The 57,671-nt window shown below is 29.7% G+C and carries 49 protein-coding genes, 2 tRNA genes, 1 rRNA gene and 1 pseudogene; 14 read left to right on the top strand and 39 right to left on the bottom strand.

Annotation, left to right across the window (positions count from 1 at the left end):
- Window positions 1-18 precede the first annotated feature (18 nt).
- Window positions 19-777, top strand: coding sequence for a M15 family metallopeptidase (locus tag KQI89_RS11930; protein WP_216457247.1), 759 nt, complete (start codon window positions 19-21; stop codon window positions 775-777).
- A gap of 411 nt (window positions 778-1,188) precedes the next feature.
- Here KQI89_RS11930 and KQI89_RS11925 read toward each other — a convergent pair whose 3' ends face one another.
- Entirely contained in the window at window positions 1,189-1,641 is a 453-nt protein-coding gene (locus KQI89_RS11925) for a GNAT family N-acetyltransferase (protein ID WP_216457246.1), read from the bottom strand.
- A gap of 92 nt (window positions 1,642-1,733) precedes the next feature.
- A pseudogene (locus tag KQI89_RS11920) lies at window positions 1,734-2,002 on the bottom strand (IS1595 family transposase); the annotation flags it as partial.
- A gap of 388 nt (window positions 2,003-2,390) precedes the next feature.
- Between KQI89_RS11920 and KQI89_RS11915 the strand changes: the two are divergent.
- Window positions 2,391-3,428 (top strand): IS1595 family transposase, encoded by a 1,038-nt coding sequence (locus KQI89_RS11915; protein ID WP_216457245.1) that lies wholly within the window; start codon window positions 2,391-2,393, stop codon window positions 3,426-3,428.
- Between the two features lie 790 nt (window positions 3,429-4,218).
- On the opposite strand, the gene KQI89_RS11910 is transcribed toward KQI89_RS11915, so the two are convergent.
- The 5 genes from KQI89_RS11910 to fsa all read right to left on the bottom strand — a co-directional run bounded on the left by KQI89_RS11910 (window position 4,219) and on the right by fsa (window position 11,760).
- On the bottom strand, window positions 4,219-6,261 hold the full coding sequence (locus KQI89_RS11910) for a methyl-accepting chemotaxis protein (RefSeq protein WP_246583104.1): 2,043 nt from the start codon (window positions 6,259-6,261) through the stop codon (window positions 4,219-4,221).
- A 486-nt stretch (window positions 6,262-6,747) separates the two neighbouring features.
- A complete protein-coding gene (locus KQI89_RS11905; RefSeq protein WP_216457243.1) occupies window positions 6,748-8,805 on the bottom strand; it encodes a methyl-accepting chemotaxis protein in 2,058 nt (685 codons plus the stop codon).
- A gap of 1,108 nt (window positions 8,806-9,913) precedes the next feature.
- Window positions 9,914-10,063: a YvrJ family protein gene (locus KQI89_RS11900; protein ID WP_216457242.1), complete on the bottom strand. Its 150-nt coding sequence runs from the start codon at window positions 10,061-10,063 to the stop codon at window positions 9,914-9,916.
- Window positions 10,064-10,138: 75 nt separating this feature from the next.
- Entirely contained in the window at window positions 10,139-10,684 is a 546-nt protein-coding gene (locus KQI89_RS11895; RefSeq protein WP_216457451.1) for a DUF1836 domain-containing protein, read from the bottom strand.
- A 434-nt stretch (window positions 10,685-11,118) separates the two neighbouring features.
- Complete coding sequence (fsa, locus tag KQI89_RS11890) at window positions 11,119-11,760, bottom strand: fructose-6-phosphate aldolase (protein ID WP_216457241.1); 642 nt, start codon at window positions 11,758-11,760, stop codon at window positions 11,119-11,121.
- A 631-nt stretch (window positions 11,761-12,391) separates the two neighbouring features.
- Between fsa and KQI89_RS11885 the strand changes: the two genes are divergently transcribed.
- Window positions 12,392-12,637 (top strand): AbrB/MazE/SpoVT family DNA-binding domain-containing protein, encoded by a 246-nt coding sequence (locus KQI89_RS11885; RefSeq protein ID WP_032122668.1) that lies wholly within the window; start codon window positions 12,392-12,394, stop codon window positions 12,635-12,637.
- A gap of 38 nt (window positions 12,638-12,675) precedes the next feature.
- Here KQI89_RS11885 and rsmI read toward each other — a convergent pair whose 3' ends face one another.
- The 4 genes from rsmI to KQI89_RS11865 form a co-directional block, all read right to left on the bottom strand.
- Window positions 12,676-13,509, bottom strand: coding sequence for a 16S rRNA (cytidine(1402)-2'-O)-methyltransferase (rsmI, locus tag KQI89_RS11880; RefSeq protein ID WP_216457240.1), 834 nt, complete (start codon window positions 13,507-13,509; stop codon window positions 12,676-12,678).
- Between the two features lie 15 nt (window positions 13,510-13,524).
- Entirely contained in the window at window positions 13,525-14,289 is a 765-nt protein-coding gene (locus tag KQI89_RS11875; RefSeq protein WP_216457239.1) for a tRNA1(Val) (adenine(37)-N6)-methyltransferase, read from the bottom strand.
- Window positions 14,290-14,523: 234 nt separating this feature from the next.
- Complete coding sequence (locus tag KQI89_RS11870) at window positions 14,524-15,738, bottom strand: C40 family peptidase (protein ID WP_216457238.1); 1,215 nt, start codon at window positions 15,736-15,738, stop codon at window positions 14,524-14,526.
- A gap of 184 nt (window positions 15,739-15,922) precedes the next feature.
- Window positions 15,923-16,105 carry a hypothetical protein gene (locus KQI89_RS11865; protein WP_216457237.1) on the bottom strand — a complete coding sequence of 61 codons (183 nt, stop codon included), beginning with the start codon at window positions 16,103-16,105 and terminating at the stop codon, window positions 15,923-15,925.
- 684 nt (window positions 16,106-16,789) lie between these two features.
- Between KQI89_RS11865 and KQI89_RS11860 the strand changes: the two genes are divergently transcribed.
- Window positions 16,790-18,121 (top strand): lipid II:glycine glycyltransferase FemX, encoded by a 1,332-nt coding sequence (locus tag KQI89_RS11860; protein ID WP_216457236.1) that lies wholly within the window; start codon window positions 16,790-16,792, stop codon window positions 18,119-18,121.
- A 231-nt stretch (window positions 18,122-18,352) separates the two neighbouring features.
- Here KQI89_RS11860 and manZ read toward each other — a convergent pair whose 3' ends face one another.
- The 6 genes from manZ to KQI89_RS11830 form a co-directional block, all read right to left on the bottom strand.
- Complete coding sequence (gene manZ, locus KQI89_RS11855) at window positions 18,353-19,174, bottom strand: PTS mannose transporter subunit IID (RefSeq protein WP_032122673.1); 822 nt, start codon at window positions 19,172-19,174, stop codon at window positions 18,353-18,355.
- A 15-nt stretch (window positions 19,175-19,189) separates the two neighbouring features.
- Window positions 19,190-19,966 carry a PTS mannose/fructose/sorbose transporter subunit IIC gene (locus KQI89_RS11850; RefSeq protein WP_216457235.1) on the bottom strand — a complete coding sequence of 259 codons (777 nt, stop codon included), beginning with the start codon at window positions 19,964-19,966 and terminating at the stop codon, window positions 19,190-19,192.
- Between the two features lie 135 nt (window positions 19,967-20,101).
- Window positions 20,102-20,575, bottom strand: a complete 474-nt coding sequence (locus tag KQI89_RS11845) for a mannose/fructose/sorbose PTS transporter subunit IIB (protein WP_216457450.1) — start codon at window positions 20,573-20,575, stop codon at window positions 20,102-20,104.
- 7 nt (window positions 20,576-20,582) lie between these two features.
- Window positions 20,583-21,002: a mannose/fructose/sorbose PTS transporter subunit IIA gene (locus tag KQI89_RS11840; protein WP_032122675.1), complete on the bottom strand. Its 420-nt coding sequence runs from the start codon at window positions 21,000-21,002 to the stop codon at window positions 20,583-20,585.
- A 457-nt stretch (window positions 21,003-21,459) separates the two neighbouring features.
- Entirely contained in the window at window positions 21,460-24,258 is a 2,799-nt protein-coding gene (locus tag KQI89_RS11835) for a sigma-54-dependent transcriptional regulator (protein ID WP_216457234.1), read from the bottom strand.
- Between the two features lie 124 nt (window positions 24,259-24,382).
- Window positions 24,383-24,682 (bottom strand): hypothetical protein, encoded by a 300-nt coding sequence (locus tag KQI89_RS11830; protein ID WP_032122677.1) that lies wholly within the window; start codon window positions 24,680-24,682, stop codon window positions 24,383-24,385.
- A gap of 131 nt (window positions 24,683-24,813) precedes the next feature.
- Here KQI89_RS11830 and KQI89_RS11825 point away from each other — a divergent pair.
- Window positions 24,814-24,889: transfer RNA gene (locus KQI89_RS11825), tRNA-Pro, on the top strand.
- A 594-nt stretch (window positions 24,890-25,483) separates the two neighbouring features.
- On the opposite strand, the gene KQI89_RS11820 is transcribed toward KQI89_RS11825, so the two are convergent.
- The 3 genes from KQI89_RS11820 to KQI89_RS11810 all read right to left on the bottom strand — a co-directional run bounded on the left by KQI89_RS11820 (window position 25,484) and on the right by KQI89_RS11810 (window position 28,193).
- Window positions 25,484-26,278 carry a hypothetical protein gene (locus KQI89_RS11820; protein ID WP_216457233.1) on the bottom strand — a complete coding sequence of 265 codons (795 nt, stop codon included), beginning with the start codon at window positions 26,276-26,278 and terminating at the stop codon, window positions 25,484-25,486.
- A gap of 464 nt (window positions 26,279-26,742) precedes the next feature.
- Window positions 26,743-27,786: an N-acetylmuramoyl-L-alanine amidase family protein gene (locus KQI89_RS11815; RefSeq protein ID WP_216457232.1), complete on the bottom strand. Its 1,044-nt coding sequence runs from the start codon at window positions 27,784-27,786 to the stop codon at window positions 26,743-26,745.
- Between the two features lie 266 nt (window positions 27,787-28,052).
- Window positions 28,053-28,193 carry a hypothetical protein gene (locus KQI89_RS11810; RefSeq protein ID WP_216457231.1) on the bottom strand — a complete coding sequence of 47 codons (141 nt, stop codon included), beginning with the start codon at window positions 28,191-28,193 and terminating at the stop codon, window positions 28,053-28,055.
- Window positions 28,194-28,495: 302 nt separating this feature from the next.
- Between KQI89_RS11810 and KQI89_RS11805 the strand changes: the two genes are divergently transcribed.
- The gene (locus KQI89_RS11805; RefSeq protein ID WP_216457230.1) at window positions 28,496-29,842 is read left to right on the top strand and encodes a [Fe-Fe] hydrogenase large subunit C-terminal domain-containing protein; all 1,347 of its coding nucleotides are present in this window, start codon (window positions 28,496-28,498) and stop codon (window positions 29,840-29,842) included.
- 135 nt (window positions 29,843-29,977) lie between these two features.
- Here KQI89_RS11805 and KQI89_RS11800 read toward each other — a convergent pair whose 3' ends face one another.
- The 6 genes from KQI89_RS11800 to KQI89_RS11775 all read right to left on the bottom strand — a co-directional run bounded on the left by KQI89_RS11800 (window position 29,978) and on the right by KQI89_RS11775 (window position 36,850).
- Window positions 29,978-30,856, bottom strand: coding sequence for an MBL fold metallo-hydrolase (locus KQI89_RS11800; RefSeq protein ID WP_216457229.1), 879 nt, complete (start codon window positions 30,854-30,856; stop codon window positions 29,978-29,980).
- Between the two features lie 42 nt (window positions 30,857-30,898).
- Window positions 30,899-32,326 (bottom strand): Na+/H+ antiporter NhaC, encoded by a 1,428-nt coding sequence (gene nhaC / locus KQI89_RS11795; RefSeq protein WP_216457228.1) that lies wholly within the window; start codon window positions 32,324-32,326, stop codon window positions 30,899-30,901.
- A gap of 384 nt (window positions 32,327-32,710) precedes the next feature.
- Window positions 32,711-33,493: a TrmB family transcriptional regulator gene (locus tag KQI89_RS11790; RefSeq protein ID WP_216457227.1), complete on the bottom strand. Its 783-nt coding sequence runs from the start codon at window positions 33,491-33,493 to the stop codon at window positions 32,711-32,713.
- Between the two features lie 16 nt (window positions 33,494-33,509).
- Window positions 33,510-35,255 carry an ABC transporter ATP-binding protein gene (locus tag KQI89_RS11785; RefSeq protein WP_216457226.1) on the bottom strand — a complete coding sequence of 582 codons (1,746 nt, stop codon included), beginning with the start codon at window positions 35,253-35,255 and terminating at the stop codon, window positions 33,510-33,512.
- A 307-nt stretch (window positions 35,256-35,562) separates the two neighbouring features.
- Entirely contained in the window at window positions 35,563-36,195 is a 633-nt protein-coding gene (locus tag KQI89_RS11780) for a DsbA family protein (RefSeq protein WP_216457225.1), read from the bottom strand.
- Between the two features lie 19 nt (window positions 36,196-36,214).
- Entirely contained in the window at window positions 36,215-36,850 is a 636-nt protein-coding gene (locus tag KQI89_RS11775) for an NAD(P)-dependent oxidoreductase (RefSeq protein WP_216457224.1), read from the bottom strand.
- Window positions 36,851-37,346: 496 nt separating this feature from the next.
- Between KQI89_RS11775 and KQI89_RS11770 the strand changes: the two genes are divergently transcribed.
- Window positions 37,347-37,751, top strand: coding sequence for a GNAT family N-acetyltransferase (locus KQI89_RS11770; RefSeq protein WP_216457223.1), 405 nt, complete (start codon window positions 37,347-37,349; stop codon window positions 37,749-37,751).
- Window positions 37,752-37,992: 241 nt separating this feature from the next.
- Here KQI89_RS11770 and KQI89_RS11765 read toward each other — a convergent pair whose 3' ends face one another.
- Genes KQI89_RS11765 through KQI89_RS11750 form a run of 4 tightly spaced genes read right to left on the bottom strand, consistent with a single transcriptional unit; the run spans window position 37,993 to window position 41,799 of the window.
- Window positions 37,993-38,775: an ABC transporter ATP-binding protein gene (locus tag KQI89_RS11765; protein WP_216457222.1), complete on the bottom strand. Its 783-nt coding sequence runs from the start codon at window positions 38,773-38,775 to the stop codon at window positions 37,993-37,995.
- Window positions 38,776-38,787: 12 nt separating this feature from the next.
- Entirely contained in the window at window positions 38,788-39,810 is a 1,023-nt protein-coding gene (locus KQI89_RS11760) for a FecCD family ABC transporter permease (RefSeq protein WP_216457221.1), read from the bottom strand.
- Window positions 39,803-40,810 (bottom strand): FecCD family ABC transporter permease, encoded by a 1,008-nt coding sequence (locus KQI89_RS11755; RefSeq protein ID WP_032122687.1) that lies wholly within the window; start codon window positions 40,808-40,810, stop codon window positions 39,803-39,805. The genes KQI89_RS11760 and KQI89_RS11755 overlap by 8 nt, the downstream gene beginning before the upstream one ends.
- Before the next feature lie 20 nt (window positions 40,811-40,830).
- Window positions 40,831-41,799, bottom strand: a complete 969-nt coding sequence (locus KQI89_RS11750; protein WP_216457220.1) for an ABC transporter substrate-binding protein — start codon at window positions 41,797-41,799, stop codon at window positions 40,831-40,833.
- A gap of 577 nt (window positions 41,800-42,376) precedes the next feature.
- Here KQI89_RS11750 and KQI89_RS11745 point away from each other — a divergent pair.
- The 4 genes from KQI89_RS11745 to KQI89_RS11730 all read left to right on the top strand — a co-directional run bounded on the left by KQI89_RS11745 (window position 42,377) and on the right by KQI89_RS11730 (window position 46,412).
- Entirely contained in the window at window positions 42,377-43,138 is a 762-nt protein-coding gene (locus KQI89_RS11745) for a nucleotide-binding protein (protein ID WP_032122689.1), read from the top strand.
- Window positions 43,139-43,169: 31 nt separating this feature from the next.
- On the top strand, window positions 43,170-44,480 hold the full coding sequence (locus KQI89_RS11740; protein ID WP_216457219.1) for a nitrogenase component 1: 1,311 nt from the start codon (window positions 43,170-43,172) through the stop codon (window positions 44,478-44,480).
- A complete protein-coding gene (locus KQI89_RS11735) occupies window positions 44,480-45,688 on the top strand; it encodes a nitrogenase component 1 (protein WP_216457218.1) in 1,209 nt (402 codons plus the stop codon). The genes KQI89_RS11740 and KQI89_RS11735 overlap by 1 nt, the downstream gene beginning before the upstream one ends.
- A gap of 79 nt (window positions 45,689-45,767) precedes the next feature.
- A complete protein-coding gene (locus tag KQI89_RS11730) occupies window positions 45,768-46,412 on the top strand; it encodes an HAD family hydrolase (protein WP_216457217.1) in 645 nt (214 codons plus the stop codon).
- Window positions 46,413-46,650: 238 nt separating this feature from the next.
- On the opposite strand, the gene KQI89_RS11725 is transcribed toward KQI89_RS11730, so the two are convergent.
- The 6 genes from KQI89_RS11725 to KQI89_RS11700 all read right to left on the bottom strand — a co-directional run bounded on the left by KQI89_RS11725 (window position 46,651) and on the right by KQI89_RS11700 (window position 53,093).
- Complete coding sequence (locus KQI89_RS11725; RefSeq protein ID WP_216457216.1) at window positions 46,651-47,544, bottom strand: LicD family protein; 894 nt, start codon at window positions 47,542-47,544, stop codon at window positions 46,651-46,653.
- A gap of 67 nt (window positions 47,545-47,611) precedes the next feature.
- A complete protein-coding gene (locus KQI89_RS11720) occupies window positions 47,612-48,721 on the bottom strand; it encodes a glycosyltransferase (RefSeq protein ID WP_216457215.1) in 1,110 nt (369 codons plus the stop codon).
- Window positions 48,722-48,809: 88 nt separating this feature from the next.
- The gene (locus KQI89_RS11715) at window positions 48,810-49,661 is read right to left on the bottom strand and encodes a LicD family protein (RefSeq protein ID WP_216457214.1); all 852 of its coding nucleotides are present in this window, start codon (window positions 49,659-49,661) and stop codon (window positions 48,810-48,812) included.
- A gap of 21 nt (window positions 49,662-49,682) precedes the next feature.
- Window positions 49,683-50,609: a LicD family protein gene (locus tag KQI89_RS11710; RefSeq protein ID WP_032122695.1), complete on the bottom strand. Its 927-nt coding sequence runs from the start codon at window positions 50,607-50,609 to the stop codon at window positions 49,683-49,685.
- Window positions 50,610-50,647: 38 nt separating this feature from the next.
- Window positions 50,648-51,736 (bottom strand): glycosyltransferase family 4 protein, encoded by a 1,089-nt coding sequence (locus KQI89_RS11705; RefSeq protein ID WP_216457213.1) that lies wholly within the window; start codon window positions 51,734-51,736, stop codon window positions 50,648-50,650.
- Between the two features lie 7 nt (window positions 51,737-51,743).
- Window positions 51,744-53,093, bottom strand: a complete 1,350-nt coding sequence (locus KQI89_RS11700) for an O-antigen ligase family protein (protein ID WP_216457212.1) — start codon at window positions 53,091-53,093, stop codon at window positions 51,744-51,746.
- Between the two features lie 373 nt (window positions 53,094-53,466).
- Between KQI89_RS11700 and KQI89_RS11695 the strand changes: the two genes are divergently transcribed.
- Window positions 53,467-54,303 carry a polysaccharide deacetylase family protein gene (locus KQI89_RS11695; protein WP_216457211.1) on the top strand — a complete coding sequence of 279 codons (837 nt, stop codon included), beginning with the start codon at window positions 53,467-53,469 and terminating at the stop codon, window positions 54,301-54,303.
- Between the two features lie 176 nt (window positions 54,304-54,479).
- Here KQI89_RS11695 and KQI89_RS11690 read toward each other — a convergent pair whose 3' ends face one another.
- The gene (locus tag KQI89_RS11690) at window positions 54,480-55,226 is read right to left on the bottom strand and encodes a peptidylprolyl isomerase (protein WP_032122698.1); all 747 of its coding nucleotides are present in this window, start codon (window positions 55,224-55,226) and stop codon (window positions 54,480-54,482) included.
- Between the two features lie 206 nt (window positions 55,227-55,432).
- Here KQI89_RS11690 and KQI89_RS11685 point away from each other — a divergent pair, with 206 nt between their 5' ends.
- Window positions 55,433-55,912: a peroxiredoxin gene (locus tag KQI89_RS11685; RefSeq protein WP_216457210.1), complete on the top strand. Its 480-nt coding sequence runs from the start codon at window positions 55,433-55,435 to the stop codon at window positions 55,910-55,912.
- Window positions 55,913-56,411: 499 nt separating this feature from the next.
- Entirely contained in the window at window positions 56,412-57,143 is a 732-nt protein-coding gene (locus KQI89_RS11680) for a hypothetical protein (protein WP_216457209.1), read from the top strand.
- 81 nt (window positions 57,144-57,224) lie between these two features.
- Here the strand turns inward: KQI89_RS11680 and KQI89_RS11675 are convergent.
- A tRNA-Phe gene (locus KQI89_RS11675) sits at window positions 57,225-57,300 on the bottom strand.
- Window positions 57,301-57,308: 8 nt separating this feature from the next.
- Window positions 57,309-57,425 (bottom strand): 5S ribosomal RNA (rrf, locus tag KQI89_RS11670).
- Between the last annotated feature and the right edge of the window lie 246 nt (window positions 57,426-57,671).

Raw genomic sequence — 57,671 nt, 5'->3', positions numbered from 1 at the left:
TGAGGTAATGGTGTTTTTATGAAAGCTAAAAATATTTTTTTAATATTAATTTTATATATTATTTTGATTTTTATTGGATACGGCATTGGATATTACATAGGTAATGTAAAGGCCCTTCCTATAAATCCTATGGAGGATAGTAACTCCATAAACCGTTCTCTAAAAGAACCCGAAACCAAAATCATCACTGGAGATATTGATTATAACAAAAATATAAATGGATTGATGGCCTTAAAAGTAAGTGACTATGATTTTCTTCTAGATCTTAGATATGCCACAGAAAATAATTTTTCAGGCAAAAAAGTTTATGATGCCTATGTCTGTGTACTTCAGCAAGATACTTTAAAAAAGCTTATAGCTGCCAATGAAGACTTTAAGGCGTTAGGATATAGAATCAAGATTTGGGATGCTTATAGACCCGCATCAGTACAAGAATATTTTTGGGGATTAGTTCAAGACAGAAGATATATTGCAAGCCCTTATCATAACGGTTCTAGACATAACCGAGGCACCGCTGTAGATATAACCTTAGTTGATAAAGATGGTAAAGAATTAGAAATGCCCACAGGCTTTGATGAGTTTAATTCAAAAGCTCATAGAAATAATAATTCATCCAATACCATGGCTAATAGAAATGTAAATCTCTTAACGGAAATAATGCTTAAAAATGGATTTTCTAAAATAGAAACAGAATGGTGGCACTTTGATGATAGTGAAGCTGATAGCTATCCTATACAAAACGAACCGCTATCTCGTTTTTTAGTTAATGTAGAGTAATATAGGGATATTATTAAGTATTAAAACTTAAAATTTCTTATTAGCTCTCCTTAGCAATGCATAATTTTTTTGTTGATTTACAATAATACAATTACTCATATTTGTCCCAACCTATTAGTCAATATAATGGCCTTCTAGCTCTGTCACAATTAAAAGTTTTTTTCTATACACCTACATATAGCTATGTCACAATTAAAAGTTTTTCTATATAAAGCTATACACTTTTGTCACAATTAAAAGTTTTAAACCCTAAGGTTAGGATTTAAAAACTTAATAACATTTAAGCAACAAGTTTTTTATATTTAGGCTATATTTTAAACCAGCGTTGATAAACAATCCTAAGTAAAACGGACAGTTTGTCTTGTCCGTTTTCTATCTAATTCGTATAATATTAATAAATCTAAATAGTAACTATTCTAAAATCCATTCATATATGCACTTTTGTCTTTCTCCCTCTTTATACATTTCATTATATATTGGCAAATCTACTATCTCTTTAAGTTTAAGACCAGTCTTTTCACAAGTTCTTCTTGATGGAAGGTTATCTGGGTTGCAAGTTATTATAAGCTTGTTCATTTCATGTGCAATAGCTACATCTTTTATAATTTTACAAGCCTTTGAAGCATAACCATTTCCCCTATACATTTCTTCAATCATATAACCTATATTACCACAATAATATATACCTTCGTTATAGCCTATTCTGATATTAATTTCTCCTATCCTATCATCTGAATCATGGATAGTAATTCTATATTTATATGTAGGTACATAGTCTTTTTCCTCATTATATGGTATTTTTTCTTCAATCTTTAAATCAATCTCACCATCGGTTAAGTAATCAAACTCTTTGAACTCAAACATATATAATCCCCCTTTATTTTTATAATATAAGACAAATATTCCTTAGTTTATACATTTTATTATACATAATTTATAAACAGTTAATACAGTAATTGCAAATAACGCTTATGACTATCTGTACAAAATATGCTATCCTCCCCAATATGACCACTATATAATCTTTCTAACTCTTCGTAGTCATTCTACCTGTACATAGTAACTCTATAATTAAATTATTTTATCTATGAAGAGCTATAGCAACACATATTTGTTCATTACTTACCTCTTTTTTTAAATTTTTTTTTCATCTATTCCTAGAAGGACGAGGCATATTATTAGGCTTAGTTCCTTTATAGGAATAGGCTAAAAATATTTCATCTGCTCCAAAACTGCTTATTTCTATATTATAACCTAATTTTTAGAAAGTAATAAATTGTCAATATTAATTTAAAACATATCCTATATTTAAAATTAAAGTTTTTACTGTTTAAACTTTAACTCAAGTGTCAATACTGTAACTATTAATGTATTAATCTATAACTTTAGATAGGATATTATATTGAGATAGAAGGTTGCATTGAGTATTTCTTTTACTTATAAATAAGCCTCATTTTGTAATTCCTGTGTATTTCTAAAGAATTATAGTGTTATAAATACCTGTTCTAAAAATTTAAACACTAGATGGACACTAGAGTATTTCTAAAGAACTATAGTGTTATAAATACCAGCTTAATACATTGATAACTGAGTAATTTTAAGGAGTGAGGTTAGTGACTAATGACCCAGTTATAATTGAAGCCATGAAATCCTTAAATACAGAACAACTAACATATTTAAAGTCCTTGACTTGTAACCAAAATTCTAATGTAAATGATAAGGAATTTATAGATATAGTTAAAAATAATTCTTTTAATAAAATTAAAATTTGTCCACATTGTAACCATTCAAAAATAATTCGCTATGGCATAAATGGGTCAAATAAACAAAAATATAAGTGCAAGAACTGCTTTAAAGTATTTTGTAATATGACAAATTCTCCAATGAGTTATAGCAAAAAGTCTGTTACTCAGTGGATTCAATATTTAAAGTGTATGTGTAAAGGATATTCCTTAAGAAAAACTGCTGATATTGTAAAAATACATAGAAATACTGCCTTTCATTGGAGGCATAAAATTCTAAGTGCTATAAAATTCATTATTCCAGAAAATCTTGAAGGAAAAGTTGAAATAGATGAGGTTAAAATAAGGGAAAGTTTTAAGGGAAACCATTCTAAAAATAAAGACTTTATAATGAATCGTGAGGTCTTTAAAAGAGGTGCTTATAATTACACAAACTTTTTTACTAAAAAGGTTACAATTATGTGCTGTAAAGATAGTAAAGGTAACCTCTTTTTAAAGACTGCCTCTACGGGGAAATCTTCTTTTAAGGTTATACATTTCCTTCTTAAAGATAAAATAGCTAAAGGATCTATATTATTAACTAATGCCAATTTTGGATTTAACAGTTTTGCTAAATTTCAAAATTTAAAAATTTACACTTCTAATGGAAGATTTAAATCAGAAAATAATTCATATAGCAATATAAATGCAAAGCTCCTTGGTTTGGAATTTAAAAGCTTTTTAAAAATATTTAAAGGTGTATCTACAAAGTACATGAACCACTATTTAACTTGGTTTAAATGGTTTAAGGTAACCACAACAAAAAACCCTATTTACAAAATAGTGGATTTTTTCTTTTTATTATATTCAGCTGAAAAAGAATTAAGAGTTGAAGATTTTAGAAAAGTACACTCTTTAGTCACCATATAAGATCTCATATAATTGAATCCATATATTGAATCTCATATATTGCATCTTATATATTGTATTTCATATATTGTATCTCATATATAATCTCATATATAATCTTATATATTGAATCTAGTAGATTGGATCCTATATATTAGATATAATTTTATATAGCTTATATATTTATCCTAATTTATTGTAGGGGTTATAAGATATAAATTTTTATTATATATTTTATATCATTTGTGTTTTAATACATTATTCTAGAGACAAGCCTCTCTTTTTTAGCATCTCTTAATAACTTTTAATACTTAAAGTTGAAGTTTTCTAATATACATATAATTATAAGCCAATACTTTTTTTATTGTTTTTTGCTAATTCTTCTTAAATTTATTTAATGTGTCTTAACACCTTTTAATTGTGACATAGCATTATATCTTTTTTTACATCAATTGCCTGAGGAGATTTTAACCATTACTTGGTATATCTTAAACAATCTTAAACATTACTAAAGACATATTAAATATTACTTAGTGTATCTTAAACATTACTAAAAACATCTTAAATATCACTTAGTATATATTAAATATTACTTAGTATATCTTAAATATTGTTTAGCTCATTGTTTACCTAAAAGCGTACTTTTTTTATTTTAATTTATCTTTTTATGGTATTTAATTTAGACTGTATAATTTTTAAAGTTTAGTACTATATTTTAAAAGCCAAATTCTCATGTTGAGAATTTGGCTTTTGTATATATTCTATGCTTCTCAAAAACTGGATTTTGTGAAGCTTTCATATTTATTTACATTTAGACTTTAAACTTTTCTATTAACTCTTCTAGTCCTTCTGCATAGTTGTTTAAGATTTCTGCTTGATTTGCTATTTCATGGAGCCCTGAAGCTTGTTCTTCTGATGATGCGCTTACCTCTTCTGTTGTTGCTGCTGTTTCTTCTGATACTGTAGCTACTTCTGAAATATTTTCTACTACCACATCTTTGCTTGAATGAACTAAGTTTAATTCCACATTTACGGCTTCTACATTTTTTTCTAGTTCTTCTATTCTATCTAGTATAAATTTGAATTTTTCTGTGGTTATATTTATGCTTTCTCCTGTTTCTAAATTTAATTCCTTTGTAAATTCTGTCTTTGAGTAAAGATCTTTAACATTGGATTTTATTGTTTCTATTACTTTTTCAATTTCTTCTGCAGATTTTGATGATTCTTCTGCTAGCTTTCTAACTTCTTCTGCTACCACAGTAAAACCTTTCCCTGCCTCTCCAGCTCTTGCAGCTTCAATAGAAGCATTTAAGGCCAATAGATTTGTTTGATCTGTTATAGCTTTTATAGTTTCTGTAATACTGCTTATTTGATTTGAACTTTCTGCTACTTGATCAACTTTTTCAGATACTTCCTTTGAAGCTTCTTCATTTTTAATATAAGCATTTTTAAGATCTATAATGGCTTTACTACCTTCTTCTGAAGCTACTTTAACTCCCTTTGAGGCTTCTAACATTTCTGTAGCACGATTTAAGGACTTATTAACCTCATCTCCTAGTGATTCGGCAACACTTACACTTTCATTTAACTGCTGAGCCTGACTTGTAGCTCCTTCTGCAATTTGTTCTACCGCTCTAGCTACTTCCTCTCCAACTTCTGTGGCTTCTTTTGTTATGGTAAACAAAGAATCTGAGGCTTCTCTAACTTTTTCAGTAGTGTTCTTTACCCCTTTAAGTAATTCTGTCATATCATCTATAACAGAATTTAGTCCCATGACTACACTCTGTATTTCTCTGTTATAACCCTTTTTCATTTCTGCTTTTTCTGTGAAGTCCCCTTCTTTAATTTTATCTAGTATAGCTACCATTTCTAGTATAGGTTTTTGAACTTTTTTAGAGTATATGGCTGCTGCTATAATTATTATTACAACAAAAACTGCAAATATTATAAGTGGCAAAGTTACTTCTTTAAGTATCAATGTATTTAGTTCACTTTGATAGATAAATCCAACAATTATAAAGCCTGTTTCAGCATCTTTAACCTTAAAGGCTATTTGCTTTTCTCCTGCTATATCTATAGGTGTAGGTTTTAAATCTTCATATTTCATAACCTCTTCTATCCAAGGCTCTTCTTTTTTTGTTTTTCCCATGGAGGTTTTATTTCCATGAGCTATAATTGTTCCGTTATTATCTAAAACAGCTACATATCCATTCTTTCCTATGGTTATATTTGAAATTAAATCTGTTACTTTGCTTAACTTTACATCTATTCCTAAAACTGCATTGTTTTTTCCTGTACTATCTTTTATTGCTTTTGAATAAGTTATTATAGTCTCTTTTGTAGCTGCATCTATGTAAGGCTTTGACATAACTACCTTGTCACTAGAATTAACTGACTCTTTATACCATTCTCTTGTTCTTGCATCAAATCCTTCTGGTAGAACAGGATTAGGTTCTGCTATAAAGGTTCCTTCATCATATGCAATAAAAACGTTACATACATCACTATTAGTATTAATAAAGGAACTTAGATTTCTAGTGAAGTTTTCTTTTGATTGAGGATTATTTATTACGTCTTTAATATCTGGATCTTGCGAAAGATACTTAACAGAATCAGAGTTCCTTTTGGAACTTTCTAATAAAACTTGTCCAACTTTCCCTAAGCTTTGCTCTACTATATCTCCGAAGTTTTCTTTTATAGTGGAAGTTAATGAATATAGATTAGCTGATACTATACCTATAATAGGTAGTAATGATACTACAAGCATTAGTGTGGTTAATTCTCTTCTTAAGCTCTTTACTTTTTTTAATTTACCGGATTTTTTCTTATCCTCATTATATTTTTCTGAATTCATTTCCACCATCAATCCCCCTAATCCTTTAATATATAATCAAATGCAATAAAAATAAGACCATAACTTTTAATAGCCTTAGTTTTATCTCTTAATTAATTTGCTTAATTATGTAAATCTGAAATTATTTCATTGTATTATTTTCTATAATTATTATACCATGTTTTTATTTAAATTTTTACAGAATATAAAAAATTAACAAATTCTCTAATGTTACTAATAATATTTTATGTTAAAATTCCATAAAGTCAATTGTTTTTTAGTATTTTACGTTAAAACTATATAAAGCCTATTTCTTTTCAATACTTTACCCTAAAACTATATACAGTTTATTGCTGTTCAATACTTTAAAAGTCTATTACAATTTAATATTTTATCTTAAAATTCTATAAAGTTAATTAATTTTAAAATAAAAAAACAAACTGTAATGTAGATGAGATTAATCTACATTACAGTTTGTTTTTATAAAATTTGAATATATCTTATTAATTAAATATCCTTTTCTACTTTAAATCTTTTTATAAGCTCACTTAACCTTTCAGAATAGTTATTTAAAGTATCTGCCTCATTTGCTATCTCTTGAAGTCCTGAGGATTGTTCTTCTGATGATGCGCTTACCTCTTCTGTTGTTGCTGCTGTTTCTTCTGATACTATTGCTACCTCTGAAATTTTGCCTACCACTATATCTTTACTTGAATTTATAGAATGAAGGGACTCGTCCACGTACTTAACATAGTTTTCTAGTTCATTTACTTTATCTACTATGTAATCAAATTTTTCTGTAGTAATCTGAACACTTTGCCCTGTCTTATTGTTAAGTTCTTTTGTAAACTCAGTTTTTTCATATAGCTGATTAACATCTTCTTTTATGGTATTAACTACTTTTGATATTTCTTCTGCAAACTTCCCTGACTCTTCGGCTAAGGTTCTAACTTCTTCAGCTACTACAGCAAATCCTCTTCCTGCCTCTCCAGCTCTAGCAGCTTCGATAGAAGCATTTAGTGCAAGTAAATTTGTCTGTTCCGTAATGGCTTTTATGCTGTCTGTTATTGTGCTTATTTGATTGGAGCTTTCTGCCACCTTATCAACTTTTGAGGATACTTCAAGAGATGCTTTTTCATTTTCCATGTAAGCATTTTTTAAATCTATTATAGCTTTTTGCCCTTCTTCTGATGCCTTTTTAACTACCTTAGATCCTTCTAACATAGCTGAAGCATTTTTTAAGGATTGGCTAACTTCTTCTCCTAAATCCCCAGAAATATTTACACTTTTATTTAACTCTGCTGCTTGCTTTGTAGCCCCTTCTGCTATTTCTCCTACAGCTCTAGCTACCTCTTCTCCCACATTTGTAGATTCCTTTGTTATGATAAACAAGGTTTCTGAGGATTCTTTTACTTTTGTTGTAGTTTCTTTTACTCCCTTTAAGAGATCATTCATATCGTCTATTACTGAGTTCATGGCTATTACCATACTTTTAGTTTCAAAATTGTAATAGTCTTTGACTTCTGCTTTTTCAGTAAAGTCTCCTCCCTTTACCTTATCCAATATACTTACAACTTCTTTCATTGGTTTTTCCATCCTAGATGAAAACCAAGTTGCAAATAAAATTATTAAGATAATGGATGCACCAAATATTATAATTGGTAATATCATTTCATAAAATACTAATGATGTAATTTCACTTTGCTGTATAAAAGCTACTATTACAGAGCCTGATGCTTTATCTGTAGTTTTAAAGCCTATGAAGTTTTTTCCATCTACTTCTATAGGTGATGGAGCTAAATCTTCAAAGCTCATCACCTTTTCTATCCAAGGTAACTCATCTTTACCTTTTCCTGTAACTGCCTTGTCTTTATGTGCAATAATTCTACCTGATTCATCAATAACTGTGGCATAGCCATTTTTACCTATGCTTATAGCTTGTACCAACTCTGTTATTTTGCTTAATTTAACATCTGCTGCCAAAACCCCTAAAAGCTGTCCATTATCATCTTTTACTGCCTTTGAAAAAGTTAATACCATCTCTTTAGTGGTAGCATCTTCATAAGGCTTTGATATTGCCATATTATCTCCTGCTTTTATAGCATCTTGATACCACAATCTTTTTCTAGCATCATAATTTAACGTTAAATCTTCCTTAAGAGAACTAATCAATGATCCATCTAATTCTTTTCCTAAGTAAATGCTAGTAGTATCTTTGTGTGTCTCAATGAAATTATCTAAATTTGCTTTAAGATCTTTTTTTGCTTCTTCGCTTGTATTAATCTTTTTAATATCAGAGCTCTTTGCTATATATTCTACAGAAGACATATTTCCTCTATAGCTTTCATTAATAATTTGACCTATCTTACTCAAACTTTGAGATACTACCTCATTAAAATTTTTGCTTACTGTTGATTTTAGTGAGTAGGCATTACCAATGGATAGTCCTATAACAGGTATAAGAGCTACTATTAATAGTATGGCTGTAATTTGACTTCTAATAGTTTTACCTTTCTTTGGATGTTTATGTTTTTTTAATTTATTATTCACTTGCTTCTCCTCCATATTTTCCCTCCTACTTTTAACTTAATGTGCTTTTTTTACTGCTTATTTTAACACACCATTAATTTAACTTTATTTAATTTAATAGTTATTGTTCAAAATCTCTTTAAAGAATTTAATAAAAAATTTTCATTATGCTAACCATATTATATTTAATGTTAAAAAATAAGGATTACAAAATAGTAACTTATTTTATTATCGTAGTTTTTAATATTTTTTTATAGTTTATTATAATTTATTTTAAAAAAATCTTTATTTCACTCTAATTTTGTATTAAAATAAAAAATTTGCTCATTATTTTTATAAATTTGTATACGTATTCTACTGTATAGCATTTTTTGATATATTATACTGATATTTTTAACAAATCAGTATAGGTACAGCTTAAAAAGTAATAAAACCATTTGACATAAAAATAATAAGGCTATATAATATTTCTATAATACCCCCGAGGGGTAGTGTGCTTTTGTTATATAGGATTTTTTAAATACAAAACTTCTATATTATTTAAGCAGTTTAAAGTTAATTTATCTTATATTACAATTACATTTCTATTAATAAATTTTTGAATAAAGATAAAACTAAAATAAGAACTACTTTTATAAGGAGGTCATGTAATGAAATTTTCAATAAGCAATGATACAATAGATGCTTTAAAAAAGTCTTTAGATAATAAAGGAAAGGATTCAGTTAGAATCGTTATAAAAGGTTTTGGCTGAGGTGGCCCTAGTTTTGGAGTTGTTCTGGATGAACAAAAGTCAGAAGACGATATTCACATTGAAAATGGAATAAAAATTGTAGCAGATAAAGAATTTTCATTCTTATTTGATGATGCCAAAATAGTTCACACTAAAGGGATCTTTGGAGATAACTTTAATGTAATACTTCAAGGTGCAGACAATTCGTCCTGCAATTAGATATAAATCTTATATGTTTTATTAATCCGTCTTATTACTTTATGAAATAGGTACGTTTATTAATCTATCTTATTACTTTATAAAATAGGTACGTTCCTTTAGGTAAAGTTTTAGGCATAAAAATCTAGGCTTTTGAATTTCAAACTAATGAATTCAAAAGCCTTTTTGCGTCATAACTGCCAGTTACAATCCTACTATTTTTCAAAAAAATTATTTACTGCTGTGGATAAGGTGTTTATACTTGTGGTTAGGCTCTCTAGTTTCCCTTCAATTCTTATAAGTAAATATAGAGATATTGCTATAGGAAATCCTACATTACCTATTAAAGAAATAAAACCTTCCATATTTATCATCTCCCCTCAATAAATAAATATGCAAGATTTTATATATTTCTATTAAGTTTTAGTATAAAACTTATTTTATTCGTCATGATAGTCACTTACAATTTTTTGCACAAGTTTTTTTATAACACTGGCTTGAGCTATTAAAGTCATAACTATTATAAATATCTTTATTTTTTCTTCATCTTTATCTTTTAATTTAAGATCTTCAATTATTGTGTTTAGCTTATCTTCATCAAAAAACTTATGATCTGTCAAAAAGTCTTGAAAACTATCCTTTTGTATATCTGAAAAAATCTTATAGGCATTTTCCCAGGAGATTATATCATCACTTCTATCATTTATATCATTAAAGGCTAATCTAAAAACCTTTCTTATCTCTTCAGTTGTTAAAACTGGTCTCATATAGCTTAACAGCACAAGTTGTGCAAGATGAAGTTTTGTATAACCTCTCTTTTTGCTATCCTCTGGTTTTGAAATTACCTCACTTTTAATATAATTTTGAACTATGTTATTAGTATACTTTTCCTCAGTAAACTTATCATTTAAATAATCAATAACTTGTGATAAAAAGAGATCATACTTTGGCAAGTCCTCATAGGGTACTAAATTTCCCATAGACATCTCTTCAGCAAGTCCCGCTACATAATTAATATCAAAATTTTTATCCTCCAATAAAAGGCACCTCCTTAGTAATATTATCTTAAAACAACTTTTTAATACTATTTATTTAACATTATCTTTTGCATTAATTATAAAATAATTCTTTAATAATATTATACGGTATATATAAACCTATTACAAGGTTTAATTTCCAACTAAAAAGTACTTTAATGGATGACAATACTATTCTATCCAATTCCTTTAGTTTCAGTTTCTATTATCTCTCTTTATAGGAAATAAAATTTCATTATACCTATTGCTTAATAAAACTTTCTTGTAAGCCCTTTCATATGCTGTATTAGAGCATTACCCTTATATACATTAAAGCAAAATAGTGAAGCTTCCTAAAGTATAACTTTAAGAAGCTTCACTACTCACTGTTATTTTATAAAATATTATTTCATTCCTTCATAATCTTCTAAGAATTTTTTAATTCCTGCATCTGTTAAAGGATGACCTATCATCTGAGTTATAACCTTATAAGGTATTGTAGCTATATGAGAACCTACTTTAGCACAATCTAATACGTGCATTGGAGTCCTTATACTTGCTGCTATAACCTCAGTTTCTATTCCATAAAAGTCAAATATCTCTACAATATCTTCTATTATTGGAAGTCCACCATTACCTATGTCATCTAATCTTCCTAAGAAAGGACTAACATATGTAGCTCCTGCCTTTGCCGCTAATAGTGCTTGTTGAGCTGAGAATATTAAAGTAACATTTGTTTTTATCCCTTTTTTTGATAAAGCGCTTACAGCTTTTAGACCTTCAGCACACATTGGGATTTTAATAACTATATTTTTATGTAATTTTATTAATTCTTTTGCTTCTTCAATCATCTTATCTGCTTGAAGGCTTATAACCTCTGCACTTATAGGACCATCTACTATAGAACATATCTCTTCAATAACTTCTTTAAGGTCTCTTCCTTCCTTTGCTATCAAAGACGGATTTGTAGTAACACCATCGATTACTCCAAGTTCTGCTGCTTTCCTTATTTCTTCTACATTGGCAGTGTCAATAAAAAATTTCATGTATATTCCTCCTTATTCTTATTGATTTTTATTAATTTAGATGAACTACTCTTAAAATATATTAATTAAAAATAGATTTCATCTGTAAAGCTTTTCTTCTATTAATTATATCATAAAGTATCATGATTTTACAATGTAGAAAACCTTTACCTATTAACATAAATTCACACTTTTTTATCGCAAAATTAAATTTTATAAAATTTTCTTATATTTAATTAATATTTTTTACCTTTTTAATATGCTTTTATATTGATTTTAATACAATTATATCCTTTTTCTATTGATAGTATTAGTTTTTTCAATAGAAAAAAAACTCTTCACGTTATTTACCATATGTTTAAAAAAATAAAAATTTTTTTTTAAGTTTATGAAAGTTTTTTGTTAATAAAAATTAAAAATTGGGTATAATCCTTTATATAGCAAGCTTTAAAGTGGACTTCATGTTTTGCTATATTTTACAATAAACTACTTGACATTTCAATAATATGGTAGTATATTAACTTTGAGATGAAATTCAGTAAGAAATTTGTAATTAATCAAAAAAAATTCTTCTGAATAGTTGACTTTAAGTTACATTTTTGCTATTATTTAAGTAGAAAATGTCGAAACATGTAAAAAGGAGGAGCATATTATGAAATCAACAGGTGTTGTTAGAAGAGTGGATGAACTAGGAAGAATAGTTATTCCTATAGAACTTAGAAGAACTTTAGACATAGCTGAAAAGGACGCTTTAGAAATATATGTAGATGGTGAGCAAATCATATTAAAGAAATATGAGCCAGCTTGTATTTTCTGTGGTGACGCTAGAGACGTTATAAACCACAAAGGAAAAAATATTTGCAAAAACTGTTTACAAGAAATTAAAAATGAAAAATAATTTCTTATAATAAAAGAGACGACCCTGTCGTCTCTTTTTTATATTGTATATTTATAAACTTCTGACTTAGGCATACCTCTATCCTTAGCTACCTTTTTTATAGCTTCTTTTTTGGTTAATCCCTGATCTATGTATCTATCTATATGCTCTTCTATAGTAATGTCTATCCAAGTGCTTTCCTTTTCTTTTATAATCTCCTCTTCACTTTTCCCCTCTATTAAAAGCACATATTCCCCTCGTGGATTAATCTTTTCGTAATGATCTATAGCTTCTTCTAAGGTATATCTTAAAATCTCTTCATGAAGCTTTGTAAGCTCTCTACAAAGTGCTACTTTTCTATTTCCTAAGTTATCTCTTATAATCATTAATGTATCTTTTAATCTATGAGGCGCCTCATAAAATATAAGAGTCTCTTGTCTGTCCTTTAAATCCTCTAGCAAAATCCTTTTTTCTTTATTTTCTCTAGGTAAAAACCCTCTAAATAGAAACTTAGTTGAATCTAACCCTGAATAAACCATAGCAGTAATTAAAGCTGTAGCACCAGGTAAAACTTCAATTTCTATGGATTCTTTTATACACTTTTGAATTATCACACTTCCAGGATCTGAAATACCAGGTGTTCCAGCATCGCTTACAAGGGCTATATCTTCTCCTTGCTTTATTCTATTTAATAATTCATCACTTTTAAACTGCTCATTATGCTTGTGATAGCTTATAAGTGGCTTTTTAATATTAAAGTGGTTTAAAAGCTTTAAAGTCTGTCTAGTATCCTCTGCTGCAATTATATCAGCTCCATTTAAGGCTTCTAAAGCTCTTAAGGTTATATCCTTTAAATTTCCTATAGGTGTTGGCACTACATAAAGTTTAGCCATGAATATGCCCCCTTTTTATTTATCCTCATAGGACTTTCCATATATACTTTTTATCTCTTCACTATAATTTCCCTCATCATCATAAACATATAAGGGTGATTCAAATTTCAAAAATGCTCCTCCGTCCCTTTGACCTTCTACTAAAACTATGTTAGGTGGCTTTTTACTATTAGGATGTACAAGCCTTATGGTTTTAGGTTCTATTCTATGTTTTCTCATAAGACATAAAATATCTGCCAGCCTTTCAGGTCTATGTACCATAAACATCCTTCCATTATCCTTTAAAAGCACTCTAGAGGCTATTATAACATCTTCTAGATTACAACAGACTTCATGCCTTGCTATAGCCTTCTTATCCTTAGGATTCAAAATTCCAGCCTTATAAAGCTTATAGGGAGGGTTTACTGTAAGTACATCCACTTTATCAAGAGACTTTAAAAGCTTCAAGTCTTTTAGATCTCCAACCTTAAAATCCATTTTATCTTTAAGATTATTTATCTTTATAGTCCTTTCTGCCATTTCCACCATATCTTCTTGTATCTCAAGGCCACTAATATATGAAGCTTCTGTTTTTCCTGCAATCAAAAATGGTATTATTCCCGTACCACTACAAAGATCCATAACCTTGTTATTTCTCTTAACCTTTGCAAAGTTTGCTAAAAGAACTGCATCCACGCCGAATCTGAAACCTTCAGCCTTTTGTATTATATGTATTCCTTTAACTTGAAGATCATCTAATGTTTCTTCTTTCATTATATAATCTTTATAATTATCTATCATAAATTACTAAATTCACTCCTTAATGTAGAAAATAATTATTACTGCCTTATTTAGAGTTTAATTATTAAAGTTATAATTGTAAAGTATGATTTACCAAATATAGTGACAGTAAGCATGAAAACTCTTAAATATCTAAAAATTTCTTGTCCTTACCAAAACAAAAGCTTTCGGCAAAATACCGAAAGCTTTAATAACTTTTGTTTTAAATATATCTCTATCCTAATAGGTTGTGTTCTATTTTAAAATTCTCCTAGCACTACTAAATCCGTATATAGGAGATATTTTTACTCTGTCCCCTGTACGTGGAGCATGGATATATTGTCCTCCACCTACATATATTCCAACGTGATTAACTCCATTTGTAAATACTAGATCTCCAGGTTGAAGCTCACCATAAGATACAGCTCTACCGCTACCTATTTGAGCATAGGTATCTCTTCCTATACTATATCCAAAGGCTGCGTAAACATAAGAAGTAAATCCTGAGCAGTCAAATCCTGATGGCGTAGTTCCTCCCCATAAATATGGAACCCCCATAAATCTAGAAGCATAGTTTACTATAGAGTTAGTTGATGCAGGAGCACCTGATGATCCACCTCTTGATGGAGTAGTTGCTGCTGTTTCCTTTTTCTTAACTATATCTTTACCTTTTTCAATTAAATCAACAACTTCTTTATCGATAACAACTATACTCTTTCTCATTTCTCTTAAGGCTGCAATAGCACCTTTTATATCGTCTGTAGAACTACCTGAATTGTTGATTATATTCTTTTGGAAAGAAATTAACTTTCTTTCATTATCTGCAAGATCAACTTTTATCTTCTTGCTTTCTTCTTTAGCCTTATTAACTAATTTCTCTTGTTCTGCCTTTTTAACGTTCACTTCAGCTAATTTCTTTTCGTTTTCTGCTTTTAAATCGCTTAAAGCTTTAACTTCTTCATCTAGTGACTTCTTTTTGCTATCTAGCTCGGCTTTCTTTTCATCTAGCTCGTCTATAATTTTTTTGTCAAAGTCCATTAACTTACCTACAGCTTTAATCTTAGAAATTAAATCACTAAAACCTTCTGCTTTTATAAGAAGCTCTAAATATCCAGGAGAACCACTCTTATATATGGCTTTCATTCTTGTATCAAAAAGATCCTGTTTTTCTTTAAGCTCTTGTTTAGCTTTCTCTATATCAGCTTGGATTTTTTTTATGTCTCTTTCTTTTAATGCAATATTAGCTGTATTGTCATCAATCTTAGCTGATATCCCACCTATTTCACTGTCCAAATTTTGAAGTTGAACTTCTAATTCGTTTAATTTATCTTCTGCTTGCATAAAGTCTTGTTGCTGTTGCTTCATTTCTGCTTTTTGAGCGTCTGTCATTGGGTCCGCAAATGCTTGTACACCAGAACCCATGATAATTCCTACTGCCACAAAGGCCGCTATTAGTTTTTTATTCACCATCTCCACCCTCTAAACTCAAATTTATTTAGGAGTAGTCCCCCATAAAACATTTTCACATCACTGTGATTATTATATCCTAAAAAAAAAACTGTAACAATAGCAAAAAGAAGATTTTTACAGACTGTACACAAAGACACTATGTTAATATATATTATACTTTAAACTCTATCACCTTTTGTAGTATTTATAACCTTTTCCATGAAGGACATGTAGACATATTAAATGTATTCATGTTAAAAAAGCCATCTTTATAAGAGCAACGCCCCATCATCTCTAAAACCTCTATACAACTACTATTTATTATCCTTCTTGTTTCATAATACTTACAAGATGCGCAAACCTTTTCATTTTGAAAATACATCTTCATTAGTCTTCTCCTTTCATTTTTTTATTAATGTGTATTTTAAAATTTAGACTTCAATGTTGTTAATTTTTTGTAAACATTATTAATTTATTCTTAAATATTTTCTAGTGCTTCTGTAGTATTTGTTAACATTTATAAGAATAAACCCCTATTTAGTTATTTTTAACTAAAAGTTATCCACATTTTTTTTCTTTTACATAAGTCAGCTGTGTATTATATTACTATCCAAGTATGTTTATTTATATTCCTTAAATAACATCACTTATTAAAATAGAAGTTGAGCATTACTATCCATTTATGTTTATTTATATTCTTAATTTCAATAGATAATGTTTATAGTAAAATCTATAAAACTCTTATTCTGTATATAGTAGATACTGTTTCTTAAATAAGTAATTGTGAAAGGCAAATGAAAGGATGTATTCTATTAGCAAACTACACATAAGTACGTAAGTCTAAGAATGAATTAATTAATATTTTTCATTCTTATGTTTTAGCTTCTTGAAATGAAACTAGGCTTAATATAAAATATAGTAGAGTTCGCTACTTTTAAGCTTAGTTTGAACAAAAAATCATAATACTTAATCTAGTATATGAAGATAGCTTATAATTGTTACATAGATTTCTAAAAATAAATTTAGTATAACTTAATGCTTATAAGCTAATGGGAAAGGAAGATGGGATATATTGTATAGTTTTATAGAAGTTAAAGCTAAGGACATAGATGATTTTAGCAAGGTTGATGAAAAGGGTCATATATTTCAAACCTCAGGATGGAGTAATGTAAAAAAAGATTGGGTACCTAGATACATAGCAGGTCATGATATTCATGGAAACATGGTTCTGTCTTGTATGATGATTTTAAGAAAGATTCCGTATACAAGTCACTATATTGGTTATGCTCCTAGAGGATTTGTCTGTGACTATACTAATAAAGAGCTTCTTATAGAGTTCACAGAGTATCTTAGGGATTTTGCTAAAAATAATAAAATCGCATTTATAACCATAGATCCAGATCTTCATTTAAAGGAAGATGAAAAAATTGTAGAAGGTGGAGAAAAAATATCTAACTTTTTACAAACCTTAGGTTATGAGCATAAGGATTCTGTTAATTTTGAAGGAATTCAGCCTAATTTTGTATTTAGGTTAGACCTTCCTGTAGATGAAGATAAAGAAGCTATAAAAAAGAAGGTATTTAAAAATTTCTCTAGTAAAACAAGATACAATATCAGGGTTGCTGAAGATAGAGGTTTATCTGCAGAGTATTATGATAAATCTAATCTAACTGAGGAGATTCTTGATGAATTTTATAAAATAATGGTAGTTACAGGTAAGAGAGATAATTTCATAATTAGAAATAAGGACTACTTTAGAGACATGTTAGAACTCTTATCTCCTTATTGTAGACTCTATATGATAAAATATAGTTATGAAAAGGACTTTGAAAGACTTAGCGATAAATTAAAAAAGCAAGAAGATACAAAAACTAGGGCTTTATCAAAAATAGAAGAAGTAAAAAAAGATCTTCAATCTGAAGAAGATGAAGCTAAAATTGAAAAGCTTAATAAAAAACTTCAAGATAATGAAAACAAGTTAAGAGAAGCTGAAAGACAGATAGAAGGATTTAAAAATAGAATGGAAGATATAAAGCCTTATGAGGGTAAAGAATTCTACATATCTGGAGCTATATACCTATATTATGGTGGTAAGGCTTGGTACCTTTATGGTGCTTCTGATGATCTTTTAAGAGATGCTATGCCAAACTTTTTAATGCAGTATACCATGATTTGCCATAGTATAGATCTAGGATGCAATTTATATGACTTTAGAGGGGTATCTGGAGATTTAAGTCCTGAAAATCCTCTATATGGATTATATAAATTTAAAAAAGGCTTCAATGGTAAATTCGTTGAATTCTTAGGTGAATTTGATTTAGTTATAAATAGAGGCTTATACAGCATGTTTAGATATATTTTCCCTAAATTTAAAGAAATAAGAAATAAACTTAGAAACAAGTAATAAACTTAAACTAAGTAATAAACTTAAACTAAGTAATAAACTAAATAATAAACTTATAAATAATTAATATTAAAAAATTATATAAGATATGTATGCTTAAAAAATAATAAAAGGAGAACCTTCTGGTTCTCCTTTTATCCAATAACTAGACTCTCTAATGCTTATAACTGATGTCTAGAAATCTTTACATTCATCATATACTTAAACTACTTTGTAACCTGCCTTTAGTTCTTAAGCTAGTATTCCGAAATAGTATCCTAATATTCCTATTAGAAATAATCCAAATATTATCCATATTGCATTTATCTTTTTCTTTAATAGTTTTGAACATAGGAATGTTAATAATAATGGAACTAATCCTGGTAATAGTGAATCTAATATGCTTTGAACTGTAGTTACTATTTCTTTTCCTTCTTGGTTGGTTACTCTTGAAACTTCTAATGGTATGTTAAATGAAGTCCATTTAGCTACAAGTGCACCCATTACAAATAATCCTAGTATAGATGCTCCTTCCGTAAGCTTTTGAAGTCTATTTCCTGCCATATCAGATATTATTTCTGTTCCTTTAGTATAGCCGTATTTAATACCTCCCCATCTTATTCCAAGACGCATTGCATTAAATAGAAGGAAAAACACTATTGGGCCTAATATACTTCCTCCCATAGCAAGGGATGCACCAAGAGCCGCTAGTACAGGTCTTAAAGTTCCCCAAAATATTGGGTCTCCAACTCCTGCAAGAGGTCCCATAAGTCCTATCTTAACACCATTTATACTACCTCCATCTATAGGGGCTCCGTTAGCCTTTTCTTCTTCCATAGCTGCTGTAACTCCAAGTATAGGTGCTGTAACAAAGGGGTGAGTATTAAAAAATTCCAAATGTCTTTTAAGAGCTTCTTTTCTTTCCTCTCCCTCATATAGTCTTTTTATTACTGGTATCATAGAATAACAATATCCTAAAGCTTGCATTCTTTCAAAGTTCCAAGACCCTTGATGAAAGTTTGAACGAATAAACATGCTTCTTAAATCCTTTTGGGTTAACTTCTTTTCATTCATCTTTATCCCCTCCTTTTATAGATCGTCTAAATCATCTACACTGCCTGCTGCTGCAGCATGATATTTAGGATTTAGTTGAACATAAACTATAGCAAAAACTGCACCTAAAACACCTAGAGCTACTAAGTTAAATTGGGTAAAGGCTGCTATTACAAATCCTAAGAAGAAAAATGGCATTAAATATTTGGCTTCCATCATATTTATTACCATGGCATATCCAACAACCACTATAAATCCACCAGCAACTCTTAATCCTTCTGTTATGTATACAGGTATTGAAGCTAAAAGATGATTTACAGCCTCAGGGCTTATAAGTGAAACAATTAAAGCTGGGATAGCAACACGTAGAGCTTGAATTGCAAGTCCACTTAAATGACATATATCTATACCTCTTAAATTTCCTTCTTCTGCATATCTATCTGCTCTGTGTTGAAGTCCTACAGTAAGTGTTCTTGCAAATATAGTAAATACTTGACCTGCAGCTGCTATAGGAATAGCTATTGCTATACCTGCTGAAACACTTTGCTTTGCAGCTATTACTAGTATGGATGCAACTACACTTGCCATTGCTGCATCTGGAGCCACAGCTGCTCCGATATTCATCCATCCTAGTGCCATAAGTTCTAAAGTACCACCTAATATAATTCCTGTTTTAACGTCTCCAAGCACTAATCCAATAAGTGTACAAGCAATAAGTGGTCTATGGGTTTGAAACTCATCAAGAATACTACCAATACCTGCTATGCTTGCCACAATGAAAATAAGAATAATTTGAAAAGCATTAATTTGCATATATTTTCCTCCATTTAATATTTTTTATTTTACGCTATGCCTTAAACCTTTTCAGTTTAAAACATAGCTTCTTAATATCTTTCAAATATAAAAGGTTTAAAACCTTTTATATTTAGTTATTATTTGCAGCTATATTTAAATTTTTGACATTAAATCTGTTTTTGCATCAGAAGATACTTTTCTAATTTCTAATTCAATACCTTTTTCATTTAGCTTCTTGAAGGATTCTATGTCTTTATCATCCACTGATACAGCAGAAGTTATTTGCTTTTTACCTTCCTTAAAGGACATTCCTCCAATATTTACAGACTTTATGTCAACTCCACCCTCTACAACTCTTAATACATCTGTAGGATTTGTGAATAATAATAAGGCTTTAAAGCTCTCATATTTAGGGTTATTATGTATTTCTATCATTTTATCAATAGTAATTACATTAGCCTTAACTCCTGGAGGCGCTACTTGAACTAATAGGGTTTTTCTTAAATTGTCATTAGCTACCTCATCACTTACTACTATAATTCTGTTACATTTTGTTTCTTTAGCCCAAATGGTTGCAACCTGCCCATGTATTAATCTGTCATCTATTCTTGTAAGTACAATATTCATGCTCATTTTATAATTCCTCCTCTTCTTCCTTAGATAATCCTAATTTAAATTGTCTTATTCCTTCTTTTCCTGAACTTTCACCTATTGATACTATATCTTCTAAACTCAAGGTTTCTCTTAACCCATAAATTTCTAATAACATTGGAAGGTTTACACCTGTTAATATATCCATATTTTCATTATTTATAGCTATCCTGCTTGCAGCATTAAAGGGACTTCCTCCGAATAAATCAACTAAAAACAATACACCCTTTTCTCTATCTAGCTTTTGAAGAGCTGCTTCATACTTAGCCACTAAACCTTCGCTTCCCTCTCCTGGTTCAAAGGTTACTGTTTCAATATTTTCTTGTTTTCCAAATATCATCTCTGAAGTCTTTAATAACTCTTCAGAAAATCTTCCGTGAGTACCTATTATTATTCCTAACATAATTTTATGTTATCCTCCTTTTTCTTTTCTATTTATCTATATAAGCAACTGCCATGCCAAACTAGTGTATCGAATTTTAGCAATAGGCCTACCCCTTAATTTTAAAAGGATAAGCCTATTAAATATTTTCACATTGTTTATTTATTGATACAGTAATTAGATGATTTTTTTGTGTATTAATATACTACAGCTATTTTTTCAATAAATCATAAGTAAATCTCTTGTCTTTAATACTCATATATTATTTAACAATAATTTTTAATTTGTTTTATCTTTATATTCTTTTCATTAAGCCATATTATTATTAATAATCAATACTTTAAAATCATTAGCATGCCTATATTAAGGGATATGCAATATAAATATTTTGATACATTATTATTGTTTTATAATGTAATTAATTTTAGTGTATTAAAAATAATTATTAAGGTGCTCTAGTGCATTATTTTAGAAACTTTTAATTAATATCTTCAAACATCTCAGCTATATAATATATTTCATCCTCTGTAAAGGATACATTTATACTTTCTTTAAATAACTTAGATGCTCTTTTTATAGCTTTTACTCTTTCTGTATTAATTTTAGTTTTATCTTCCCTATATTGAAGTCCATCATTTATTATCATTCTTTCTAAAGCACAGCCAGTGTGTATAACTAATCTTATTATTATAGAATTAGAAAATTGTGTATTAAATTCTTTTTCTAGTTCTTTTGAAAAACTCATTAATACTCCTATTAACTTTTGAGGATTTAAATAGGTTAAAAATTGGCTTAAGCTATCTAGACATAAATCCTTAGTTACTATCTTAGTATCATTACTTATAATATTTACATTTTTATTTCTTATTATTCCTTTTAACTTTTCTTCTCCACTACCTTCTATAAGTTTTTCTAGTGAAATAAACGGACAGGATATCTTAGGATCTTTTACTCCAACGGTTGCCAATATATCATATTTGTCCTGAAGTTTTTTTATTTCATATTTTAGGCTTTTTATGCTTACAGGAATTACATTTATATATTCATCTGTAATTGTCTTTATTATATCTTCTACTAGTTGTTTTAATTTTACTGCTGTTCCCTCTCCTGTAGAGCATATGGTGACTATAACCTTATCATAGTACCTATTTTCTACCTGTTCATACTTTCCATAACCTTTGAAAACCTTTAAAGATTCATATATACTATCTAAATCCATATCAAATAAATTGGCTTTTCTCACAGCTTCTAATACTAAAGGAGTTGAAACCATATCTACAGTTCTTACCTGTATTCCTGTCTTTTCTATTATTTCTGTTTCAAAATGTGTAAGGGAACCCATATCTACAAGAATTAATACTCCTTTTCCCATGTCAATTCCTCTTACTGCTTCTAATATCTTCTTAAAAATCTCTCTTGGGCTTACCTCTAAGGGCATATCCACAGCAATTACGTTATACTCTCCAAGTAACTTTACCGCAACACTAGCCATGCTGCTAGCAGTGCTACTACCATGAGCTGCAATCACTACACCAACTTGCCCTATCTTAGAAGTCTCCTTAATTGAAGTTAAAAGCAAAGTTAAATATATAATCTCCATATCAGGCACTTCAATATTATATCTTTCTCTTATAAGGTTACTAATATCTAAAGCTACTTGATATTCCTCTGGATTTTCTTTTATTACATATTCCATATTACTTTCATACTTCAAGTCCACATTATCTTGAACTCTTTTTAAAAATGCGCTTATATGTAAACTCATGGCATAGATAAATCTTTCACTGTAGCTTTTTCCTAGCTTTTTTTCTGCCATGTCCTTTATGTCCTCTGCAAATTTTATTATTTCCTCATCTACTATTTTTGTGAATTTATCTCTGTTATTAGAATCTGTTTTAACCTTATCATAAAAAGATTTTAGGTGAATATTGATATCTGTAGTAATAAATTTTTGAATATACTCATCATCTACTCCCTCTCCCCTTAAAATACTGGCTTTATCTTCTATAATTTTATAGAGATTAAAAGGGGGTTCATAATTATCCTGTTCCATTACCCCTTCTGCCCCTTCAGGCATTATAGTTATATTAGAGTCTAAAAGTTTTGAAATTTGTTCCATTTCATCTCTTTTACTCCCTAACATAAGGTATCCATCCTTTATATTAGATGGAATAAGTTTAAAGTCTATATCTACATAATCCTTATTTTTTATACTATTTAAAAAACCTGTAGCACATATTAGTTGAATGTTAGATTTTAGCTGTCCAATATTTCCAAAGGACACACTTCCTATAAGTGCCTTTATAACATCTGAAGTTATCCTTATAGGTTTATTTACTCTATCAGCTTCTTTACTTAAAAGATGCCTCATTATATCTATTTTTTCTTTTGCTGGTCTCTCATTTAGAGGAGGTATATTTATCACTATAGGAATTCTTCTAATAAAAGTCTTTAATAAAGATGAACTAGGATCCTCAGTGGTAGCGCATATTATAAGCACATTAGATCTTCTATTTCTTTCTGTCTCTCCTAATTTATTAAAAGTACCTGTATCCATAAAGTAAAACATCATCTCTTGTCCTTCAGGTGGTAATCTATGAACTTCATCTAAAAATAGTATTCCTCCATTTGCCTTTTCCACAAGTCCTGCCCTTTCAGTTTCAGCTCCTGTAAATGCCCCTTTTACATGGCCAAAAATTTGTGATAATAATAGCTGAGGATTATTATAATAGTCTGCACAATTAAAAACTATAAAAGGAGAATCTTCTTTTAACTTGCCTACAAACTTAGCATAAGTAAACATCTTATTTGCAAAAAGGGTTTTACCTACTCCTGTTGGTCCTAAAATAAGTGTATGAAGTCCATTAGGTGGATAAAGCACCGCAGCCTTAGCCTGCTCAATTTGATTTTTAAGGCTACCTTCTGAACCTATTATCATGTGAAAGGGAGATTTTTTCTCTTCACCTTCATGTTTTTTTAATTTCTTATCCATTAATTCATCATAGCTATCTATCTCTATAGCCCCTTTAGGTAAAGATATTTTTAATAAGTCTTCCAAAGGTTCCTTTGGAAAATAAAGAACTGGTCTTCCTTTTACTTTTATTACCTTTTCTTCTCTTACTAATTTGTTTAGCTCTAAACTTACGTTATTTCTCAACATATGAAGCTCTTCTGCTAGTTCATTGGCGGAAAATCCTTTTTCTTTTTCTAAATCTTTTTTACTTAATTCAGAAGATTTTTTTAAGAGGCAATGATATATCTTATCAATTCTCTTCATAAACTTTTCCCCCTTTTTATTACTGATTAATTTTAAAAAAGTCTGATACACAATTATATTATATCATTTGTGTATCAGACTTTATGTATTAATATTCTTTTACATATTTACTGTTAATAATTTTCTATCTATATTTTTTACCCATGTTTCCTTGTATTATAGATGCACCTAACATAACTACAATAAAAATAATAAGAGTTATATTATCCTTGGTTACAACCTGGTTTGCTATACCTATGATTATACCCAAAATTCCTATAATTATATTATATAAAGCATTGAATCTTATATACCCTTCTTTATCTTTAGCATTTTTAATAGAAAGAACCATTTTTTCCTTGAAGCCTTTACTTGCTAAGATTAAAATACCAAATACTATAAACCAAATACTGGCTACAAGCATTACTACCGTTGTAGCTTTCATAAAAATCACCATCTTTCCTAAAGGTTGTGTAATATAAAAATTATATCACAAGAAAAAACAAAGATAAAAATAAAATCCCCTCAATAACTGTTGACTTGTAAAAATTAATGTATTATAATCATTATTGTTAACGGGGTGTGGCGCAGATGGGAGCGCGCGTGGTTTGGGACCATGAGGTCGCAGGTTCAATCCCTGTCACCCCGACCAAAAGAGACATACTTTAGTATGTCTCAGACTGTAGACAAAAGGCATATCCTCGTAAAAGAGGATATGCCTTTTGGGATTTTAATGGTAAATTTCTGGTTCTTTGAACATACTTTACAAATAATTTTAAGATATTTAAAATATATTATCTCCAAATTTATCTTAAATTTACTAGTTTACTTTACATAATGCAATATTTATTTATATAACCTGAAATTGAATATATATCTATCCTTTTTCAATATATAAAAAAATAATGGCAATTCAAATAGTATTACCATTATTTTTTATTTTTAAATTTTATTATATTTCTTAAAAAGCTTAAAATACATAAGTAATGTAATAAAAAAAGTTATATATCCAATTACTTTTAATATGGCTATATCTGATAAAAGTGCTTTCAGTACTTCTTCCATAATATCTATTTTCTCATATTTAATTATATTTTGTATACTATTTAATTTTGATTGATAAATTCCTAATAAAACGGGAAATATTAACCATAATAAATTTTTAATTTTTATATATTTATATATATTCTTCATACTTATCTATTCCTTATTTTTAAAATATTCTTATATTAAATAATTATGAAATTTAGTAAGAAGGTTGTGCATACCAAAAGTAATGAGTCCAGCTGTCACCATAAGAAGTAAAGCTATATTTTTTATAAAAAGGCACTCTTCTTTCTTTTGTTGCTGGTAAAGTACTATGATGGGCTTGATATTTGTCATAATATGCATCTCCTCCAGAAATGTACTCTGCTCCAACTGCTATTATTCCAGCAGCAATAGCTTCCTTAATAACTTTAGAAACAAATACTTTTGTAACCGCTATATTTCCTTTTAGAAAAAATGCCGCTGCTGCAGTTAATAAGGCTGTTGTTAATCCAAGGGTAAAATTAACTTCCTTCATAGTTGCTACTTTTCTTTCAACTCCATATCCTGTAGTTGGAAGATCCGAATAAGACATTATATTACTTGAAACACCATTTTCTAAAGTAAATTTATTTACAGTTTCATAATTATCTAATATTTCAACTATATTAGGTTTATTCAAAGATCTAGCATTACTATTCTTCATCTCAATTTCTTTAATAGCTGCAGATTGATAATCATTCAAAGTATATGTTTTATTATTTAAAGTAACTAAATAATTTAACACATCAAACTTAACTGTATATTTATAACCATCTTCCTTAACTAAATACGTAACCATATCATCATCTGAATATAGTGTTGTTACTTCTGCTCCATTTTGAAGTTTAACACTTTCGTTATAACTTAACCTTTCATTAACAACATCCGCTTTAACGTTTACATCAGAAAAACTAATCATTGTAATACAAAGAGCTAGACCAGATACAATACCTCTTACTAATGATTTTTTCATAATACCCCTCCTAATATTTATTTTTAAATGTCTTTTTAACATATTAACATATTATTCCTTTTAAATCAATATGATGTAAATTATGTATAATTTAATAAACCTGTTATTATTTTTACACTAATAATTATATACTGCATTGTAACTTAGTTTTAACTAACCATTTTTCATGGTGTCATCTTTCATCCTCATAGATTTTGCATCTTTATCTGTCTTCAAATAATATGATTCATGTAAGAATAAGTTACAATTTCAACATCTGACGAGGCGTAGTTTGATTTTTGTTTAATCTGGAATAAGTCCAATGTAAATTGATTTTACCATAAATCTTTCACCCTTCAGAGTGAGAGATTTATTTTTTTAGACAAAAAGCTGTCCCACTAATTTTTAGTGAGACAGCCCTATTTTTAATGTTTTAAATAACTTATATTGAGAGGTTTTTAATAATAACATAGATTTAATTTAAATCATACTTTTTTTACTGTATCCTTTATATTATTAAGTATATACATATAGAAATCTAACTCATTCTTTGTATCTCTAAGCTCTACTTTTAAGTCATCCCTGTCTTCTACAGCTTCTAAAAGCTCTTTAAATGATAAATATATATTATCCCTATACTTATCTAAATTATCTCTTATTGCATCAAATTCCGTTTCTAAACTTTGAAGTTTCTCTTGAAAATATCTAAGATCTTTTATTATTTTATCTTCAATTATAATTTTTTCTTCTTTGTTCTCCTCTACCTTTTCTGTATCTTGTGATATTTTGAAATCCTCTGACTTTTCCTCTTCTCTCTCTGCAGTTTTCTTATTTTCTTCATCTTCCATAAAAAATGGCAGTTCATTTTTTCCATCATCCTTAGTCCATTGAATACCCTGTCTTAAATTAACTGTTGGACTTTCTGGAATATTTTTAGGGTTGTTATCATTATTTTGTTTATTACTCTCTACATTAGAATTTTTACTCCTAAACTCTTGACCTATAAAATTTAAAAATCCTTTAGCTATACCTTCTGCAACCTTATCTAGGAAAAGACTTGATCTTAATAAAACTTCTTCTAGAGGATTACTAATAAAGCAAACCTCTACCAGCATAGCTGGCATATCAGTTTTTCTTAGCACAGCAAAGTTAGCAAATTTAACTCCCCTGTCAGCTAAAGTAATATTTTCTACTAAGCTTTTTTGAACACATTCAGCTAATTTTTGTCCCTCTCCTCCTATGGATAATGCGAAAGATTCCGTTCCATTTGCTTCAGCAGATTCAGCGCTGTTTATATGAATACTAATAAAATAATCAGCACCATCCTTATTAGCTAAATTTGTTCTTTCAGAAAGTCCCATGTAAATATCAGTTTCTCTAGTATAAGCTACATCTATATTATTATAGCTTAAAATTTTTCCGCACCTTTTAGCTATGTCCAAAGAAATATTTTTTTCTTGAAGCCCAGTAGGACCTATAGCACCAGGGTCATAACCTCCATGTCCAGGATCTAATATTAAACGTGGCATAAATTTTTACTCCTTTAATTGTTCTCTGTATCATTATATTATCCAAAATACTTATGGACACTAATTAAAAATAAAAAAATAGAGCCAATAAAAATCGGCTCTCAAAGTTAAAATATTAAAAATTTATATATATTTATGGACTCAAGGTGTATTATATAATATATTTTATACCTTATCATTAGTTTTATTTTATATACATTTTATAAACTTAGTATTTAAGCCTATTACAAGGGATTAGTTAATTTTTTGTAAACATAAAATCTTACTTATTCCTTAAGATCAATGTTCTTTACCATGGTTATTTCTTCAAAATATCTAGTTTTAGATGCTGCCTTACATAAAGCCATGATTAAAATAAATATAAATGAAAATAATAATATAGAAGTACTAATTATAAATAGCTTCATATTTTAATATACCTCCTAAGATAAGTCTATCAATATTATCTTTTCACTTAAAAAAATTATTATGCACTTAAGTATTTTCTACAATAAGTAAGATTGATATAATAATTTTATAAACATAATTCTTGCCTTTAGAGGGAGTTTTACCCTCTCTAAAGCTTAAAAATCCTTATCCAGGGACTTAGCTGCTTTTTATTCCCACTTTGAATAAGATGGAAGTATTAGAGCCAGTAGTCATGATATAAATTATGACAAAAATATCATGAGCTCCATAGTTCAATAACTAATTAAAAAGGAGGATTTATATGCATAAAAAATACGAGGATTTATTTAAATCTTTGGTAAAAGCCTATTACAACGATACCTTTGAAGATGAGGTAGATAACCTTTTATCAAAAGAGGGCTATAAAAAAGAGGAAATGGCAAAAGTTATCTCTAATTTATGTGGGGTAACAGTAGAATATAGTAAAGATTTTATAACAAACTTAAAGAAAGCAATTACAGCTTATCAAGCTCAAAATAGAGTGGTTCAAAAATTATCAGATTGCTCTATGAAATGCTCTTCAGATGGAAAAACCACTGCCTGTCAAAGTGCATGTCCATTTAACGCAATATTATTAGACCCCATTAAAGGAACTACATATATAGATATAGAAGCCTGTGCTGATTGCGGTCTTTGCGTAGTGGCTTGCGAAAGTGGAAGACTTGTAGATAGAGTAGAATTTATGCCTGTATTAGAACTTTTAAAATCAGAAAAACCTGTTATTGCAGCTGTTGCCCCTGCTATTTCTGGCCAATTTGGTTCCGATGTAACCATGGATCAACTTAGAGCTGCTTTTATGAAAATAGGTTTTAAAGACATGGTGGAAGTTGCTTTCTTTGCAGATATGCTTACCTTAAAGGAATCTGTAGAGTTTGATTCTCATGTTAAAAGTGAAAAGGATCTAATGATAACTTCCTGTTGCTGTCCTATGTGGGTAGGAATGCTTAAAAGAGTTTATTCTGACCTTGTAAAACACGTTTCCCCTTCAGTATCTCCAATGATTGCTGCTGGTAGGGTTCTAAAAGCTTTAAATAAAGATTGCAAGGTAGTATTTATAGGACCTTGTATAGCTAAAAAGGCAGAGGCCAAAGAAAAAGACCTTATAGGAGATATTGATTATGTACTAACTTTCCAAGAGCTTCGTGATATATTTGAAGTTTTAGAAATAAACCCATCAGAGCTTACAGGAGTTCCTTCTATAGAATATGCATCAAAGGGGGGAAGGCTATATGCAAGAACTGGTGGTGTTTCTAAAGCAGTATCCGATGCAGTAAAAGATATGTTCCCTGAAAAATATAACCTTCTAACTGCAGTTCAGGCCAATGGAGTTAAAGAGTGTAAGGCTATTCTTGAATCTGCTCAAAATGGAAGTATAAAAGCTAACTTCATAGAAGGTATGGGCTGTATAGGTGGATGTGTTGGAGGTCCTAAAGCCCTAATCCCTAGAGAAGAAGGAAAGAAATTTGTAGATGATTTTGCCGAAGACTCAGCTATTAAAGTAGCAACACATAGTGAAATAATGGATCAAATATTAGCCAGAATTAATATAACTTCTAGAGAAGACTTTAAAGATGAAGAAAAGATACATATCTTTGAAAGGCATTTTTAAAATAATCACTTGATGTTTTTATGGGACAAAATTAAAAGGGGTAACTTGACTTATCAAGAGTAAATTTTAAAGGTTTTTCAAAATTTACTCTATTTAACTTGACTTACCCCTTTTAATATCCTAAGTTATAAAGATTTAAAATATGTCTAGATCTTTTCCCGAAATTACATTTCCTGAAAACTTACTCTTAACTTCTTTTACTAATTCTTTATCTCTTAACTCTATTTCATTTAATAGATTTTTATCTTCACTTTGCATGTTCATCATGTAAAGTTGGTGATATAGAACCAATAATTTAGGTTTAGCTTTCTCTGCTATTTCTCCTAATTCATAAGAAGATGTGTGAACAGAACTATGATATTTTTTCCACTCCTCAGATCTTGATTTAAATCCTTCAGAATGGTAAACTTCATGAACTAGTATATCACAATCTTTAGCTATATCTACCATAATGTCTAATGGCGCTGTATCTCCAGATATTACAATAGTTTTATCTGGTGTATGGAATTTATAAGCATAGGCTTCAAAAGACCCATGTTTTACTTTGAAGGCTTCCACTGTTACCTTTTCATCCTTAAATACAACCCCTGGCTCTATTTCTGTAACATCAACCTTCCATCCATTTTTGTTAGAAGGCTCTAACCCATAAACTCTTTCATCTATATCCATTTTATAAGCAGCCACTATATGTTCTGTCATTGATTTTAATCCTTTAGGTCCAAAAACTTTAAGTGGTTCTTCTCTGTCTAGTACCCAAGGAGTAAATATAAGATCTGGGTATCCTGTTGTATGATCTGAATGTAAATGTGTTAAAAAGGCTACTTTTAAATTTTTAGCTATAAGAGCATGAACTCCTTTTCTATAAGCTTTAGCAGCTTGCCTTACCACACCAGGTCCAAAATCTATAATATAAGCATTATCTCCTACAACTATTGCAACTGAAGCTCCTGAACGATCTGGATCTGCATTAGGAGTTCCTGTTCCAAGCAATACTAATTTAGTTTTATTATTCATATATACTCCTCCAATTATATAAAAATTATTTCTATATTAAGTTTAAATAGCATTCACTGATACTTTTTCTTGTTTATAAGCTTCTTCTAATTTATCTATTTTAGCTATATTAATTCCAGTAAAACCTAGAATTATATTTATTAAAAGATCTATAAAGGCAAAAAATATAAATGGTATAAACTTCAAAGGCTCTACACCTAAAATACTAGAAGCAAAGATAGCATGAACACTCCAAGGTACTAATATTATTCCTACAGTACCTACAGTCTCAACTATTCTAGATAAATTTTTAGTATGAAGTCCCTTTTCTTTAAATACATTTGAAAACATTCTTGCAGGTATCATTATAGCTAGAATTTGTGCACCTGTTGCAAAACTTATAAATAGTCCACTAAATATTGTAGACATCAATATACCTCTATTAGAATGAACTACCTTCTTTATGGAATCTAAAATACTTTCTAGTGACCCTATCTCTTCCAATATTCCACCTAATGCAGAAGCAAGAATTAATAATATTATGGTTCCTCCCATGGAATTAATTCCTCCTCTAGATAAAAGGCTATCAAGCATTTTTATTCCTGTATTGCTTTGATATCCAAAGGTTGCGATTTTAAACAACTCAGTGATATGAGAACCTTGAAGTATAATTGCAAAGATTCCACTTATAATTGCTGTAACCAAAAGTGATGGGATAGTTGGTATTTTTTTTAGAGCAAAAACCATTCCCAGCAAAGGTATTAATATTAAAATTGGATTTATATTGAAGTTATTAATTATCCCATTAGATAATTGCTCTATTGTACTCCAATCTGTATTAATAGTAGAAATAAAGTTTATTCCTATAAAATAGTACATTATTATAGAAGCAAATAAGGCTATTAGAGAACTTGCCATCATATGAAATACATGTTCAAATATATTACATCCAGACATTGATGAGGCTACAGTTGTGGTATCTGAAAGTGGGGATATTTTATCTCCAAAGTAAGCACCAGAAAGAACTGCCCCAGCAACTATATGAGCTGGAAATCCCATAGCAGTACCTACTGCCATTAAAGCAAGACCAATGGTTGCAATAGAATTAAAAGAAGTGCCCGTGGCCGTAGCTATTATAGCTGTAACTAATGCAGCTGAAGGTAGAAAGAGCTTTGGAGTTATTAGATTTAGCCCATAGTAAGTTAAAGTTGGTATAACCCCACTTACTATAAATAAACCAATAATACTTCCAACTATTATTAAAATAAATACTGCTGACATTGCTCTAGAAGCACCTTTCATAAGTGATTTTTCCATATCATCTAGAGAAATTCCAATATACTTTCCCACAAGGCAGCTAATAATTATAGCGAATATAATTGGAACGTTCATTCCAGATTTCCACTTAATTGCTGAAGGTAAGGCTATAAGAATAAGAGATATTATAGGCAATAATGCCAAAAATAGATTTGGTTTTTTTTGATTATTCATAAAATCATCCTCCTATATTTTTTAATTAGCAGGTTCTTGTAGAATGATTTCTATGAATGATAGACTTGAGTGTTAAACATAAGATACTTTAAGTTAATTAAAGCATAATAATTACTAATTTTTATATTAAATTTATACTACGAAATATACTTTTAACTGTACAAAATCACCATACTACTATACTACAAGCCAATAATTAATTCACTACAAATACTACCATCCTACTAAAAACTACTGTTTGATTTTAAATAATACACCATTTAAATTTTGTTGTCAATAAAAAAATCTACTCTAATATTTTACATTATATATAATATTAGAGTAGATTTTTACTAGCATTGATGTATCTATCATAAAGATGTTCCAGCTAAAGACCCCTTCGAATCACTTAATTTTTGTCTGAGTGGCTTCAAAAATTTTCTCGAAATTTTTCCCATATTTAGCGATAAATTCAGAACCAAAATCTTTATTAAGTTGATTCATTACCAAATCGTGATGGAAAGCGGATAAAACTTTTTGAATTATAGCTGGATGTTTGGTTTCCACAGCTGATGGAATCAACCTATCATCCAAACTTCCAATAATTGCTTTCTCCTGATCAAATAATAGAGAGAAGTCACTAATTTCATTTTCTTCATTTCCACCTGATTTTAAATCCACAAAAATATTTTTCAAAGTTGTCTCCACTGGTTCAAAGGTAACTAGAACAACTTCCAGCCCTTTGCTTTCTGCCTGTTCTAATAAAGGTAAAAATAATGGCATGTCTTGAGGCCAAATATCCGCTAATACACTTTTTTTCGCATGAGCGATACTTCTTTTAATAACTGATTGTATTGGTTCAATGCCTTGCGTATTATAAAAATCATAAGTACTTCTTTCTTTTTTCTTTAATTCACGTTGAAGAAGGGTGGCGGATTGTTTGAACTCTAAACGTAATTTAGATAACAACTCTTCAACGGATACAGCTGAATAAGTAGTATTCTTCCCCTCCATAACCTGGCAAGCTCCTTTTTTATAGAGGGAGTTCAATGCTGCATAAACATTAGAACGGGATGATGAGATGTTTTTAGCTACCTCATAACCAGTTTGATTTGGATTTTCATATAAAGAGAGATAACATTTCCCCTCTAACTCAGTTAACCCTATCTTTTTTAACTCTTCAATCATAAAAAATCCTTCCTTTCTAATCAAATTGCGCCTGATATAATTCCTTATAACGACCTGAACTAGCTATTAATTCTTGATGATTTCCAGACTCAACAATGCTACCAGACTCCATGACTAAAATATTATCAGCATGATGAATGGTGGATAAACGATGGGCTATTACCAAGGAAGTTCGGTCTTTCATCAAGGCTTCTAAAGCACCTTGGATATGACGTTCAGACTCATTATCTAAAGCCGCTGTGGCCTCATCTAAAATAAGTAGTGGAGCATTCTTTAAGAACACCCTGGCAATAGCTATCCGTTGTTTTTGCCCACCGGATAACTTAATCCCACGCTCACCGACTTTCGTTTCGAATTTGTTAGGTAAACTTTCAATAAATTTTAAAATATTTGCACCTCTAGCAGCACTTAAGAGTTCATCTTCTGTTGCATAAGGAGAGCCATAAAGTATGTTTTCCTTTATAGTACCATCAATTATCTCGATATCTTGGGTAACAATACCAATATTTTGACGTAGGGATTGTATCCCATAGGATTTAAGTTCTTTCCCATCTACTAATATATCACCTTTTGTGGGGTCATACAATCTAGTTAGAAGCCTGGTAACCGTGGTTTTACCTGACCCAGAGGATCCGATCAAAGCCGTCACTTTACCATAAGGCAATTCAAATGAGATATCTTTTAACACTTCTTGCATTTCTTCATATCCAAAATGAACTGATTTAATAGAAATCCCTTGATTCATCACTGGAAAATCAACTACTTTTGGCTTATCAACAATTTGTGGTGAAATCATAAAAACTTCTGTAATTCGTTCATAAGAAACCAGTGCTTGCTGTAACCTACTGACCATTTGACTAAAAGCACGCATTGGATTTTGCAATAGTTTTAAATAGGCTAAGTAAGAAACAACTTCTCCCACACTTAGGTTTCCCTTCATAACCATAAAGGAACCATACCCTAAAACCAAAGCCATCCCCAAGTAATTAATCATATCAATGGTTGGAGAAAATAAGGCTTGTAGCTTACTTGCTTTAATTAAATTTTCTTTATTCTCTTCATTAACAGCTTGAAATTTGCTCGTCTCATATGATTCTGTTGCAAAATTTTTAATAAGCAAAACTGACGTTAGACTTGTTTGTAGCTGATTATTAATCCTGGCTGTGGAACCACGAACTTTCTTGTAAGCTGCTTTAATATGTGAACTGAAGAACCGATTTAAAAGAAACAACAATGGAAAAGTTAAACCAATCAGCAATGTTAAACGCCAATCTTTAACTAACATAAAGCTTAAAACAAAGATAAAAGTAATTATATTTCCAATCAATCCCAAAGTGTTAGGGGAAATCAAGTTTTGAATCGTGCCAATATCACTGGTAAATCTGGTCATCAAATCACCTGTTTTCTGAGCTTCAAAGAAAGAAAAATCCTGTTTTAAGGTATGCTCATAAAGATCTACTCTCAAATCGACAATTGCTGTTTGACTGACTAAACTAATTAAATACGTTGATAAATAATTCAATATATTTAATGCTAATGCCATTAATAATAGCAAAGCTAACTGCCATAATAACTGATTTTGATCCTGATTAGGAATAACATCATCAATAATTCGCTGTGTAATTTGTGGAATTCCAAACTGTAAACCTGCTGTCATGATTAGTGCCAAAATACTAATAATTAGATAAGACCACTGCTTGGTCACCCGTTTAAAAACAAAGAGTAACATGTTATAAACATTAATTTTAGATGATTGTTTCATTTTTTTCACATCCTTTATTTTTTCTACTTACTAATCTACTTATTTAAATCTAAAAATAATATAGTAGTATTAATAAATACTACTATATTCTCTAATTCTTATATTGTCAAGCTTTATCTTGTAAGATTTTACTGTTAATTAGACGTTATAGATAAAGAATGCATTTATATTAGTGTGAAATAATATAATATTTTCAATTACCTAAGGGTTGTAACAATTAAGTGCAATAAAAACACTCTATAGGCATCCCAGGATACTTATAGAGTGTTTTTAATAGTGAATCACAACAAAACTTATTCCTTTGTTTCTAAAAATTTAAAGAGGATAAAACTTCATCTAGCTCTTCAAAATTAGCATAGCCCTTAGCTATTACCTTTCCTTTATCTCCTTCTACTGCAATAACTGTTGGAAAACTTGCTGCCCCTAAATCATGAACCATATTAAAGTATTTAAAAGTTTCTTTAGCTAAGTCTTCTGAGACAAATTCTTTTTCAAACTCTTCTTTAGATATGCCAAAACCTTCAGCTATTTCAATGTATGTTTCTAAACTATTAGTGTCTTTTCCTTCTACAAAAAGAGCTTCTTGAATTTTCTTAAGAAAGCTAAAAGCCTCATCTTTTTTTAATCTTTGAATTAAAGCTACTGCTTTTGCCCCTGGAAAACTATCTAAGACTATATCAGCATTTTCTAATATATTTTTATTATATCCTTTTCCAAACTTTCTTCCAGTTAATTGTTCTATTCTCTTGTTGTGCTCTTTTATATAATTACCTAAACTAGCATTCATAACCTTAGCATTATCACCTACCCACATTCCTCCAGGTAAAATACTAAAATCATAAAGATCCTTGTACTTTTCTTGTATTTTTGTTATAACATCACTAAAACCATAGCACCATCCACACATGGTATCCATAACATAATATATTTTTGTTTTCATTTTTTTCCTCCTAATTAAATTAATATGCTACTGTAAATCTTCTTCTAGAAAACTTAGGTTTTTCAACCTCATCTAACATAGCAAATGCAAAATCTTCAAATGAAATACGGCTAACACCCTCTTCATTTACTACTAAGTGATCTTCAGCAGTGCGATAAACCCCTGTTCTTTTTCCTGGTTCAATAAGTGCTGCTGGGCTTAAATTTGTCCAATTAAGATCTTTTTCCTGTTTGTACTGTTCTAGTGCCTCACCGTGAGCTAATGCAATTGGCTTCCAATCTGAAGGGAACTCTTTTGTTTCAACTAATTTAATATCTCCCTCTACAAGAAGACTTCCAGCCCCTCCCATTGATAAAAGACGAGGTACTCCTGCTTTTTTCACTGTACTTATTAAACTTTTAGTAGCTTCTACTAAACTCTTTTCATCACCGTGCTTTGGTCCAAAGGCGCTAATAACTATATCATTTCCTTTTATAGCTTCCAATAGTCCTTCTTCATTAAAGATATCCTCTTCAATAAATTTTACATTATCTTCTTTACTTTCAACTTTTGATATATCATGAACTATCCCTGTAACTTCATGCCCTCTTAATAGTGCTTCCTTTAAAATAACCTTTCCTACATTTCCGTTTGCTCCAATTAATGCTATTTTCATAAATAATCATCCTTTCAATTTAAATTTACTAATAGTTTTGTTATAACCACTACAGTTACAACAAGCATAAAAAAATAACAACTTTTCTCTAGTAACCACATTAGTTACATCAATATTAAAATTTTAAACGTATATACCCATGTTTTTTATAGATGATATTAATCTACTTCCATGCATATACCTGTATCTTTTATAGATGCTATTAATAGTATGTGAAATGCTACAGAGAATATACTACTCACTTTCATGCTTAATTTCTCTTGTTGTAATCATTATAGTTACAACTAGAGAAAATGTCAAGAGCTTATTAAAAAAAATTTTAATATTAAGCTTTAAGGGGGGGTAAAATTCCCTCTAAAGGCAATAACTCTGCTTATATAATAGGTAATCCAACATATACCAAATACCTATGGATTTTAAGGCTTAGTCCTTTTATTTTTATGGATTAATCAGTATAATATTAGCAGGAAAAGAAAAGAGAGGAAGGCGATTTAACTTGAATATAGATCTTTCATATGAAATTCCAAATGCAAAAGAATATAATAATTTAAGGATAATCTCAGGGTTGAGTCCTAAGGATGAGACCGCATCAGAAATAGGATTAAGAAATTCTATTTTTATGATTACCTTAAGAGATTCTGATAAATTAATTGGTATGGGAAGAATTATAGGAGATGGAGGATGTATGTATCATATTGTAGATATCGCTGTGGCCCCTCCTTATCAGGGTAACGGATTTGGTCATTTAATTATGTCGGAAATAAACAAATATCTAGATAATCACGCACCAAAAAGTTCTTATGTAAGTTTAATTGCTGATGTTCCAGCTGATAAATTATATAAAAAGTTTGGCTTTGATTATTCAGCACCAGGGTCTGTTGGCATGGCAAAAAGATATTAAAACTAGTATTATCTAATTTATTATAAACCCATCTTTATATTAAAATTCTTGCAATATAATTATTGCTTTTCCTGATAGTGGAGATAAATATTTTAGTAAAAATATTTATTAATTAATGGAAAGCATAAACATTAAAGGCACCCTATATAGTAGATATATATAATCTACCATATAGGGTACTTTCATGTATCTTCAATTATTAAATTAAAGGTAACACCTTATCTTGTACCAAAAACTTTATTTATATACTATCATATCCAAAGCATACTGGTGATCCATTATCTTCATCAACCATGATTCTTGCTTCAATATTAAAAACTTCTTTAAGTACAGGCTTTGTAATTATTTCTTCCGGGGTTCCTACAGCAATTATTTTTCCAGCTTTCATTGCAACAATATTATGAGAAAATCTTGCTGCATGATTAATATCATGTAGAACCATAACTACAGTGCACTTTTTCTCTTTATTTAATTCCTCTACAATTTTAAGTACCTCAAGTTGATGGGACATATCAAGATAAGTAGTAGGTTCATCAAGAAGCAAAATATCCGTTTCTTGAGCTAAAGCCATGGCTAACCATACCTTTTGTCTTTGTCCACCAGACAAACAACCTATTTCACGATCTTTAAATGCAGTAATTTTTGTAACATCTATAGCCCAATCTATAATTTCTTTATCTTTTGCTGTCAATTTATTAATCTTCTTGCAATGAGGAAATCTTCCATAAGATATTAATTCCTCAACCTTTAATTCCGGAGGTGCTACTGGATTTTGTGGAAGCAGAGCCAAACTCTTTGCAATATTCTTTGTATGGATTTTAGTAATATTCTCTCCTCTTAAGTAAATAGCTCCCTTACTTGGCTTTATAATACGTCCCATAGTCTTTAATAAAGTAGACTTTCCGCATCCATTAGGTCCTATAATAGTAGTTACTTTTCCTTCTTCTATTTCTAAATCTATATCTTTAAATACTCTAAAATTTTCATAACATGTTTCTAATTTATTAGCTTCTAATATACTCACCTTAATCACCCTCTATACTTTTGCTTTTAATAATAAATATACAAAATAAGGTATACCAATTATTGAAATAACAATACCAACAGACAATTCAGCAGGAGCAAATATTGTTTTCCCGATAAAGTCTGAAACTATAACCAATATCATTCCTATTAATCCAGCTACGGGAATAGATCTTCTATGCTGTATTCCCACTAAACTCCTTGAAATATGAGGTGCAAGCAATCCTACAAATCCAATATTACCAGATACAGAAACACATGCACTAACAATCCCTATGGCTGACAATAATAATATAGCTTTTTCTTTTTCAGTAGATATCCCTAGACTTTTAACTGTATTTTCTTCTAATTGAAAAAGATCTAGAATAAATGCCTTTTTCAAAATAACAGGAAATAAGCAAACTATCCAAGGTATCGTAGCTAAAATATACTTCCAATTAGCATTCCATATACTACCATTAATCCATACTGCAGCCATTTCAAAATCTGAAGCGTTCATTTTTAAGGATATAAATAAGGAAACCGCTCCAAGACCTGAACTTATTGCTATACCCACTAAGATGAGTCTTTGGGTATCTAATCTACCATTTTTCCAAGCAAAGAGATAAATTAATATAGCTGATGTAAGGCCACCTATTAATCCAAACAAAGGCATGGCAAAGATAGATAACCATCCTGTACTAATAAATTTTCCTTGAAAAAAGAACATAAATAGAACAATTGCCATTCCAGCTCCTGCATTTATACCTAAAATCCCAGGATCAGCTAACCCATTTTTTGTTATTCCCTGAATTACTGCTCCTGCAATACCAAAACCGAAACCTACTAAAGCTCCAATTACCACCCTAGGAAGACGAAATTCAAATATAACCAAATCATTATTTGGATCAGGATTTATCCTAAATATTGTACTTATTATATCCTTAATAGAAATATCATAGGTACCATTACTTACACTCACATACATTGCTACTAAAATTATAATAATACTTACTACAACTACGGTACTATATCTCTTTAAAGAATCTTTACGCATTTTTTTGCCCTCCTTTAGTCCTTGCTAAATATAAAAAGAAAGGCACCCCTATAAGTGAAGTTACAACTCCAATGGGTGTTTCAAAAGGATAATTCAAAAATCTGCTCACTATATCACAAACTGCCAAAAATATGCCTCCAGTTACTGCTGAACATGGAATAACCCATCTATAATCACTTCCAATTAAGAATTTAATTGTATGAGGTATTATAAGTCCAATAAAAGCTATCTTACCTGCTAGAGCCACTGATATTCCAGTTAATATAACTACGGTAATCATGGCAATAACTTTTATAAGTACAGTTCTTTGTCCAAGACTAATTGAAATTTCCTCTCCTAAAGATAATATTGTTATAGATTTAGATATTGCCATTGCAGCTATCATTCCTACTATAGCAAAAGGTATTATAATCTTTATTTTATCTGGAGTAATTTGATGAAGCTTAGCATTATACCAAAAACTTATGTTTTGTGAAACTTGAAAATATGTAGATAATGCTGCGGAAATACTATTTAAAAAGGCACCTGTTATTGTACCAATAATAGCAAGACGTACTGGCGTCATACCATTTGGTAGGAGAGATGCTAGTCCAAATATTATCAATGCTCCAACTGCCGAACCTATAAAAGAAAAAAGAATTAAACTAAGAGACGATGTTTCTGGAAAAAATATCATACAAATTGTAACAGCAAAAACCGATCCATCGGAAACTCCCATAATGGAAGGGGATGCAAGGTAGTTCCTTGTTATACCTTGCATTAATGCCCCTGATACTGCTAAAAATGCCCCAATTAAAAGTGAACTTACAACTCTTGGCAAACGAGAATACATTATGATCTGATGATTTACGTTGCCCGAATCAAAGTTTAAGAAAGCATCTCTTATTATGTTTATATCAATATCTTTTGCTCCATATAGGATTGATATAATCACTGTTAATACTATAAGTATTGGTGATATCGATAAAATTAATATTGGCTTCGAAATCTTTTTTGACATAATGTTACGTTCACTCCTAATTATTTAGATAGTTCAGATACAGCCGCCTTTAAGAAGTTTGATTTACTCCAAGCTGTTCCTCCTTGAGCTATTGGATCAACAGTATTTACAAATACTTTTCCATTTTTAACTGCATTAATACTGCTCCATATAGGATTTTTATTTAATTCTTCTAGAGCTTTAGGGTTGTCTTTATTTTCATCTTCAGAAAACTGAACAAAAATATAATCTGGGTTTAACTCTGAGAATTTCTCTAAAGATAGCATTTCTTGAGCTTTTGCAGCTTTTATGGTTTCTGGAACTTCTAGGCCTAATTCATCATAAAGAACTGGGTTAAAGAATACTCCTGCAGGATATATAGCTATATTACCCGCTCTTATTCTTATAGCTACAACCTTTTTATCTTTCATCTTGTCACCAAGCTGTTCCTTGCCTTTTTTTGCCTCCTCTTTATACTTTTGTATAATTTCTTTTGCCTTATCCTCTTTACCACTTATTTCTCCCATAAGCATAAGATTAGCTTCCCAGTCAGTGGATATGTGTGAAACTGGTACAGTATCCTTTACCTTATTTAATTTTTCTAAAGCTTCTGCTGGAAACTTAGTTGATCCTAGTATGATATCTGGTTTTAAGGATAAAATTGTTTCAATGTTTGGTTGAGTTTTTTCTCCTATTGGTTTAGCTTCACTAGTTATGTCTTTAAAAATCTCTGGGAATTTTCCACCTGAAGTCATAGCTCCTACAGGTTTTACTCCTAAAATCAAAGCGTCCTCCATTGATTCCAAAGTTCCTGTTATAACAATCCTTGGATCTTTACTAGGTACTGTATATTCTTTTCCTAAATAACTTACCTTTTTTTCTTTGTTTTCTTGTTGTTCTTGCTTTGGCGCATTGGCTGCTTTGTCCTCAGCATTATTCTTATTGCCGCATCCTACTATTCCAACAGCCATTAATGCTGATAGCGTTAATACTAATAACTTTTTTTTCATTACTATCCCTACTCTCCTTTAATATTTATATATTTCTTCTTCCTACGAATATCTCTTTATGGTGTTATAACTTATCATAAAGAATTTAAAATTTATACACTTGGTTAGATTTAAATCAATTAATATGCTTACACGTTATATTTAAATCAATTTTTCTAAAGTTGTGTTAGATTTAAATCAATTTAAAAACTTAATATAATCTTTGTTTATATATAAACTTTTGTTATCGATAATGGATTTCATTACTGATTATACTTACTGATAGTTATATTTGTCAACCCATTCTTTATTTTCCTTGTAAAATTTATGTTTTTACATATACTTCTTTATATGTACATAAAATTTTATCCGTAAACTGATTAATGTTGCTTTATAATACAAAAATGTCTTATTTTATTAAAAATTTAATGTTAAAACAATAACAAGTACAGGTATTTATTTACTTGCCTAAATTTTACTTAGGTGGTATAATTCACTTTATGTTTAATGTATGATAATTATTATCATTATCACGTATTAAAAATAATCAAAATAATAATTAAGATAATAAATAATTAAACTTGTAGGGGGATTATAGATGAAAAGAATTGCAATATATGGAAAAGGCGGAATAGGCAAATCTACAACAGTATCTAACATTTCTGTTGCACTTTCTTCTATGGGAAAGAGAGTACTGCAAATCGGTTGCGACCCTAAAGCGGATTCAACTAGAAACTTAACTTATGGTAAGCCTATTCCAACTGTACTTGAAACTTTAAGAAATATAGATGATAGCGAATTGACTTTGAAGAATTTAGTAGTGGAAAGTGACAGTGGAGTTCTTTGTGTAGAAGCTGGTGGACCTATGCCAGGAGTGGGATGTGCAGGAAGAGGTATCATAACTGCCTTTGAAAAATTAGAAGAACTTAATGCCTACGAATACTATAAGCCTGATGTAGTTCTTTATGATGTTTTAGGTGACGTAGTTTGTGGTGGTTTTTCTATGCCAATAAGAGGTGGCTATGCTGATGAAGTATGTATTGTCACCTCTGGAGAGATGATGTCGCTTTATGCTGCAAGCAATATTTCCTATGCTGTAAAAAACTTTGGAAAAATGGGCTATGCTTCTTTAAAAGGTCTTATTTTTAACGCTAAAAATTTTGAAGGCGAAAAAGAATTAGTGCAAAAAGCTGCAGAGGAAATTGGAACCGAGATACTTTATAATGTACCTAGAGATCCAGCAGTTCAACAAGCTGAATCTATGGGTATGACTGTTGTACAAGCATTTCCAGATAGTGAAATGGCAAAAGAATACTATAACCTTGCAAATATAGTTTATGGAAGTAAGATTAATGAATAAACTTTTTAAGGTTATTTAAAAGAGGTGGGTTATGGAAATCAATTCTATTTCAAAAGAAAATATAAATAATTTAAGAAAACTTTCAGATATAAAAAAAGATAAAGATATTAAACAAGGTGCCTATGCCATCTATCCCGGTTCTAGGTGCCCTCTTGCATTAGTTAATCATGTTTTTTCAGGAATAAATGGAGTGGCAAAGTTAATAGTAGGTACTGCTGAATGTACCTATTATAATAAAAATATATCCATAAGGTCTAAAGATGAGTTTGAAAGTAATACTACCTGGTCTTATTCTTTAGATCCAAAAGAGGTTATTTTTGGTTGTAGCGATGGGATTATTTCTGCATTACAAGAAATAGACAAAACAGGCGCTGAGGTAATAGTTTTAGTTTCTGCTTGCGTTCCTGAGATGATTGGTGAAGATTTTCAAGGAATAGCACGCAAAGCAAATTCTATTTTAAATGCAAAGGTAATACATATAAATGCTGCTCATTTTAAATGTTATAGTTCCATACCTTCAAAAGAAGCTTCCTTAAGTTCTCTTTGTGATATTATGGAAAAACAAAACGTTGAAAAAGATACTATTAACCTCTTAGGTGAGGGTTCAAATAAACTTCTAAAAAGTGAAGTTATAAGTTTATTAAAAGAGCATAATATAAAAATTAATTGTACAATTCCCCACAATCTAACAGTTGATTCTTTAAGGAAGGCTCCCTCAGCTGCACTTTCTATTGTTACAGATATTGCTGCATTGCCTTTGGCTGAAAGGATTCATGAAAAGTTTGGAACTCCTTATGTTTTATTTCCTCATCTTTTAGACATTGATGAAATAAAAACTGCCTATAAAGAAATAGCTAGTTATTTGGATATATCTATAGAAAAAGAAATAGATGAACTTTATATAAATGCTAAAGAAGGTATAGAGCCTTATAAATCTATTCTTAAAGGAAAGACCTTTGCCAGTGGATATATGTTGTTAGATCCATTTATCCATTCAGCCTTTCTTTCATCTTTGGGAATGAAACCAGTATATATAGAAGCAGAATACTTTTTTGATAAAAATAAGTTATGGAGTGATAAAATACTTTCATTAGATTGTAATCCTTATGTAGGACATACCTTTAATTTTAGTACCATAAATAATGCTTTAAAAGCATTCCCTGTAGACTACTTCTTTGGATATACTCCAATAGAAAAAAGCGAAACATCCGCTATGAAGTGTATAAAATACAAAAATTATGATTCTGAACTTGGATTTGAACAACCTTTAGGTGTTCTTAAAAATATATGCTATATAAATAAATCTTGTAATCATGAAATTAATGGGGAGGTGAATGAATAGTGGCTCTTTATAAATACTATCCTATACCCTCTGATAGAATGGGATCACTTTGGACACTATTACCTATAAAGGATGCTTATATACTAGAATTTGGTACATCCGGAACTACCAGATTTGAATTAAACAGTTTTGCTAGAATGCAGGGAGAACAAAACAGCAAAATATTTGCAACTCACCTAGACGAAACTGATATAGCCTTAGGGGAAATGACTCGTCTTGATAAAGCAATAGATGAAATCATTAAAAAGGATAATCCCCCTGTTATTTTTGTTATGCCCTCTACACTTTCAGCAACTATGGGATCAGATATTGCTATGAATTGTAGAAAATATCAAAAGAAATATAGTGATACACAAATAATACCTATAAAAAATGATGGTTTCCAAGGTAATTGGACCATGGGAGTTCGTGATACACTTGACACCTTAGTAAAAACTATCCCTGTTGATATTAATAAAACAGAAAATTTAACTTTTAACATAATAGGTTCTTGTGCAGATGATTTTAATTATCTTTCAGATGTATATGAAATTAAGAGAATATTAAAGGGATGCTTTAACGCTGATCCAACTTGCATAATGACTTCTGATACTAGTATTTCTGATATAAAATCTATGGGATCCTCTCATATAAATATTGCATTAAGAAATGAAGGTATCAATGCTTGTAAAACCCTCGAAAATCGTTTTGGAACACCTTATGTTTTTGGAAAACCTTACGGTCTTAAAGGAACTTTACAATGGATTGAAAAAATTTCAGAAGCTCTAAAAGTTAAATGTAATGATGAGTTTATAAAATCTGAAGTAAAAGAGTTAGAGCCTACCATAAAGGTTGCCTTAAACTATACTAGCCAATTCAGAAAACCTTCAATTGCTATTGGAGCTCATTTTGATGTAGTAAGTGGAATAATGGATTTTCTAAAGAATGAAGCCGGCTTTAACATATCTCATGCCTGGTGTACTTCTCCTGACATGAAAACAGACAACATTCCCTTTTATAAAGAAAATCAGTGGGAAGAAATAATTAAAAATGGGGATTATCAGATTCTTATGGGTAATGCTGCTACACTTAGTATATCTAAAAATAAATGCAAGAAAATACAAATAGATATCCCAACTTATGAGTTTCACTTTTTAAAATATCCTTATGCTCCTTATGTAGGATTTAGAGGAGCACTAAATCTACTAAATAAATGTCTAAATCCTTAAGGTTATAATTAATCACCCCTTATTAGGTTATATAATTTTAATTTTAAATGGTATAATCTAATAAGGGGTGATTTTATATATGCTTAAAGATGTAAAAGCTGCTATATTTGATATGGATGGTACTTTAATTGATTCCATGTGGGTATGGGGAAAAATAGATGAGGATTATCTGTTAAAAAGAGGTTTAAATATGCCTCATACTTTAAGAGACCATATTGAACATTTGAGTATTTATGATACAGCCATCTATTTTAAAGAAAAATTTAACCTTGAAGATTCTTTAGATGAGATACTTAAAGAATGGCATGATATGGCTATGGCTGAATATAGGGACAATGTATTTTTAAAGCCTGGTGCTGATGATTTTATAAAATCTTTAAAAGACAGGGGCATAAAAATAGCTCTTGCCACTAGTAATTCTGTTCCTCTTTTAGAGATGATACTTAAAAAATATAATATCTATAATTATTTTGATGTAATAACCACTACAGATGAGGTTGAAAGGAATAAAAGTTTTCCTGATGTTTATCTATTAACAGCAGAGAGGCTTAAGGTTTCTCCTGAAGAATGCGTAGTTTTTGAAGATATCCTTCCTGCTATAAAAGGTGCCAAGTCAGCTGGAATGAAGGTAGTTGCTGTTTATGACTCCTTTTCTCACCATAACATGGATGCAATAATTCTAGAATCAGATAAATTTATAAAGGATTATAGTAATTTAAAATAGATAAGTAAAAGTTATGATTTAGAAATATAAAAAAGCTCTTTAGCTAAAATTCTTAAAACCTTCATTAAGGGAAGTCCAAATCATGTGCATCCCAAAAGTTAAACACTAAAAATAAGAAGTGTATAACTATAAAGGAGTCATATCAAAAGACTTCCCTTAAAAATTCTTATATTATTGAAACTATTCTTAAACATATCTAAAAATCCAAGTTTTAAAACCTATGCATTAACTTAATTCTCTATTGTTTTTTAAGTCCTATAAAGCTAGAATGTTGCTCTCTTTTATCTTCTGGAGGTAATTCCATATAATCTCCATAAGTTCTTGTAAGTAATGCATGGGGATTATTAGGTGCCCAGAAACTTTCTCCTTCAAACTCCATAGACTTTAGAGGGAATATCTCTTCTTCTTTAAACTCATTATCAAAGGTAAGATCTACCCCATAATAAAACAATGGAAGCCTTGACTGTTTACTCCACTTTAGAGTAGAATATAAAATTTTTCTTATAAGTTTATACGGTATAATTTTGCCTATAAGTTGTAAAACACATCTAATTATGGATTTTGGATTTATTCCATCTTCAAAACTAATTTTCATTTTCATATTTAATAAAATCTTTGATAGGTTTTTTTGTATTTTCCGTTTTAGCTTTGTATCTGGGACTCTATCTATAGCAAATATATCAATATAAATGCCATTATGATAGTTTTTTTTCTCTTCTCCAGTTTCTAAAAGGATACTATTATTATGTCTTATTTTTAAAGGTATATTGTAAAGGTCATAATTCGGGTCTGTATCTACAGTTTGCATAAAGAATTCTTTTGACAACTCTTCTCTTGCTATTTCTTTAAATATTTCATAGTCATTTCTTGGCATGGCTATGTCTAAATCATCATCCCAAGGTATAAAACCCTTGTGTCTTACTGCCCCTAAAAGGGTACCATCTGTAATGAAATAGGTTAATCCATATTTTTGACATATGCTATGCACTTCTTTTAATATGCTAAGCATTATATCCTGAGCTTCTTCTAAAGAACAGGGAACTACTTGTCCCAACCTGTTATCCTCTTTAAAATTCTTGCACAAATGGTCATCTACATCATCTAAATTGTTTGTTTTATTTTTCATCGACATTACCATCTTCTCCATTACAATTATATAATATTTTTAAAACTTAACCTAAAATGCCCTTAATTATTGATTATCTAATACCTTCATAAATCTTTTGAAGTTTTCCCATGTAGATATCTATATTATAGTTCTCTACTAAATATTTATATGCATTTTCTGCTAAAGCTACTCTATTATCCTCTGAAGAATGTACCTTAATCATAGCTTCATAAAGATTAGCTTCATCTCTCTCTTTTAATATTATACCATTAAATCCGTCCTTAATGAGAGTTTTAACTCCAGCTACTGGAGTTGAAATCACCGGTACTCTCATTGCCATTGCTTCTAATACTGCCATAGGTAGCCCTTCTAGTTTTGAAGGAAGTATAAAACAGTCAAATAAATTTAAGTAGCTATATACATCCTTTTGGTATCCTTCAAAAAGCACCTTATGATCTAATCCATAGTTTTTTACCATAGACTCTAATTTTTCTCTTTCTGGTCCGTCCCCTACTATTACTAATAGACTTTCTGGTATGTCTTTAGATATCTTATTAAAAGTATCTATTAAAAGATCCGCTCCTTTTATATCTAAAAGTCTACCTAAGAATCCAAAGACAAAGGCATTTTCTTTAATATTAAGCCTACTTCTCATCTCTTTCTTAGGTAATATAACTTTTTCTTTAAGTTCATTAAAGTTAAAGGAATTATTTAAAACCTTCATGTTATCTTCTGAAACAGCCTTATTATAATTCAAATAATGTTCTTTAACCATATGAGAGCAAGCTATTGAAAGTTTATATTTTTTTCTATAAAATCTATCTATATATTTTAAAGGCGATGCTCCTTGAAGCCAAGGGTAAGAGCTATGCAAGTGAGATATTACTGGAATGCCTAACCCCTTGGAGGCTATATACGCTCCAATAGATGCTTTTACATCATGCCCATGCAAAATATCTACAGGGTTTTCTTTTAGATAGGATCTAAACTTTTTTATCTCTCCAGGTTTTAAAGAACTAAGATCTGCTACATAAGTTTTAATACCTGATTTTTCATATAAATCTTTAAGTTCTCCCCCTGCACATAAAGCTAAAGCTTCAAACCTATCTTTGTCTAGATTGTTTTCAATATCTAAAACAACTTTTTCAGCTCCACTTAACTTATCTGTGGTAACCACCTGCATGACCTTAATCTTATTCATAGCTATCCTCACTCTCTAATTAATGTATATGCCTTTTAGATGCTTATAATCATTATAAGCATCTAAAAAGTTCATTCTAAGTTTTCCATTATTCTTTAATTATGATTTCTAAGTTATGTGGTATTCTATCTTTTTCTTCTGGAAGCTTCATATAATCACCGAAAAGCTTTGTAAGATAAGCGTCATAATTTCCTGGAACATAAAAACTACCGTCCTCAAATGAAAGTTCCTTTAAAGGAAACACACTATTCTTTTCAATAGAAAAATTCCAAAACACAGTATCTATACCATACCCAAGAATTTCACTATCTTTAGCTCCATATTTACCAACATACTTATCCCTTAGGGCGTATATTTTATTGAATATTTTTCTTTTACTCATAAATGTAAATGGAAATAAAATTACTTTAGTAAAGAACTTTAATGTATTCTTTATCAAAATCTTTTTATTTGTGACTTTCTCAAAGGGTTCCTTTACAAGAATTAGAGTTCTATATATAAATTTAAACCTCTTCTTTGAATTTATATATCCTTCTACATCCCTGTAATAGTCAAAAGGAAATATATCTATGAATAGGCCATTATGATAATTACCTATTTTGTACTCTACAATTTCACTATTATTATGTCTTACCTTCATCCAGGGCATATCATATTCTAAATCTGTATAGCTCGTTTGTAAGAATAGATTATCTGGAAGTTCTTTTTTAGCTATAGAAATAAACTTTTCATAATCTTCTCTTGGCATTGCAATATCTACATCATCATCCCAAGGTATAAAGCCTTTATGTCTTACAGCACCTAAAAGAGTACCGCCCTCAAGCCAATAGGTCAAATTGTTTTTCCTACATATAGTATCTACCGCCTTTAAGATATCTAGCATTATATTTTGAGCTTTACCTAAATTTCCTTCTACGCAAGGCTTATTTGTAATATCCATATCCTATACACCCCATAATTTTTAATAGAACCCCTCATTAAGTTTCTCCTCTTCTTCTTTAGTAAGCACGGACTTTATTCTAATATTATGTTGCACTCTTTTATGTTCTGGAGGCATGTCCATATAATCACTACCAAAAAGAGAAGTTAATACAGCATGATAATCATTAGGTACACAAAACTCTCCATCTTCAAATTTTATTCTCTTAACAGGAAAAATATCTTCAAATCTAAATATATTTTCCCAATTTAAAACATCTGTAGCATAACCATAGTTAGTTTTAGGATTTTTTTTCATAGATTCAATTCTTTTTTCCCTAGATTTCAGGTTCATATTATATATTTTGTTATAATCAAATATAGCAAATATGAAAAACACTATTTTAAAAATAAGTCTTATTACATTTTTTATAAAATTACTACCTTTAAAAAAGGGCTTTTTAAGCGGCGCATTTATAGCTTGTACTCTTATATAAAAGAATTTATGTATCTTTTCATATAGGTTTCTTTTGAAAAAGTTATCAGAGTAAACATCCATGGGAAATATGTCCATATATAGCCCTTGATGATACTTAGCATCCTCTGATAAAATTATCATACTTTTTCTGTCCTTAATTTGAGTCCAAGTATTTCCTGCAAACTCTGTACTCTGTAGGTTTTGTGCAAATAAGTCTTCTGGAAGCTCATCCTTTGCAATAGCTAAGAATTTTTCATAATCCTCTCTAGGCATGCTTATATCAAGGTCATCATCCCAAGGTATAAATCCACCATGCCTTACCGCCCCAAGAAGGGTTCCCCCTTCTAACCAATAAGTTAATGAGTGTTTTGTGCAAATGTGATCTACAACCTTTAATATTCTAAGAATAATAAGCTGGCATTGTCTAAGCTCCTCTAGGTCTAAATTATCTAATCTATGATCTGGAAACAATTCACTATAATTTTCCTTCATAACCTCACCCCATTATATTACTACTTAATACTATAGCTTTAAAATTTCATAAAAACCTCATGATAGTTATCTTTTACTTTATCCCAGTCAAATAACTCCACAGCTTTTTTATAACCTTTTTCATTTATACTATTTTTATTTAAGATCTCCAACATAAGAGTAGCTAAATCATCCTCTTTATAGTTATACATACATACTTCTTCTTCATTAAAATACTTTGCAATAGGTAATAAAGAAGATATTATTACAGGCTTTTTATGTAATAGTGATTCCACTATGGACATTCCAAAGGTTTCAAATTTACTTATTTGAATAAAAATATCCATCTCTGAATATATATTGTTCATCATATTAGTGTCTACATATCCAATAAATCTTATATTTTTATATTCTTTATATTTATTTATTATCTCTTTTGCGTAATCTGTGTCATTTTCTCCTGCTACTAGAAGATAAGATTTTTCATAGAGGCTTTTATTTTTTACAAAGTTCTCTAATATAACCTCAATATTTTTTATCTTTCTTACTCCTACAGTGAAGAGAATCTTTTTATCTTCTTCAAGGTGATAAGTGTTTTTTATATCTATCTTTTCTTTTATAGGTATTATGCTTACTCCATTATTTATAACTTCTATCTTCTCTTTTGATAAAGCAGGATAGTATTTTAATATCTCTGACTTTAAATCCTCTGATACTGCAACTATCTTATGGGCTCTCTTTAATAGAAGATCTTCGCATAATACGTGATGGGCTTTAAAAGATCCATTTATAACTCTTTCCTTCTTTACTAGACCATGCACTGTATAAACTATTTTAAGCTTATGTTTTGCGCTTAAATACACAGCATACAATGCCAAAGAAGAATAATATCTAGCAATATATAAAACCTTAATATTATTTTCTTTTATATATGAAGATAAGTGTTTCATGTCCCCTCTTGCTTCTCTTTTATTTATCACTTCAAAATCCACTCTATTTTCCTTAGTGTCTTCTAAGCATAATCCATAAAAATAAAAGTTATCTTCATTTTTTGTAAGTCTGTTGTATAAAATATTACCTATCTTTTGAGGACCGGAAGTTATGTCTTCTTCATTTTGCCATCTAACCCCTACAAAAAGCACATTCATTACTATCTCACCTCTGTTTCTTTTTTAAAAGGGCACTGCCATAACCTAATACCATATTAGCTATTATGGGCATAAATCCAATTTCTCCTATATATACTTCTTCCATTTGCATATACATAAATATTACTGCTAAAAGTATTATTACTATGGAAGACTCTATATCTATTTCTCTTCTTTTCATCATATTAATAAACAAAGTTAGTGGTATTGCAAAATATAGAGCTAAAAACAATACCAATCCGAACATACCGTTAGAAGCAAAATATCTTACTAAGGTATTATGATAGCTTATTCTATCTACCCCTTTACTTCTTTCGCTTATAACATTCACTACATCTATTTTATCTATTATATTGTATTTTAATCCATCTCCCAATAATATATACTCATCATAATCTCTTGCTACAGCTTTCCATATAAGATCTCTGTAGTTTAAACCCTTACTATTTTTCTCTTTTAAAAGTTCATCTGCAGTTCTTGACTCAGTAGAAGGTGTTGTTTTAAACAACTTATTTATATACCCTCTATATTGAGGCATTTTTATAATTGAGAACATTATAACATTACAAACTAAAAATACAATAACATTTCTCGTTGAAAATATGTTTTTTAGTAAGTTTTTATTTTTTATACCTAAAATAATTAATGTAAATATAAAATAACCAAATAAAGATACAATACTTGTTCTTGCTACAGTTAAGTATAACATATATCCTTGAAACACTAAGCCGAACAATATATATTTATTCTTATTATTATTTAGGTTGTTTATAAATAAGGTTGCTCCACATATAATTGAAATAAATAAGTAAGTCCCAAATCCATTAACATTTCCATACATGGCCGCAGGATTGTAAGGATACCAATCTGTTATTATTACACCAAATATCTTGTTAGATAGGGTAGTAAATTGATATAATCCCACAATTGAATTAAATATCCCTAAAATAAATATGTATTTGGACACATTAAGTATCAGTTGCCTTTTTTCTTCTTTACTTATGTTTTGAATATATATTTGCGTAAGAACTATATAAAAACCAAGCATAAACCAAATCTTAAATACATAAAGTAAAGTGTTTCTGCTTTGATAATTATACAAATAACTTATAGTAAGCCATAAGCCATAACCCCCTATAAGAAGATTATATTTATTAGTTACTATGTCTTTAATTTTTATATTGTCTTTGTAATTCCATAGTATAAAAAAAGCATAAGTAAACGATAATATGAAAAACCCTGCCCAAAACATCTTCATACCTATGTAATCAAGGGAATACCATCCTGTTGTGGACACAAATACTATTATTATAGGAATAATTATATTAATGTATTTACTTTTATTCTGCTGAACCAATTTAGCACCTCCTGATAATACGAAAATAATCACCTTAAAATTTATAATCTTATCACAATATTCAAGTTTACGCAACACATAAAGTATATAAAGAATTAAAATCACTGTCAAGTTAACAAAGTCTTAATTTTCTCTAACCCTTGCCACTACTAATATTACTCGATACTCTCTATAAACTACTCCTAAAAATCATTCTACTTTGTCTACGTGAATATCCTAAGCATTAAGTAAAAAAATGCTTATTTTTACCTAATTGTTACGATTTTGTAATTCCTATTTGTGTTTTTTCGTATTATAATGTAGTTAGGCGTTGTTGGGTTTTTAATGACATTTGTTCTATTAAAAATACTTTAATTTATTGCGGGGTGGTATGGTGAAAATTTCATTAAATCAAAATTCTTCGTCGAAATCTTTTAAGTGGAAGATACCTTTATTGGTATGTTTAATTTTAGCTTTTAGTTCTGTTATGGTCTTTGCCTTCTATCAAAAATTTACTGATGATATACCTGTTTTAATGTATCATTCTGTAAAAGAAAAGAAGACCTCAGAAGTAGTATTGACAAAAAAGACCTTTGATAAACAACTTAAGTATCTAAAAACTAATGGTTTTAAAACCTTAACTCTAGATGAGTTATATGATTATATTAAAAATGGTAAGGAGATTCCTAGAAAAAGTGTAGTCTTAACCTTTGATGATGGGTACAAAGATAATTATGAAATAGTATATCCTTTATTGAAACAATATGGTTTTAAAGCTACTATATTTGTTCAAACAAATAAAATAGATAAAGACAAGCATTTTTTGACTACTGAACAAATAAAGGAATTAGCTAAAAGTGGAATAGAGATCGGATCTCATACAGTAAGTCATCAAGATCTTGCCACTCTATCTTATGAAGATCAATACAAGGAGCTAGCTGACTCAAAGGCTACTTTAGAGAAGATAATAGATAAACCAGTGAAGTACTTAGCTTATCCTTATGGTTCCTGTAATGAAGACTCTAAAAAGATATCTAAAGAACTTGGTTACCTAGGTGCTATAGGAATATTAGACAAGTACACTAATAAAGAAAGTGATGGTTTTGAAATCAGTAGAAGAGCTGTCATAGAGGATATGGACAACTTCCTTGGAAAAGTAGAAAAAAATAATTACTATATGACAAAATATAAAGTAAGAAAACTTTTTAGAATTATAAAATCCAAATTATAGTGTAATAACCTTTAATAAACACTTGAATTTTACATAATTTAATTCTTATTTTATTAGATTAAAAGTTCCTCTTCATGATAAAGAGGAACTTTTTTAATTTAATTATTGTATATAGTTTTCTTCTATACTTACCCTTCAATTATTGTAGATAATTCTAAGGTATAGTTAACTTTTAATTATTCTACATATTCTACGTTGTATTTAACTTTTAACTCTTCTGTCATATCCATGTAATGCTTATTTTGTTTTTCTTGAATAAGATTATTTCTTATCATATCTTTAACTTCTTCTAAATCTTTAACCTTAGGCTCTGTTTTTTCTTCAACCTTTATAAGATGATATCCAAACTGAGTTTGTACTGGCTCACTAATCTCTCCAATGTTTAATTTAAAAGCAGCTTCTTCAAATTCTGGAACCATTCTTCCTCTAGTAAAGTTACCAAGATCCCCTCCATTTTCTTTAGATGGGCAGGATGAATACTTCTGTGCAGCTTCTTCAAAGCTTAAGCCTTCCTTTATTTCCTTATTTATATCCTTAGCTTTATCAAAGGACTCAACCAATATATGCTTTGCTCTTACAGATTCTTCTTCTTTAAAGTTATCTTTGTTTTCAGCATAGAATAATGAAATCTCTTCTTCTGTAACTGTTACGTCAGATAATACCTTTCCTATAGTAAACTGAGTTAATAACTCTTTTTTCATCTTTTCAACATGGGATAAAAATTCCTCATCATTATCAAAGCCTGATTGCTTTCCATAGTTATACATAAGTTCGAAAGAAATTATTTGTTCTAAAAGCTGTTTTCTTCCAAGATCTGAATCTATATATGATTGTCTTTCTTGTGGAAATCTCTTAATTGTTTCCTCTAAATCATTTTGAGTAATATTAACGTTACCAACCTTAGCTAAAACTTTATTTTCCATAAAAATTCTCCTTAAAATAAGATTATTTCGCGTCTTCACCTTGCGATACTACTATAGTAACATAAATATCATAGATATTTAAAGAACAAATACTAAAGAATATAGAAAAGATTTAGTTGTATTAAATTTAAAAGTACTAAATATACTTGCAATTGAATAATAATTATTATATGATAATAATATAATATACTTTAAGAGGTGGTAATATGATAGAAACTACAGTAAAGGTAGGAGAATTAGCTCCTGATTTTGAGCTTATAGGTTCAGATGAGAAAAAACATAGTTTAAAAGAGTATGAAGGTAAAAATATAGTATTATTCTTTTACCCTAAAGACAACACCCCTGGATGTACTATAGAAGCAGGAGATTTTAGAGATAAAGTAGAAGCTTTTAAAGATTTAAATACAGTTATACTAGGAATAAGTAGGGACTCCTTAAAGAGCCATGATAAGTTTATAACTAAACTTTCTCTATCCTACGTGCTTTTAAGTGATGAAAGTGAGGAAGTATGTAACCTTTATGGCGTATTAAAGGATAAAAATATGTTTGGTAAAAAGGTAAAGGGCATTGAAAGAAGTACTTTCATTATTGATAAAAATGGCCTTTTAATTAAGGAATATAGGAAAGTTAAAGTTAATGGGCATGCAGATGAAGTAGAGGAATTCTTAAAAACTATAAATAAATAGATTTCTAAGCTTTAGAGGGTGTTTTTACTCTCACTAAAGCTAGAAATCCTTATACAGTGACTTAGCCCTCTTTATTCCCCCTTTGAAGAAAATGGAGTATTAGAGCTGGTAGTCATCGGATAAATAAGATTTTTCATTACAAAAGGTTACTAAATCTTCAACTATAATTGGAGATTCAGTAACCTTTTATCTATGCTATTTATAATAGTATTTATTGCTTCAGGTGTACTAAAAGAGTGCTCTTTAGTAAGCGATTCACACAAGATTATAGATCTTGGTTCTCTGCTTAAACGATTACCATCAAACTGTAGATTTAGGATGCCTCTTAGTACTATTTTATGTTTAATCATATCCACAATCAAAATTCATATAAAATGAGCCAGAAGGTCATAATAAATCTATAGCAGCCTAAGGCATTTTATATAAATGTTATAGATTTTATGTATGAGCAAGTACAATTAGTCCATAAAATTTTTACTCTAAGATAAGAGGTGATAAAATGGCAGGAATATATGCGGATTTTGATGAATCAATACCTAGATACGGTTGTACACATTGTAGTAATTGTAATAGCCTTTTTGGTGCTAGTCTATGTAAGGTAAAAAATAGAGGTTGTTGCTTTTATTTTCCTAAATTTACTTTGGTAGACATACACAATATGTGTCAAAGCATGGAAGGATTGCAAGTTCTTTTTAAAATTATAATAAATCCCGGTACTGAAATATATCGCTATTACATACATGCAAAAGGTTACTTTGATGAAAAAGGTTATAATAAATATATTTGTGAAAAACATTATACCATTGATGGATATGTGAACTCTTGCTTTATCAATTATATGAATGAATTATCCTCAGTGGAAAGACTTCACGAAATTCAGGATCAAACCATATTTTTTAGATCCTGTGCTTTTGTTAAAGAAGGTTATGGTTGTACAATACCATCTAAATATAGAACTTATATATGTAACTTATTTTTATGTTCAGAAGTAGTAGATTCTATAAAACACTTCAAATCCTATGAAAATTATATAAAAGAAAGAGATAGCTATATGAGATGGTTAAATTGGGAAAATGAGAATCTTAAACATCTTCTAAGGGACAATTCTTTAAACTTAATAGATAATTTAGACCATATAATTAAATTATTCCATGAGCTTCCTTTAGAAGTTTACGAATTTCCTAAACTAGAACCTATTGAGAGTGAAGAGAACCTTTCCCCAAATATTTAATCATAATATTATGTTTTATAATCATGGTATAATTTTAATTAATAGCAAAAAGTCCTAGCAAAAATGCTAGGACTTTTTAACTGGTGGCTGGACCAGGAATCGAACCAGGGACACGAGGATTTTCAGTCCTCTGCTCTACCGACTGAGCTATCCAGCCAAGTTTTAACCTGGCGACGACTTACTCTCCCACAAGGCCTCCCTTGCAGTACCATCAGCGCTTTAGTGCTTAACCATCGTGTTCGGAATGGGAACGGGTGTTACCACTAAGCCATAATCACCAGATGCGACTTTACAGAAATCTTTGATTTCGTTTTAAAGTCGTACTTCGTAGCGTTAGCTAGGAAGTTTCCTTCACCACTTAATCTTGGTTTTTGTTATAATCGCTATACAAATCTATAAGAAATTTGTATTCAATATTCAATTGAAAGAATTATTCTTTCAAAACTGCATATGGTTTAAAAATTTGGTCAAGCCCTCGACCTATTAGTATCAGTCAGCTAAATACATTGCTGCACTTACACCTCTGAC

The organism is Clostridium simiarum (genome assembly GCF_018919175.1).
Taxonomy (GTDB): domain Bacteria; phylum Bacillota; class Clostridia; order Clostridiales; family Clostridiaceae; genus Clostridium_L; species Clostridium_L simiarum.
The sequence above is the reverse complement of the archived record's forward strand: the minus strand, read 5'-3'. Positions and strand labels throughout refer to the sequence as shown.

What these genes read in the sequence shown, in the direction of transcription:
- KQI89_RS11930 (WP_216457247.1), top strand. Translation starts at nt 19, where the DNA reads ATGAAAGCTAAAAATATTTTTTTAATATTAATTTTATATATTATTTTG.
- KQI89_RS11835 (WP_216457234.1), bottom strand. Translation starts at nt 24,258, where the DNA reads ATGAAGAGAATTGATAAGATATATCATTGCCTCTTAAAAAAATCTTCT.
- fsa (WP_216457241.1), bottom strand. Translation starts at nt 11,760, where the DNA reads ATGAAATTTTTTATTGACACTGCCAATGTAGAAGAAATAAGGAAAGCA.
- KQI89_RS11740 (WP_216457219.1), top strand. Translation starts at nt 43,170, where the DNA reads ATGGAAATCAATTCTATTTCAAAAGAAAATATAAATAATTTAAGAAAA.
- KQI89_RS11680 (WP_216457209.1), top strand. Translation starts at nt 56,412, where the DNA reads ATGGCAGGAATATATGCGGATTTTGATGAATCAATACCTAGATACGGT.
- KQI89_RS11710 (WP_032122695.1), bottom strand. Translation starts at nt 50,609, where the DNA reads ATGAAGGAAAATTATAGTGAATTGTTTCCAGATCATAGATTAGATAAT.
- KQI89_RS11905 (WP_216457243.1), bottom strand. Translation starts at nt 8,805, where the DNA reads ATGGAGGAGAAGCAAGTGAATAATAAATTAAAAAAACATAAACATCCA.
- KQI89_RS11755 (WP_032122687.1), bottom strand. Translation starts at nt 40,810, where the DNA reads ATGTCAAAAAAGATTTCGAAGCCAATATTAATTTTATCGATATCACCA.
- KQI89_RS11885 (WP_032122668.1), top strand. Translation starts at nt 12,392, where the DNA reads ATGAAATCAACAGGTGTTGTTAGAAGAGTGGATGAACTAGGAAGAATA.
- KQI89_RS11715 (WP_216457214.1), bottom strand. Translation starts at nt 49,661, where the DNA reads ATGGATATTACAAATAAGCCTTGCGTAGAAGGAAATTTAGGTAAAGCT.
- KQI89_RS11895 (WP_216457451.1), bottom strand. Translation starts at nt 10,684, where the DNA reads ATGTCTATGGGAAATTTAGTACCCTATGAGGACTTGCCAAAGTATGAT.
- KQI89_RS11875 (WP_216457239.1), bottom strand. Translation starts at nt 14,289, where the DNA reads ATGATAGATAATTATAAAGATTATATAATGAAAGAAGAAACATTAGAT.
- KQI89_RS11760 (WP_216457221.1), bottom strand. Translation starts at nt 39,810, where the DNA reads ATGCGTAAAGATTCTTTAAAGAGATATAGTACCGTAGTTGTAGTAAGT.
- KQI89_RS11730 (WP_216457217.1), top strand. Translation starts at nt 45,768, where the DNA reads ATGCTTAAAGATGTAAAAGCTGCTATATTTGATATGGATGGTACTTTA.
- KQI89_RS11865 (WP_216457237.1), bottom strand. Translation starts at nt 16,105, where the DNA reads ATGAAGATGTATTTTCAAAATGAAAAGGTTTGCGCATCTTGTAAGTAT.
- KQI89_RS11790 (WP_216457227.1), bottom strand. Translation starts at nt 33,493, where the DNA reads ATGATTGAAGAGTTAAAAAAGATAGGGTTAACTGAGTTAGAGGGGAAA.
- KQI89_RS11870 (WP_216457238.1), bottom strand. Translation starts at nt 15,738, where the DNA reads ATGGTGAATAAAAAACTAATAGCGGCCTTTGTGGCAGTAGGAATTATC.
- KQI89_RS11745 (WP_032122689.1), top strand. Translation starts at nt 42,377, where the DNA reads ATGAAAAGAATTGCAATATATGGAAAAGGCGGAATAGGCAAATCTACA.
- KQI89_RS11805 (WP_216457230.1), top strand. Translation starts at nt 28,496, where the DNA reads ATGCATAAAAAATACGAGGATTTATTTAAATCTTTGGTAAAAGCCTAT.
- KQI89_RS11850 (WP_216457235.1), bottom strand. Translation starts at nt 19,966, where the DNA reads ATGCAAATTAATGCTTTTCAAATTATTCTTATTTTCATTGTGGCAAGC.
- KQI89_RS11780 (WP_216457225.1), bottom strand. Translation starts at nt 36,195, where the DNA reads ATGAAAACAAAAATATATTATGTTATGGATACCATGTGTGGATGGTGC.
- KQI89_RS11725 (WP_216457216.1), bottom strand. Translation starts at nt 47,544, where the DNA reads ATGTCGATGAAAAATAAAACAAACAATTTAGATGATGTAGATGACCAT.
- KQI89_RS11785 (WP_216457226.1), bottom strand. Translation starts at nt 35,255, where the DNA reads ATGAAACAATCATCTAAAATTAATGTTTATAACATGTTACTCTTTGTT.
- KQI89_RS11750 (WP_216457220.1), bottom strand. Translation starts at nt 41,799, where the DNA reads ATGAAAAAAAAGTTATTAGTATTAACGCTATCAGCATTAATGGCTGTT.
- KQI89_RS11690 (WP_032122698.1), bottom strand. Translation starts at nt 55,226, where the DNA reads ATGGAAAATAAAGTTTTAGCTAAGGTTGGTAACGTTAATATTACTCAA.
- KQI89_RS11845 (WP_216457450.1), bottom strand. Translation starts at nt 20,575, where the DNA reads ATGAATATTGTACTTACAAGAATAGATGACAGATTAATACATGGGCAG.
- rsmI (WP_216457240.1), bottom strand. Translation starts at nt 13,509, where the DNA reads ATGGCTAAACTTTATGTAGTGCCAACACCTATAGGAAATTTAAAGGAT.
- KQI89_RS11705 (WP_216457213.1), bottom strand. Translation starts at nt 51,736, where the DNA reads ATGAATGTGCTTTTTGTAGGGGTTAGATGGCAAAATGAAGAAGACATA.
- KQI89_RS11830 (WP_032122677.1), bottom strand. Translation starts at nt 24,682, where the DNA reads ATGAAAGCTACAACGGTAGTAATGCTTGTAGCCAGTATTTGGTTTATA.
- KQI89_RS11685 (WP_216457210.1), top strand. Translation starts at nt 55,433, where the DNA reads ATGATAGAAACTACAGTAAAGGTAGGAGAATTAGCTCCTGATTTTGAG.
- KQI89_RS11840 (WP_032122675.1), bottom strand. Translation starts at nt 21,002, where the DNA reads ATGTTAGGAATAATAATAGGTACTCACGGAAGATTTTCTGAAGAGTTA.
- KQI89_RS11910 (WP_246583104.1), bottom strand. Translation starts at nt 6,261, where the DNA reads ATGAATTCAGAAAAATATAATGAGGATAAGAAAAAATCCGGTAAATTA.
- manZ (WP_032122673.1), bottom strand. Translation starts at nt 19,174, where the DNA reads ATGAATGAAAAGAAGTTAACCCAAAAGGATTTAAGAAGCATGTTTATT.
- KQI89_RS11800 (WP_216457229.1), bottom strand. Translation starts at nt 30,856, where the DNA reads ATGAATAATAAAACTAAATTAGTATTGCTTGGAACAGGAACTCCTAAT.
- KQI89_RS11900 (WP_216457242.1), bottom strand. Translation starts at nt 10,063, where the DNA reads ATGGAAGGTTTTATTTCTTTAATAGGTAATGTAGGATTTCCTATAGCA.
- KQI89_RS11720 (WP_216457215.1), bottom strand. Translation starts at nt 48,721, where the DNA reads ATGAATAAGATTAAGGTCATGCAGGTGGTTACCACAGATAAGTTAAGT.
- KQI89_RS11925 (WP_216457246.1), bottom strand. Translation starts at nt 1,641, where the DNA reads ATGTTTGAGTTCAAAGAGTTTGATTACTTAACCGATGGTGAGATTGAT.
- KQI89_RS11820 (WP_216457233.1), bottom strand. Translation starts at nt 26,278, where the DNA reads ATGAAAAAATCATTAGTAAGAGGTATTGTATCTGGTCTAGCTCTTTGT.
- nhaC (WP_216457228.1), bottom strand. Translation starts at nt 32,326, where the DNA reads ATGAATAATCAAAAAAAACCAAATCTATTTTTGGCATTATTGCCTATA.
- KQI89_RS11775 (WP_216457224.1), bottom strand. Translation starts at nt 36,850, where the DNA reads ATGAAAATAGCATTAATTGGAGCAAACGGAAATGTAGGAAAGGTTATT.
- KQI89_RS11810 (WP_216457231.1), bottom strand. Translation starts at nt 28,193, where the DNA reads ATGAAGCTATTTATAATTAGTACTTCTATATTATTATTTTCATTTATA.
- KQI89_RS11815 (WP_216457232.1), bottom strand. Translation starts at nt 27,786, where the DNA reads ATGCCACGTTTAATATTAGATCCTGGACATGGAGGTTATGACCCTGGT.